This is a genomic window from Nocardia sp. NPDC051832 (genome assembly GCF_040681285.1).
In the GTDB taxonomy this organism is placed as follows: domain Bacteria; phylum Actinomycetota; class Actinomycetes; order Mycobacteriales; family Mycobacteriaceae; genus Nocardia.
Genome location: NZ_JBFAYL010000002.1, coordinates 1,701,567 through 1,744,541 on the forward strand (window position 1 = coordinate 1,701,567; position 42,975 = coordinate 1,744,541).

At 68.8% G+C, this 42,975-nt stretch carries 34 protein-coding genes (1 of these 34 cut by a window edge); 21 read left to right on the plus strand and 13 right to left on the minus strand.

The annotated features are described in order from the left end of the window. The 3 genes from AB0M14_RS17535 to AB0M14_RS17545 all read left to right on the plus strand — a co-directional run. Nucleotides 1-685 carry the 3' portion of an ATP-binding cassette domain-containing protein gene (locus AB0M14_RS17535; protein WP_364995525.1) on the plus strand. Its footprint begins 311 nt before the window's first position, so only the last 685 of its 996 coding nucleotides appear in the window; its start codon lies beyond the left edge, outside the window; its stop codon occupies nt 683-685. 71 nt (nt 686-756) lie between these two features. Beyond that, nucleotides 757-1,572, plus strand: a complete 816-nt coding sequence (locus AB0M14_RS17540) for an ABC transporter permease (RefSeq protein ID WP_364995870.1) — start codon at nt 757-759, stop codon at nt 1,570-1,572. Beyond that, nucleotides 1,569-1,727, plus strand: a complete 159-nt coding sequence (locus AB0M14_RS17545; RefSeq protein WP_364995528.1) for a hypothetical protein — start codon at nt 1,569-1,571, stop codon at nt 1,725-1,727. Before AB0M14_RS17540 ends, AB0M14_RS17545 begins: the two co-directional genes overlap by 4 nt. A gap of 172 nt (nt 1,728-1,899) precedes the next feature. On the opposite strand, the gene AB0M14_RS17550 is transcribed toward AB0M14_RS17545, so the two are convergent. After that, entirely contained in the window at nt 1,900-2,235 is a 336-nt protein-coding gene (locus AB0M14_RS17550; RefSeq protein ID WP_209892151.1) for an RNA polymerase-binding protein RbpA, read from the minus strand. Nucleotides 2,236-2,403: 168 nt separating this feature from the next. Between AB0M14_RS17550 and AB0M14_RS17555 the strand changes: the two genes are divergently transcribed. After that, entirely contained in the window at nt 2,404-2,730 is a 327-nt protein-coding gene (locus AB0M14_RS17555) for a hypothetical protein (protein WP_364995530.1), read from the plus strand. Here AB0M14_RS17555 and AB0M14_RS17560 read toward each other — a convergent pair. Further along, nucleotides 2,702-3,769 (minus strand): hypothetical protein, encoded by a 1,068-nt coding sequence (locus AB0M14_RS17560; RefSeq protein ID WP_364995532.1) that lies wholly within the window; start codon nt 3,767-3,769, stop codon nt 2,702-2,704. The genes AB0M14_RS17555 and AB0M14_RS17560 overlap by 29 nt on opposite strands. Nucleotides 3,770-4,333: 564 nt before the next feature. Here AB0M14_RS17560 and AB0M14_RS17565 point away from each other — a divergent pair. Genes AB0M14_RS17565 through AB0M14_RS17575 form a run of 3 tightly spaced genes read left to right on the plus strand, consistent with a single transcriptional unit; the run spans nt 4,334 to nt 20,637 of the window. Next, nucleotides 4,334-18,295 carry an amino acid adenylation domain-containing protein gene (locus tag AB0M14_RS17565; RefSeq protein ID WP_364995535.1) on the plus strand — a complete coding sequence of 4,654 codons (13,962 nt, stop codon included), beginning with the start codon at nt 4,334-4,336 and terminating at the stop codon, nt 18,293-18,295. 58 nt (nt 18,296-18,353) lie between these two features. Then, nucleotides 18,354-19,286, plus strand: a complete 933-nt coding sequence (locus AB0M14_RS17570) for an aldo/keto reductase (protein WP_364995538.1) — start codon at nt 18,354-18,356, stop codon at nt 19,284-19,286. Continuing rightward, complete coding sequence (locus tag AB0M14_RS17575; RefSeq protein WP_364995541.1) at nt 19,279-20,637, plus strand: wax ester/triacylglycerol synthase domain-containing protein; 1,359 nt, start codon at nt 19,279-19,281, stop codon at nt 20,635-20,637. Before AB0M14_RS17570 ends, AB0M14_RS17575 begins: the two co-directional genes overlap by 8 nt. Before the next feature lie 92 nt (nt 20,638-20,729). Here the strand turns inward: AB0M14_RS17575 and AB0M14_RS17580 are convergent, their stop codons facing one another. Then, nucleotides 20,730-21,356 (minus strand): M23 family metallopeptidase, encoded by a 627-nt coding sequence (locus AB0M14_RS17580; RefSeq protein WP_364995542.1) that lies wholly within the window; start codon nt 21,354-21,356, stop codon nt 20,730-20,732. 267 nt (nt 21,357-21,623) lie between these two features. Here AB0M14_RS17580 and AB0M14_RS17585 point away from each other — a divergent pair, with 267 nt between their 5' ends. Continuing rightward, a complete protein-coding gene (locus AB0M14_RS17585) occupies nt 21,624-21,941 on the plus strand; it encodes a metalloregulator ArsR/SmtB family transcription factor (protein WP_364995545.1) in 318 nt (105 codons plus the stop codon). Here AB0M14_RS17585 and AB0M14_RS17590 read toward each other — a convergent pair. Then, nucleotides 21,938-22,918, minus strand: coding sequence for a glycosyltransferase family 9 protein (locus tag AB0M14_RS17590; RefSeq protein ID WP_364995547.1), 981 nt, complete (start codon nt 22,916-22,918; stop codon nt 21,938-21,940). The genes AB0M14_RS17585 and AB0M14_RS17590 overlap by 4 nt on opposite strands. A 175-nt stretch (nt 22,919-23,093) precedes the next feature. Here AB0M14_RS17590 and AB0M14_RS17595 point away from each other — a divergent pair, with 175 nt between their 5' ends. Continuing rightward, on the plus strand, nt 23,094-23,507 hold the full coding sequence (locus AB0M14_RS17595; RefSeq protein ID WP_364995550.1) for a VOC family protein: 414 nt from the start codon (nt 23,094-23,096) through the stop codon (nt 23,505-23,507). A 74-nt stretch (nt 23,508-23,581) separates the two neighbouring features. Beyond that, complete coding sequence (locus AB0M14_RS17600) at nt 23,582-24,289, plus strand: HdeD family acid-resistance protein (protein WP_364995553.1); 708 nt, start codon at nt 23,582-23,584, stop codon at nt 24,287-24,289. A 64-nt stretch (nt 24,290-24,353) separates the two neighbouring features. On the opposite strand, the gene AB0M14_RS17605 is transcribed toward AB0M14_RS17600, so the two are convergent. Together AB0M14_RS17605 and AB0M14_RS17610 are read right to left on the minus strand one after the other, a co-directional pair. Beyond that, complete coding sequence (locus AB0M14_RS17605; protein ID WP_364995556.1) at nt 24,354-25,907, minus strand: MFS transporter; 1,554 nt, start codon at nt 25,905-25,907, stop codon at nt 24,354-24,356. Between the two features lie 281 nt (nt 25,908-26,188). Next, nucleotides 26,189-27,190, minus strand: a complete 1,002-nt coding sequence (locus AB0M14_RS17610; protein ID WP_364995558.1) for an NAD(P)/FAD-dependent oxidoreductase — start codon at nt 27,188-27,190, stop codon at nt 26,189-26,191. 88 nt (nt 27,191-27,278) lie between these two features. Here AB0M14_RS17610 and AB0M14_RS17615 point away from each other — a divergent pair, with 88 nt between their 5' ends. From AB0M14_RS17615 to AB0M14_RS17625, 3 genes are all read left to right on the plus strand, one after another. Next, a complete protein-coding gene (locus AB0M14_RS17615) occupies nt 27,279-27,857 on the plus strand; it encodes an XRE family transcriptional regulator (protein ID WP_364995561.1) in 579 nt (192 codons plus the stop codon). Nucleotides 27,858-28,058: 201 nt separating this feature from the next. Further along, a complete protein-coding gene (locus AB0M14_RS17620) occupies nt 28,059-28,577 on the plus strand; it encodes a GNAT family N-acetyltransferase (RefSeq protein WP_364995564.1) in 519 nt (172 codons plus the stop codon). A gap of 97 nt (nt 28,578-28,674) precedes the next feature. Next, nucleotides 28,675-29,229: an RDD family protein gene (locus AB0M14_RS17625; RefSeq protein ID WP_364995567.1), complete on the plus strand. Its 555-nt coding sequence runs from the start codon at nt 28,675-28,677 to the stop codon at nt 29,227-29,229. 33 nt (nt 29,230-29,262) lie between these two features. Here the strand turns inward: AB0M14_RS17625 and AB0M14_RS17630 are convergent, their stop codons facing one another. Beyond that, nucleotides 29,263-29,892: a TetR/AcrR family transcriptional regulator gene (locus tag AB0M14_RS17630; RefSeq protein ID WP_364995570.1), complete on the minus strand. Its 630-nt coding sequence runs from the start codon at nt 29,890-29,892 to the stop codon at nt 29,263-29,265. A gap of 96 nt (nt 29,893-29,988) precedes the next feature. On the opposite strand from AB0M14_RS17630, the gene AB0M14_RS17635 reads away from it, so the two are divergent. After that, complete coding sequence (locus AB0M14_RS17635) at nt 29,989-30,831, plus strand: alpha/beta fold hydrolase (RefSeq protein ID WP_364995573.1); 843 nt, start codon at nt 29,989-29,991, stop codon at nt 30,829-30,831. Between the two features lie 22 nt (nt 30,832-30,853). On the opposite strand, the gene AB0M14_RS17640 is transcribed toward AB0M14_RS17635, so the two are convergent. Together AB0M14_RS17640 and AB0M14_RS17645 are read right to left on the minus strand one after the other, a co-directional pair. Continuing rightward, nucleotides 30,854-31,291, minus strand: a complete 438-nt coding sequence (locus AB0M14_RS17640) for a DUF6640 family protein (protein ID WP_364995576.1) — start codon at nt 31,289-31,291, stop codon at nt 30,854-30,856. 22 nt (nt 31,292-31,313) lie between these two features. Beyond that, entirely contained in the window at nt 31,314-32,417 is a 1,104-nt protein-coding gene (locus tag AB0M14_RS17645) for an FAD-dependent monooxygenase (protein ID WP_364995579.1), read from the minus strand. 167 nt (nt 32,418-32,584) lie between these two features. On the opposite strand from AB0M14_RS17645, the gene AB0M14_RS17650 reads away from it, so the two are divergent. The 3 genes from AB0M14_RS17650 to AB0M14_RS17660 are packed head-to-tail and all read left to right on the plus strand — an operon-like array spanning nt 32,585 to nt 35,241. After that, nucleotides 32,585-33,340 (plus strand): TetR/AcrR family transcriptional regulator, encoded by a 756-nt coding sequence (locus AB0M14_RS17650; protein ID WP_364995582.1) that lies wholly within the window; start codon nt 32,585-32,587, stop codon nt 33,338-33,340. A gap of 60 nt (nt 33,341-33,400) precedes the next feature. Then, nucleotides 33,401-34,615 (plus strand): FAD-dependent monooxygenase, encoded by a 1,215-nt coding sequence (locus AB0M14_RS17655; protein ID WP_364995585.1) that lies wholly within the window; start codon nt 33,401-33,403, stop codon nt 34,613-34,615. Between the two features lie 17 nt (nt 34,616-34,632). After that, the gene (locus AB0M14_RS17660; protein WP_364995588.1) at nt 34,633-35,241 is read left to right on the plus strand and encodes a helix-turn-helix domain-containing protein; all 609 of its coding nucleotides are present in this window, start codon (nt 34,633-34,635) and stop codon (nt 35,239-35,241) included. Nucleotides 35,242-35,302: 61 nt separating this feature from the next. Here AB0M14_RS17660 and AB0M14_RS17665 read toward each other — a convergent pair whose 3' ends face one another. Next, on the minus strand, nt 35,303-35,980 hold the full coding sequence (locus tag AB0M14_RS17665; protein ID WP_364995591.1) for a GntR family transcriptional regulator: 678 nt from the start codon (nt 35,978-35,980) through the stop codon (nt 35,303-35,305). Between the two features lie 89 nt (nt 35,981-36,069). Between AB0M14_RS17665 and AB0M14_RS17670 the strand changes: the two genes are divergently transcribed. Both AB0M14_RS17670 and AB0M14_RS17675 read left to right on the plus strand, forming a co-directional pair. Continuing rightward, the gene (locus AB0M14_RS17670) at nt 36,070-36,603 is read left to right on the plus strand and encodes a YbhB/YbcL family Raf kinase inhibitor-like protein (protein ID WP_364995593.1); all 534 of its coding nucleotides are present in this window, start codon (nt 36,070-36,072) and stop codon (nt 36,601-36,603) included. Further along, nucleotides 36,600-37,463, plus strand: a complete 864-nt coding sequence (locus AB0M14_RS17675) for an SDR family NAD(P)-dependent oxidoreductase (protein ID WP_364995596.1) — start codon at nt 36,600-36,602, stop codon at nt 37,461-37,463. Before AB0M14_RS17670 ends, AB0M14_RS17675 begins: the two co-directional genes overlap by 4 nt. Before the next feature lie 166 nt (nt 37,464-37,629). Here AB0M14_RS17675 and AB0M14_RS17680 read toward each other — a convergent pair whose 3' ends face one another. Beyond that, a complete protein-coding gene (locus tag AB0M14_RS17680; RefSeq protein WP_364995599.1) occupies nt 37,630-38,514 on the minus strand; it encodes a GNAT family N-acetyltransferase in 885 nt (294 codons plus the stop codon). 278 nt (nt 38,515-38,792) lie between these two features. On the opposite strand from AB0M14_RS17680, the gene AB0M14_RS17685 reads away from it, so the two are divergent. Both AB0M14_RS17685 and AB0M14_RS17690 read left to right on the plus strand, forming a co-directional pair. Beyond that, a complete protein-coding gene (locus AB0M14_RS17685) occupies nt 38,793-39,638 on the plus strand; it encodes a class I SAM-dependent methyltransferase (protein ID WP_364995601.1) in 846 nt (281 codons plus the stop codon). 142 nt (nt 39,639-39,780) lie between these two features. Further along, the gene (locus AB0M14_RS17690; RefSeq protein ID WP_364995603.1) at nt 39,781-40,293 is read left to right on the plus strand and encodes a hypothetical protein; all 513 of its coding nucleotides are present in this window, start codon (nt 39,781-39,783) and stop codon (nt 40,291-40,293) included. Between the two features lie 88 nt (nt 40,294-40,381). Here the strand turns inward: AB0M14_RS17690 and AB0M14_RS17695 are convergent, their stop codons facing one another. Together AB0M14_RS17695 and AB0M14_RS17700 are read right to left on the minus strand one after the other, a co-directional pair. Continuing rightward, nucleotides 40,382-40,585 (minus strand): hypothetical protein, encoded by a 204-nt coding sequence (locus AB0M14_RS17695; protein WP_364995606.1) that lies wholly within the window; start codon nt 40,583-40,585, stop codon nt 40,382-40,384. 670 nt (nt 40,586-41,255) lie between these two features. Beyond that, entirely contained in the window at nt 41,256-42,701 is a 1,446-nt protein-coding gene (locus AB0M14_RS17700; protein WP_364995609.1) for a hypothetical protein, read from the minus strand. Nucleotides 42,702-42,975: the final 274 nt, after the last annotated feature.

The following is a 42,975-nucleotide window of genomic DNA, read 5'->3' on the forward strand; positions in this document are numbered from 1 at the left end:
CTACGGCATGTCACCGCGTCAGGCCACCGCCAGGGCGGCGGAACTGCTGGACGCGCTGGGCCTGGACCACGCCGCGCACCGGCGCGCGGGCACTTACTCCGGCGGCATGGCCCGCCGGCTCGACCTGGCCGGCGCGCTGGTGGCCCGGCCCGCGGTGGTGGTGCTCGACGAACCGACCACCGGTCTGGATCCCCGTGGCCGCCTGGACATGTGGCGCGTGATCGGCGATCTCGTCGACGACGGCACCACCGTGCTGCTCACCACCCAGTACCTGGAGGAAGCCGATCTGCTCGCCGATCGCATCACCGTCATCGACCGCGGGCGGGTCATCGCCCGCGGCTCGGCCGACGAGCTGAAGACCTCCATCGGCGGCGACCGGCTCACCGTCACCCTGGCCGCGGGCCAGGAGAGCAAGCCCGCCCTGACGGTGCTGGCCCAGGTCGGCATCGGCGAACCCCTGCACGAGCCGGGCACCGACGAAGTATCCGTGGTGGTCGGCGACGGCACCCGGACCATGGTCGAGGCGCTGCGCCGGCTGGACGACGCCGGCGTGTGCGTCCTCGACGCGAGCGTGCACCGGCCCAGCCTGGACGACGTGTTCCTGTCCCTGACCGGCACGGTCGCCCAGTCCGCGACCGACTCGGAGAACGAAACCGACGAGGTAGAAGAGGAGATCATGTCGTGACCGCTGCCGATACCGTTCTCGGGAGTGCGGAAGCGGGCCCGGAGACCGCGCCCAAGCCGCCGAAATCGGCGATGACGCCCGAGGTCGCCGACCCGCCCCTGCGGGTCTTCCGGGACAGCGCGATCGTCGCCTACCGGAACCTGCTGACGATCCTGCGGGTGCCCACCCTGCTGGTGACCGCGACCATTCAGCCGCTGATGTTCGTGTTCCTGTTCGCCTACATCTTCGGCGCCTCGCTGGGCGGCAGCCAGTACCGGGAGTTCCTGCTCGCCGGAATCTTCACCCAGACAGTCGCTTTCAACGCGGCGTTCACCACGGTGGGGCTGGCGGGTGACCTGCACAAGGGCATCATCGACCGGATGCGCACGCTGCCGATGTCCCGGATGGCGGTGCTGATGGGCCGCACCCTGTCGGATCTGGTGGTCAACATCCTGAGCCTGGTCGTCATGGTGGGCTGCGGTTACGTGGTCGGCTGGCGGATCAACGGCGGCATCGCCGACGCGGCGCTGGCCTTCGCCATCATCCTGCTGTTCGCCTTCGCCATGTCCTGGGTAGGCGCGCTGACCGGCCTGCTGTCGCCGACGGTGGAGGTGGCCCAGAGCGCCGGGCTGATCTGGTTGTTCCCGCTCAGCTTCATCTCCTCGGCGTTCATCTCCGCCGAGACGCTGCCCGGCCCGCTGCGCACCGTGGCCGAGTGGAACCCGATCACAGCGGTGTCCGCCGCCGGGCGCAAGCTCTTCGACAACGGCGCACCGCCCAGCTTCGCCCCGCCCACCGGCTGGGCCGCCGAGCACTGCGTCGAGTACGCGATCGGCTGTTCGGTGGCCATCCTGCTGGTCGCCGCGCCGCTCGCCCTGCTGCGCTACCGCAAGGTGGCCAGTCGGTGACCAACGAAGGACCGAACGAGCTGAGCTCGCAGGACATCAACGATATGATCCTGAGCCTCGCCGAGTTCGAGACCGGCATCCGCGTCATCCTGGATCGGCTGGGAATCGAGTGGCCCACAGAGGATGAAATCGCTGACTGGATGGAAGGGCACTAAGGTAGGCGCTATGACGCTGAGGGAGAAGCTCGAGAGTATGTCCACTCGTGAACTGCGCGCGTATCTGCGGAAGCTCGCAGAGCCCGCGCCAGCGAAGTCAAAGAACTAGAGCATTGTCTCGAACGAAAGGCCGCTTCCCCGAAGGGAAGCGGCCTTTTCGTTTTACTTGCTTCTACGCCCGGCGGCGGGTCTTGAGCAGTTCGAGGCGCTCCTTGAGCAGCTCCTCGAGCTCTTCCTTGCTGCGGCGTTCCAGCAGCATGTCCCAGTGTGTGCGCGGCGGCTTGACCTTCTTGGTCTCCTGGGTGGTGCCCTCCATGAGGGTGCCCTCCTGGCCGTTACGGCACAACCAGGTCGGCGGGATCTCGGCATCGTCGGCGAACGGCACGTCGAACTCTTCACCGTTGTCGGTGCGATACCGGGCGATCCGACGCGGAGCCAGGTCGTGGTCGCGATCGGTCTCGTAGCTCACCGCTCCGAGCCGACTGCCCCGGAGTACGCGATCTGCCATGGTGTGCCTCTCCCTGTGTGCTCGGGTCTTCGCTGGACCATCAGTACAACGGCCAGCCGGTGACTATTAGTTCCCGGCACCGCTGGCAGCGACGTGAACCTAAGCATTGTAGTTGTTGGCGTGTCGTGGTTTTCCCACGCCTCACCCGAGGCGTTACTGTTCTGCCTCATGTCGCGCCGCTTGCTGTCGTCCTGCCTGTGGTGTGGGCGGGAGATCGTGGATTCGGAGGCCGGGCGCCGTCGCCGGTACTGCCGTCAATCTTGTCGTCAACGCGCCTACGAACACCGCAACAGCCTGAAGGGCACGGGGATTCCGGGGGACTCGGTGGTGCTCAGCGCGCAGGAGGCCGCGGACCTCGCCGACCGCTGGTTCGCCGCCCGCTGCGCCGCCGAGGACGTGGCGACCGCGATCGGGGAGGGCGCCGACGCCGAGGAACTGGCGATGCTGAGCAAAACCCTGGTGGATCTCACGCGAGACGCCGAGCGCCTGCGTTAGGCCCGCCCACCGCGCGGCTGCCGACGGCCGCGCGCCGGTACACCGCGTAACCCAGCAGGCCGGTGCCCGCCACGATGGCGCCGAAGCAGGCCAGGGTGATGACATCCGGACGCACCAGCGATTGCGCCCGCATCGCCTGGAAGAAGGTCAGCGCGAACAGGCCGGTGTAACCGAGGGCGAGAATGCCGATCAGGGCGGCACGGGTGCGTTCGGCCCGCAGCCAGGGGTAGCGCGGCGCCAGCCGGGCCAGCACCACGACCGCGAGCAACAGCACCTGGATGCCGTGCAGCCCGAGGAAATGCGGGATCCGGAGGTCGCCGCCGAGGGTGCTCCAGCCGATGACCGGCAGGCCCGCGCTGTCCCGGGCGGCCTCGGCGGACGTGGCGTCGTCGAGCACGGTGTGCCCGGCGATGAGCTCCACCGAGTTGCCCTGGGCGTCCAGCACCCGCTGGGTGCCGGTGAAGCCCATGAGATAGGCCTGCGCCATCCCGAGCACCGCCAGCGCGAGCCCGGCCTGGATGGCGCGGGTGGTGGGCCGGTCCGCCACCCGCTGCCAGGCGATGATCAGCACTATGGCCAGGTTCGCGAGGAACAGGCCGGGTACGCCGGACATGAAGATCTTCTGGCCGATCACGTTGACGGCGTCGGTGTCGTAGTTGTTGAAGTGGCTGTAGGTGCCGCGCGCGGCCTGCACCGCGATGAAACCGACGTCGGCGAATCCGGTGACCGCGAAGACCGTGCCCAGCCACCAGGTGACCCGGGAGCCCCGGTGCGGCAGCGACAGCAACCACGCCAGCGTGAGCCCGTAGAGCGCGAACGCGAACCCGAACTTCAGCGGCTTGACCCACACCGATTCGCCGAGCAGCACCCGGTCGTCGAAGAGCACGCCGCCGATCGAGCACACCACCAGCGCACTCATCGCGACCACCATGTACAGCAGCGGGCGATGCAGCGGTCCGCGGCCGCGCGGCGGGTTCGGAGCGCGGTGCCGGGGGAGCGGGGAATCCGGTGCTGCGGAAGAGATCTCGATCGTGGACATGCACCGACGGTAGGAATTCGGCACCGGCCCGGGCGTCCCGCTGGAGCGCCATTCGCCCGTCATACCGGGGTGCTAGCGCCCCCGCACGCTGTCACCCGGGTATCGCGCCACGTGGCATAGTGGACAATCGAATTACGTAACTGTCGGTGAGCTGGTTCTGAGGTGGTAGTGGTGGTTGTGGAGTCGTCGTCGCGAATGGCGCGGTTCGCGAAGATGCTTCCGAACGGGAGGGGCGGCATCTCGGCGATGCGATAGCCGTTGTCTATCGAAGCAGGCTTGCGTCGCGGTGCCCCGGGTTGTGGTGATCATCAACCTTGCCGGAGTGTAAAACTCTGTGCCGCAACGAGAAATTGCGACCCGTGATCCGTATGATCCGCGCATGATGCCCGCGAGTTATTTGCGGTATTGAATTTCGATGGGGACGATATTCAATTTTTGTAGATATAAATAATATTCCGCGACTGTGTTCCACACCGCCGCGGAATTTGGTGAGAGGGTGTTTTCCGGAAGATGGCCAGGAATCGTCGGTCCGCAAGCGGTAGTCGTCGCAGAGTCGGTCAGCTCATGGGAACCCTGCTCACCGCCGCCGTGGAAACCGCGGCCGACGCGGCGGCGATCCGGTTCAACCCCACCGGTGTTCCCGCAGACGATCGCGAATTGACCTACCGCGAGCTCGACGAGCTGTCCTCGCGCTGGGCACGGGTCCTCATCGCCCGTGGGATCGGCGCCGGCGACGTGGTAGCGATCGGCATCACCCGCAGTCTCGAATCGGTTCTGGCCGTCTGGTCGATCGCGAAAACCGGCGCCGCGTATGTGCCGGTGGACCCCGACTATCCGGACGAGCGCATCGCGCACATTCTCGCCGATTCGGGTGCGGTCCTCGGCATGACCACAACGGCGCACCGGCCGATCTTCGGCACGGAATTGCCGTGGCTCGAATTCGACGACCCGGCGCACGCCGCGCAGGCCGCCGCGCAGCCCGCGCACCCGATTTCCTATACCGATCGGGTGCGCCGGATCGACGAGCGGCACGCCGCCTATGTGATCTACACCTCGGGCTCCACCGGCAAGCCCAAGGGCGTCGTGGTCACCCATGCCGGTCTGGCCGGATTGGTCGCCATCGCCCGCGAGGTGACCGGCGTGCGCGAAGGTTCGCGGCTGCTGCACGTGTGCTCGCCGAACTTCGACCCGTCGGTGCTGGAGTTGCTGCTGGCGTTCTCCTCCGGGGCGACGCTGGTGGTGGCGCCGCCGCACGCCTCCGGCGGACCCGACCTGACCGAGTTGTTGCGGCGCGAGCGGGTCACGCACGCGATCATCACGCCGGGCGCGCTGGAATCGGTGGATCCGGCCGGGCTCACCGACCTCGAGACGGTGGCGGTCGGCGGCGAGGCCTGCGGCGCCGAGCTGGTCGGCCGCTGGGCGCGGCCGGACCGGCGCTTCCTCAATGTCTACGGCCCCACCGAGGTGACGATCTGGGCGACGCTGGGCGAGTTGCGCCCGGACCTGCCGATCACGATCGGCGCGGCGCTCACCGGTGTGGGCGCGTACGTGCTGGACGCGCGGCTGCGGCCGGTTCCGGCCGGGGTCACCGGTGAGCTGTATCTGTCGGGACCTGCGCTGGCCCAGGGGTATTCGGGTCGTCCGGACCTGACCGCGGAGCGCTTCGTCGCGAACCCGTTCGACACCGAGACCGCCGGCCGGCTCTATCGCACCGGTGACCTGGTGCGCCGCAACGAAACCGACGGCGCGCTGGAATACCTGGGCCGCACCGACTTCCAGGTCAAGATTCGCGGTTTCCGGATCGAACTCGGCGAGATCGACAACGCGCTCGGCGCCCATCCCGCCATCGATTACGCGGCGACACTGGGCAAGACGCTGCCCTCGGGCGCCAAAGCTCTCGTCGCCTATGTGCTGCCGCGCGCCGGGACGGCGGTGGACATCGCGGAGCTGACCGGCTTCCTGGCCGAGCGCCTGCCGGAGTACATGGTCCCGGCGGCGATCGTGGTCCTCGACAAGATTCCGCTGACCCCGGTCGGCAAGCTGGACCGGGCCGCGCTGCCGGAACCGGTGCTGGCCACGGCCGAATTCCGGGCGCCGGTCGGCGAGGTCGAATCGATCATCGCGGAGGTGTTCGCCGCCGTGCTCGGTGTCGAGCGGGTCGGCTCGGACGACTCCTTCTTCGCGCTCGGCGGCGACTCGATCCTGTCGATCCAGGTGGTCGCGCGCGCCAAGGCGCGCGGCGTGGTGTTCAGCGCGCGCGACGTGTTCGACCGGCGCACCGTCGCGGGGCTGGCCGAGTGCGCGACCCGGGCCGCGGCGGTCGAGCAGCCCCGGCTGGCCGAACTGCCCGGCGGCGGGGTGGGCGAGATCGGCGCGACGCCGCTGCTGGCCGCGACGCTCGCCAGTGCCGGTTCCTACCAGCGCTTTTCGCAGTCGATGGCGCTGGCGCTGCCCACCGGCATCGACCAGCAGACCCTGGTCGCGACCCTCGACGCGGTCATCGACCATCATGACGTCCTGCGGGCCACGGTGCGGGATTCCGGGGTGTTCGAGGCGCTGCCGCCCGGCGCGGTGCCCGCCGGGCAACTGTTGCACCGGGTCGAGTTACCCGGCGATATCGACGAGGCGGAGCTGTCGCGGCGGGCGAACACCGCCTACGCCGCGGCGCTGGACCGGCTCGATCCCGCGAACGCGGCGATGCTGCAGTTCGTGTGGTTCGCGTTTCCGGCGGACGCCGCGCGCAGCGACGTTCTGCTGGTCATCGCGCACCACTTCGTGGTCGACGGCGTGTCGTGGCGGATCGTCATTCCCGACCTCGCCATCGCCTGGTCCCAGCTGGCCGCCGGGCAGCCGGTGACGCTGCCCGCCAACGGCACCTCGATGCGGCGCTGGGCGCACGCGCTGCGCGACGCGGCGCGGGAACCGGCCCGGCTCGACCAGCTGCCGTTCTGGCGGCAGGTGTGCGCGACCCCCGACCCGGTGCTGGGCGCGCGCGCCTTCGATCCCGCCGTGGACACCTTCGCCACGGTGGATCGCCTCGAGGTGACGCTGCCGCCGGCGGTGACCGAGGCGGTGCTGACCGCGATCCCGGACCGGTATCGCGGCGGCGTCAACGACGGACTGCTCGCCGCGCTGGCGCTGGCGGTGCGGGCCTGGCGCGGCGGCGAGGACGCCGTGCTGATCAAGCTGGAAGGCCACGGCCGCGAAGCGGACCTGGTGCCGGGCGCGGATCTCGCGCGCACCGTCGGCTGGTTCACCAGCGCCTACCCGATCCGGCTCGACCTCGCGGGCATCGACGTCGACGGGGCGTTCGGGGCCGGAAAAGCCATGGGCGACACCGTCAAAGCGGTGAAGGAACAGCTGCTGGCCATCCCCGACAAGGGGCTCGGCTACGGCCTGCTGCGCTATCTGAACCCGGAAACCGCCGATACCCTCGGCGCGGCCGGCCAGATCGGCTTCAACTACCTGGGTCGCATGTCGACCGGCGATATCCCGGCCGAACTCAGCGCGGTGGGCTGGACGCCGGTCGCGGATCTGGGCCGGCTGGACGCCGCGCTGGATCCGGACATGCCGGCCAACGGGGTGCTCGACATCAACGCCATCGTCACCGACGGCCCGGACGGGCCGGAGCTGGGCGCGTCCTTCGCCTTCCCGGCCGGGCTGCTGTCGCGGGAGCAGGTGCAGCGGTTCGCGGACCTGTGGGTGGCCGCGCTGCACGCGCTCGCCGAGCATGCCGGCCGACCGGAATCTGGCGGCCTGACTCCCTCGGATCTGCCGCTGGTGCCAGCCGGCCAGGCCGATATCGAACAGTGGGAACGGGACTACCCGGGGCTTTCGGACGTGTGGCCGCTCTCGCCGTTGCAGTCCGGTCTGCTGTTCCACACCCAGCTCACCGAGTCCGAGGTCGACGTCTACACCACCCAGGCCACGGTGGACCTGGGCGGTGCGGTGGACGTCGAGCGGCTCCGGATCGCCGCGCAGGCGCTGCTGGACCGCTACCCGAACCTGCGCGCCGCCTTCGGCGCCGATGCCGGCGGCCGCGCCGTGCAGCTGGTGCTGGACCGGGTCGAGGCGCCCTGGCGCGAGGTCGACCTGCGGCACCTGCCCGAATCCGACCGGCTCGCGGAACTCCGGCGGGCGGTCGAGGCCGAACGCGAGACGCGCTTCGACATGTCGGCCGCGCCGCTGCTGCGGTTCACGCTGTACCGGACCGAGCAGTGGCATCTGGTGATCACCACCCATCACATCCTGCTGGACGGCTGGTCGATGCCGTTGCTGATGCGAGATGTGCTGGTGCTGTACGCGACCCGGGGCGACCAGGCCGCGCTGGGGCGGGTCCCGTCCTACCGCACCTTCCTGAGCTGGCTGGCCGATCGCGACCAGGACGAGTCGCGGCGCGCCTGGGAGCGGGCGCTGGCGGGCGTGCGGGAGCCGACGGTGCTTGCGCCGCGGGGGCGGACCGGTCTGCCCGGCAGCTTCGTCACCGAGATCGATGCCGAGGCGACCCAGCGGATCGCCCAGCGCGCCGCCGGGCTCGGCGTCACCGTGAACACGGTGCTGCAAGCCGCGCTCGGCCTCCTGCTCGGGCGGCTCACCGGCCGGGAGGACGTGGTGTTCGGCACCACCGTCTCCGGCCGGCCGGCCGAGCTGCCCGGCGTGGAATCGATGGTCGGGTTGTTCGTCAACACGCTCCCGGTGCGGGTGCGTGTTGACGCCGGGCTGACCGGCGAGCAGCTGCTGCGTACGTTGCAGGCCGAGCAGGCCGAGCTGCTGGACCACCATCATCTCGGTCTGCCCGATATCGCCCGGATCGCCGGGGCCGCGGCACAATTCGACACGCTGCTGGTCTTCGAGTCCTACCCGATCGATCGGGAGGCGATCGCCGCCGCCGACACGGTGGACGGCATGTCGGTGACCGGCGTCGGTCTGCGCGACGAGACGCACTACCCGCTGACCCTGCTGGTGACGGCGGCCGAGACGATCGAGCTGACCTGGAAGTACCGCGCCGGTTTCGTCGCCGGTGAAGTGGAAGTCCTTGCCGCGCGGATGATCCAGGTGATCGAGGCGCTGCTCGGCGATCCGGGTACGCGGGTCGGCGAGATCGACATCCTGCTCGGCGCCGCCGAGCAGGACCGAATCCTGCTGGAGTGGAACGACACCCGGCATCCGGTCGAGCCGGAGCTGCTGCTGTCGGCCTACCGGCGGGCGGCGCAGGCGTATCCGGATCGGGTCGCGGTGGTCCAGGAGGGTGCCGAGCTGACCTATCGGGAGTTCGACGAGCGCGTCAATCAGCTTGCGCGACTGTTGATCTCGCGCGGCATCGGCGCGGAATCGCGGGTCGGCCTGGCGCTGCGGCGGTCGCTGGACCTGGTCGTGGCGATGTACGCGGTCGGTACCACCGGCGCGGCCTATGTCCCGCTGGACCCGGACCATCCGGCCGAGCGCATCGGGCACGTCCTGGATGCCGCCGGGCTGGCCTGCGTGCTCACCCGGGCCGCCGACACGGTCCCGGTCCCGGACGGTCTCCCCGTCCTGGATCTCGACGCCGGGGACGCGGCGCATTTCGACGGCGCGCCGGTCCGGCCGGGCGAGCTGGTGGCGCCGGTGCGCCCCGACAACCTGGCCTACGTCCTGTTCACCTCGGGCTCCACCGGCCGCCCCAAGGGCGTCGCGGTGTCGCACCGCGCCATCGGCAATCATCTCGCCTGGATCCTCGACGAATACGGCTTCGGCCCCGACGAGGTGTATCTACAGCGCACGCCCGCCACCTTCGACATGTCGCTCTACGGCTACTACCTGCCGCTGCGGCTGGGCGCGAAGCTCGTGCTGGCCACCCACGACGGTCACCGCGACGCGGAGTACCTCGCCGAAACCATTGCCGCGCAACGGGTGACCGCCACCGACATCGTCCCGTCCATGCTGGCGGTGCTGGCCGCGCACACCGCGCCGGGCGCGCTGCCCACGCTGCGGACGGTGCTCGCCGGAGGCGAGGCGCTGCCGCCGCAGACCGTGCGCGCGCTGCGCGCGATCTCCGAGGCCGCCGTGCACAACGTCTACGGCCCGACCGAGGCCGCGATCGTGGTCACCCGGTGGCCGGCCGACGGCAGCGAGCCCGACACCGTGCCGATCGGCCGTCCGGTCTGGAATACCCGTGTCTACGTGCTGGATTCGCGGCTGCGCCCGGTGCCCGCCGGGGTCGCCGGCGAACTCTATCTGGCCGGCGACCAGCTGGCCCGCGGCTATCTGGCCCGGCCGGACCTGAGCGCGGAGCGCTTCGTGGCCGCGCCGTTCGGCAGCGGCGAGCGGATGTACCGGACCGGCGACCTGGTGGTCTGGCGGGATTCGGGCGCGCTGGAATACCTGGGCCGCACCGACTTCCAGGTGAAGCTGCGCGGTCAGCGCATCGAGCTCGGCGAGATCGAGACCGCGCTGCTGGACCAGCCGTCGATCGGCCAGGCCGTGGCGCTGGTGCTCGACGACAATCTGGTCGGCTACGCGGTGCCCGCCCCGGGCCAGGCCATCGAAACGCCGGCCGTGCTGGCGGCGCTGGCCCGGACCCTGCCCGCCTACATGGTGCCGGCCGCGCTCGTCGTGCTGGCCGAGCTGCCGCTGAACAGCGCGGGCAAGCTGGACCGGCGCGCGCTGCCGCGACCGGCCTTCGCCGGCACCGAGTTCCGGGCGCCGAGCACGGCGACCGAACGGGTCGTGGCCGCGGTGTTCGCCGAGGTGCTCGGCCAGGAGCGGGTCGGGGCCGACGACGACTTCTTCGCCCTCGGCGGCAACTCGCTGGTCGCCACCCAGGTGGTGGCCCGGCTGAGTGCGGCGCTGGCGGCGCGCGTGCCGGTTCGCCTGCTGTTCGACGCACCCGTGGTGGCCGAGCTGGCGGCCCGGATCGAACCGAATTCGACTGCCGGAGTGGACCGTCCGGCGCTGGTCCCGGTCACCCGCCCGGACGTGGTTCCGCTGTCGCTGGCCCAGCACCGGATGTGGGTGCTCAACCAGGTCGACATCGAATCGGCCGCCTACAACCTGCCGTTCGCGCTCCGGCTGACCGGCGCGCTGGACGTGCCCGCCCTCGGCCAGGCCGTCGCCGATGTGCTGGAACGGCACGAGGCGCTGCGCACCAGGTTCCCGGCGCACGGCGGCGACGGCGCAGCCCGGCAGGAGATCCTGCCGGTGCGGCAGGCGCTGCCCGCCGGTCTGGATGTCGAGACCGGACCGGTCGACGACCACGATCGCATCGCTGCGCTGGTGACGGCCGGGTTCGACGTCACCGCGCACCCGCCGGTGCGGATCCGGCTGTTCACCGACCCGGCCGCCGGCGAACACCTGCTCGTGCTCGTCGCGCACCACATCTCCGCGGACGGCGTCTCCCTCGCGCCACTGGCCCGGGATCTGGCGACCGCCTATCTCGCGCGGACCGCGGGGGCCGCGCCGGGCTGGGCTCCGCTCCCGGTGCAGTACGCCGACTTCGCGATCTGGCAGCGCGCCGTGCTCGGCGCGGAGGACGACGAAAGTTCCCCGGCCGCACAGCAAGCCGCGTACTGGCGGGACCAGCTGGCCGGTGTGTGGGACGCGGCGCAACTGCCGCTGGACCGGCCGCGCTCGGCCCGTGCCTCGCTGCGGGGCGCGACGGTCGGTGCGATCGTGCCCGCACCGGTGCACGCGGGACTCGCCGGTCTCGCGCGCGAGCGCAACGCGACCTTGTTCATGGTCGTGCACGCGGCGGTCGCTACGTTGCTGGCCCGGCTGTCCGGCGGCTCGGACATCGCCGTGGGCACCCCGATCGCCGGGCGCGGCGCGGCCGACCTGGACGATCTGGTCGGCATGTTCGTGAACACGTTGACGCTGCGCGTCGGCGTCGACCGGGGTGCGGCGTTCACCGCGTTGCTGGACCAGGTACGCGATACCGATCTTGCCGCGTTCGCCAACGCCGATCTGCCGTTCGAGCGGGTCGTCGAGCTGATTCCGTCCGCCCGCGAACACGCGGGCGTCCCGCCGTTCCAGGTGATGCTGTCGTTCCAGAACACCGAACAGCCCACGCTGGAGCTGTCCGGACTGACCGTTTCCGCGGTGGACACCGGCGCGGCGGCGGCGAAGTTCGATCTCCAGGTGATCATCGACCCGCGCCAGGACGCGGACGGCTCGCCCGGCGAGCTGGGCCTGGCCGTCACGTATGCGACCGAGCTCTTCGATCCGGTCACCGTCGAGAGCCTGCTCGCGCGGCTGGTCCGCGTCCTGACCGCGGTCGCGGCCGACCCGCACGCCGTCGTCGGCGGCATCGACATCCTCGGCGCGGCCGAACGGGAGCGCGCGCTGAGCAGCGCGCCCGCCGCCCGGACCACGGCGGCGGAGGCGCTGTTGCTGCCGGACCTGCTGGCCCGGGCCGTGCACGACAACCCCGATGGCCGCGCGGTGAGCTACGCCGACGCCGTCGAACAGCTCGCCGAGGTGTCCTATCCCGACCTCGACGAGCGCTCCACCCGCCTGGCCCGGCTGCTGATCGCGCAGGGCGTCGGCCCGGAGGACCTGGTCGCGATCGGCGTTCCGCGCTCGGTCGAATCGGTGCTCGCGGTGTGGGCGGTCGCCAAGACCGGCGCCGGATTCGTGCCGGTGGATCCGAACTATCCCGCCGAGCGGGTGCGTCATCTGGTCACCGATTCCCGTGCGGTACTGGGACTTACGGTGGCCGAGGTGCGCGACGACCTGCCCGATGCGGTGTCGTGGCTGACCATGGACGCGCCCGGCCTGCTCGACGACTACTCCGCCGCGCCGGTGACCGACGCGGATCGGGTCCGGCCGCTGCGCGCCGAGCACCCGGCCTACGTCATCTACACCTCCGGGTCGACCGGCACGCCCAAGGGCGTCGTCGTCACCCAGGCGGGCCTGGCGAGTTTCTGCGCCGAGCAGCGGGAGCGCTATCGGGTGGCGGGCGGGGCTCGCACCCTGCATTTCGCCTCGCCCTCGTTCGACGCGTCTGTGCTGGAGTTGCTGCTGGCGATCGGCGGCGGGGCGACCATGGTGGTGGCCGCGCCGTCGGTGTACGGCGGCGAGGACCTGGCGGCGCTGCTGCGCCGGGAACGGGTCACCCATGCGTTCATCACGCCCGCGGCGCTGGCTTCGGTCGATCCCGCCGGTCTGGACCAGCTGCGGGTCGTGGTCGCCGGTGGCGAAGCCTGTCCGCCGGAGTTGGTGCGGCGCTGGGTGATTCCGATCGCCGGTCACCGCACCCGGGAGTTCTACAACGGGTACGGCCCGACCGAGACCACCATCATGACCAACATCAGCGCACCGATGACGCCGGGGGAGACCGTCACCATCGGCGGCCCGATCCGCGCCATCACGGAATACGTGCTGGACGAGTGGCTCGCGCCGGTTCCCGGCCACGCGGTCGGCGAGCTCTATATCGCCGGTGCGCAAGTGGCGCGCGGCTATCACGAGCGGCCTGCGTTGACCGCCGCCCGGTTCGTGCCGAACCCGTTCGACCACAGTGGATCTCGGCTCTACCGCACCGGTGACCTGGTCCGGCGCACCGCCGCGGGGGAACTGGAATATCTGGGCCGCAACGATTTCCAGGTCAAGATTCGCGGTTTCCGGATCGAGCTCGGCGAGATCGACGCGGTGCTGACCGCGCACGACACCGTCGACTTCGCGGTCACCACCGGTTACGAAACCGCCGGGGACGCCACGATTCTGGTCTCCTATGTGCGCGCCGCACCTGGCGCCACGGCCGACCCGGACGACCTGATCGCGCACGCCGCGCGCAGCCTGCCCGCGCACATGGTGCCGGCCACCGTCATGGTGCTCGAGTCGATCCCGCTGACCCCGGTCGGCAAGCTCGACCGGGCGGCGCTGCCCGCACCGGTCCTGCGCACCAAGGCTTTCCGTGCGCCGGCCGGGCACTGGGAAGAGCTGGTCGCGACGGTGTTCACCGATCTGCTCGCGCCCGCGGCGCCGGTCGGGGCCGACGACGACTTCTTCGAACTGGGCGGCAATTCGCTGATCGCCACCCGGCTGGTCGCCCGGCTGGGCAGCGCGGCCGACGCCCGGATTCCGGTGCGCCTGCTGTTCGAGGCGTCGACGGTGACCGCGCTCGCGGCCCGGCTCGCCGCGCAGACCGCCGGCAGCGGCCGCCCCGCGATCACCGCCGGCCCGCGCCCGGAGCACATTCCGCTGTCGCTGGGACAGCAGGGCATGTGGCTGCTCAACCAGCTGGACACCGGCTCGGTGACCTACAACGTGCCGATGGCGGTGCGGTTGAGCGGCGCCGTGGACGTGGCCGCGCTGCGCGCCGCGATCGCCGACCTGGTCGCCCGGCACGAGATCCTGCGCACCGTCTACCCCTACGTCGACGGCGGCGCGGAAACGGCCACCCAGGTGATCCTGTCGCCGGAGCAGGCCGATGTGCGGGTGCGCGTCGAGCGGGTCGATCCGGCCGGGGCGGCCGAGGCCGTGCTGGCGCTGGCCCGGACGCAGTTCGACCTGACCAGCCGGGTGCCGATCGAGGTCGCCGTGTTCGAGCTCGGCGGCGACGAGTTCGTGCTGGCCCTGGTGGTGCACCACATCGCCGCCGACGGCTCCTCGCTGGCGCCGCTCACCCGCGACCTGATGACCGCCTACGCGGCCCGCAGTGCCGGGACCGCCCCCGGCTGGCCGCCGCTGCCGGTGCAGTACGCCGACTACAGCCTCTGGCAGCGGGCCGTGCTCGGCACCGAGGACGATCCGGAATCGGTTGCGGCACAGCAGATCGCCTACTGGCGCACCGCGCTCGCGGGGCTCGCCGACCAGCTCGACCTGCCCGCCGACCGCCCGCGCCCGCTGCTGCGGGACAACCTCGGCGGCCAGGTGGACGTGCGCGTCGACGCCGAAACCCACCGGGCGCTGGCCGAACTCGCCCGCGCCCAGGGCGCGACGCTGTTCATGGTCGTGCACACCGCGCTGGCGGTGCTGCTGGCCCGGGTGACCGGCACCGACGATATCGCCGTCGGCGCGCCGGTGGCCGGTCGCGGGGACGCCGCGCTCGACGATCTGATCGGCAAGTTCATCAATACGCTGGTCTTCCGCACCCGCTACGACGCGAGCGTCAGTTTCACCGAACTGCTTGCCCGCCAACGCGATTACGATATCCAGGCCTTCGCGCACGCGGACGTGCCGTTCGAGCGGATCGTGGACGCGCTCAACCCCGTGCGGTCCAGCAGCCGGCACCCGCTGTTCCAGGTGTCGCTGTCGTTCCAGAACCTGGAGCGGTCCGACCTGCGGCTGCCCGGCCTGGCCGTGTCCGGCCTGGACTTCGGCCTCGAGGTCTCGCAATTCGACCTGCACTGGATGATCGGCGACACCTACGACGAGTCCGGCGCGCCCGCGGGGATCGGCGGCCTGCTCACCTACGCCTCCGATATCTTCGACCGCGGCACCGTGCAGGTGCTCGTCGACCGTTTCGTGCGGCTGCTCGGCATCCTCGCCGCCGACCCCGCCGCGGTGCTCGGCGACATCGACCTGCTCGATCCCGCCGAACGCGGGGGACTGCTGGCCGAGGCCCGCGACACCGCGTACGCCGTGCCGGAACGCCTGCTGCTGGACGGCTACCGCCGCGCCGCGGCCGCCACCCCGGACGCGGTGGCGCTGGTGCACGAGCAGACCAGCTGGACCTACCGCGAGTTCGACGCGCGGGTCAACCGGCTGGCGCGCTACCTGATCGCGCAGGGGATCGGCCCGGAATCGGTGGTGGCGCTGTGGATTCCGCGCTCGCCGGAGCTCGTGGTCGCGATGTACGCGGTGCTCGCCGCGGGCGGCGCGTACCTGCCGCTGGACCGCAGTCATCCGGCCGGCCGGATCGGTTATGTGCTGGAGACGGCACGACCGGTCGTGGTGCTGTCCACCGGCGGCAGCACCGTTCCGGTCGAGGACGTGCGGGTCGTCGATCTCGACGAGCTGGATCTGTCGCAGTTCCCCGGCGCGCCGGTGGCGTCCGCCGAACTGCGGGCTCCGCTGCACCCCGAGCACCCGGCCTATGTGCTGTTCACCTCGGGTTCGACCGGACGGCCCAAGGGCGTGCTGGTCTCGCACGGCGCGATCGTCAATCAGGTCGCCTGGATGGCCGACCAGTACGAGATCGGGCCCGCCGACATCTACCTGCAGAAGACGGCGACCACCTTCGACGTCTCGCTGTGGGGCTTCTTCGTGCCGCTGGCGGTGGGCGCGCGCCTGGTACTGGCCGCGCCGGGCGGGCAACGCGATCCGGCCTATATCGCCGACCTGATCGCCACCCACCGGGTGACGCTCACCGACTTCGTGCCGTCGGTGCTCCAGGTCTTCGTCGCCGCCGCGCTGCCGGCCCAATTGGCTTCGCTGCGTGCGGTATTCGCCATCGGTGAGGCGCTGCCGCCCAGCACCGTCGCCGACTTCGCCGTGCTGTGCGACGCCACCGTGCACAACCTCTACGGGCCGACCGAGGCCGCGGTGTCGGTGACCTACCAGCCCGCCTCCGTCGAGGACCGGGCGACCGTGCCGATCGGTGTGGCGCAGTGGAACACCCGCACCTATGTGCTGGACTCCCGGCTGCACCTGACCGCGCCCGGCGTGGTCGGCGAGTTGTACCTGGCGGGAACGCAATTGGCGCGCGGCTACCTGGCGCGCACCGACCTGACCTCGGATCGGTTCGTCGCCGACCCGTACGGCCCGCCCGGCGCGCGGATGTACCGCACCGGCGACCTGGTGCGCCGCCGCCCCGACGGCGTCCTGGAGTACCTCGGCCGGATCGACTTCCAGGCCAAGATCCGCGGCCACCGGATCGAACTCGGCGAAATCGAAACCGCGCTGCTGGCACAGCCTTCGGTGACGCAGGCGGTCGTCGTGGTGGCGGCCACCGAGACCGGTGACCAATTGGTCGCCTACGTGGTCGGCGGCGCCGACGCCGACACGCTGCGCGAAGCGCTGGCCGGGCTGCTGCCCGGATACATGGTGCCCGCGGCCTTCATGGTGCTGGACGCCTTCCCGGTGAACAGCAGCGGCAAACTCGATCGCGGCGCGTTGCCGCGGCCGGTGCTGCGCGGTCGCGACTTCGTCGCACCGGCCACCCCGGCCGAACAGGCGGTCGCGGCCGCCTTCGCCGAGGTGCTCGGCCTGGATCGGGTCGGCGCGGAGGACGATTTCTTCGAACTCGGCGGCACCTCGTTGCTGGCGTTCACCCTGCAGCGGGCCCTGTCCGCGCACCTCGGCGCGGATGTCCCGATGGCGGCGCTGTTCACCGCGCCCACCGTGCGCGGCCTGGCCGCCCGCCTGACCGATCCGGAGCAGGCGGCCGCGACGCCGCTGGACGACGACGCCGTGCTGATCGCCGCCGACGCGGTGCTCGACGCGGACATCGACGTGGCCGGTCGCGCGCCCGCGAACCGGGGGCCCGCCCGCCAGATCCTGCTCACCGGCGCGACCGGATTCCTGGGGGCGCACCTGCTCGCGGAACTCCTGTCGACCACCGCGGCCACGGTCTGGTGCCTGGTGCGCGCCGACGGAAACGAGCAGGCGCAGCAGCGGATTCGCGCCGCGCTGGAGAAGTACGGCATCTGGCATCCGCACCACGAAGGCCGGATCGTCGCCGTCACCGGTGATCTGGCCGCGCCGGAGCTCGGACTCGACCCGGCCGACTACGCTCGGCTGGCCGACCGGATCGACGCGATCTACCACAACGGCGCGCGCGTCAACCACATCGAGCCGTACGGGCGACTACGGGCGGCCAATGTGGAGGGCACCCGCGCGGTGCTGCGGCTGGCCACCACCGGCCGGGTCAAGCCGGTGCACTTCGTGTCCACGGTGAACACGGTCGTGCCGGTCGCTCCCGGACCGGATTTCCACGCCGGCGAAGACACCGTGCTGGACGCGAGCGAGGTCTCCCCGAACGGGTACGTGGCCAGCAAATGGGTGGCCGAGCAACTCGTGCGCCGCGCGGGTCAGCGGGGCGTGCCGGTCAGCATCTACCGGCCCGGCATCATCTCCGGCGATCCCGAGATCGGCGTGAACAGCGCCGACGACTCGTTCTGGAACATGATCCGGGCGGCCGCCATTCTCGGGCTCGCACCCGAGACCGGCGACTTCGCCCAGCAGCTGGCGCCGGTGAACTATGTGGTCGCCGCGATCGTGGCGCTGGCCGCCAAGCCGGCCGTCGGGGCCGCCTATCACCTGCTGAACGCCGAACCGGTGCCGGTGGGCGAAGTGTTCGAAGCCTTGCGCCGCAACGGCATTCCGGTGCGGATCGCCCCGATCGAGCAGATCGCGGCCCGGCTCGCCGAGGAAGCCGCCGCGCGCGACGCCGACGGCGACGACTCGCTGGTGCGCGCGGCGCTGGTCAGCGGCAATTACGGCGGCACCGCCTACCAGGTGTCCGACGCCGGGACTCGAGCCCAGCTGGCCTGGCACGGGCTGGACTGTCCGAGGGTCGACGCCGCGGCCCTGGACGCCTACGTGCGGGCGTTCATCGAATCCGGCTTCTTCCCCGATCCGGAGGCCGCGCCGCTGCCGTCCACCCCGTGAGTAACCGACAAACCATTGGGCCGCTTAGGCTTTCCGCAAAGAGGTTCGAAAGGAAAACATGACCACCGAAACCGCCGCCACACCCGCCGCCGCCTCGGGAACCTTCCGCCTCGGCGGTGACCTGCCGGTCAATCGGCTCGGCTACGGCGCCATGCAGATCACCGGCCCCGGCGTCTGGGGCGACCCCGCCGACCCGGACGAGGCGGTGCGGGTGCTGCGCCGGGCCGTGGAACTGGGCGTCACTTTCATCGATACCGCGGATTCCTACGGCCCCTTCGTCAGCGAGAACCTCATCCGCAAGGCGCTGCATCCCTACGCCGAGAACGTCGTGATCGCGACCAAGGGCGGACTGACCCGGCCCGGCCCGGACGCCTGGCTGACCGTCGGGCGGCCCGAATACCTGCGCCAGCAGGTCGAATTGAGCCTGCGCCACCTCGGACTCGAGCGCATCGACCTGTACCAGCTGCACCGGATCGACCCGAAGGTCCCGCTCGCCGACCAGCTCGGCGAGCTGGTGCTGCTGCAGAAGGAAGGCAAGATCCGGCACATCGGCTTGTCGGAGGTCTCGGTCGCCGGAATCAAGCAGGCGAGCAAGATCGCCGACATCGTCTCGGTGCAGAACCAGTACAACCTGGCCAACCGCGGCGCGGAGGACGTGCTGGACTACTGCGCGGCCAACAACATCGCCTTCATCCCGTGGTTCCCGATGGCCACCGGTGAACTGGCTCGCCCGGGCGGCCCGCTGGACAGCCTGACCCGCGAGGGCGCCACCGCCTCGCAGCTCGCGCTGGCCTGGTTGCTGCGCCGCTCGCCGGTGCTGCTGCCGATTCCGGGCACCTCCAAGGTCGCGCACCTGGAGGAGAACGCCGCGGCTGCCACCATCGAGCTCACCGACGACGAGTACGCGGCGCTGTCCGCGCTGAGCGCGCCCGGCCCGGCCGCGCGCGGCGGCGGCCTGCTGTCCCGGCTGGGAATCGGGCGCAATGGCTGACACCCAGCTGGCGGCCAACGACGCCTCCTACTACTACCTGGCGCGCTCGGGCCGCAACACCGACTGGCCGATGTGGTGGGTGTTCGAGCACGGCGGCACGCCGCCGACCGCGGCCGAACTCACCCGGCACTTCGCCGACCGGGCCGAGTCGCTCGAACCGCTGCGCCGGCGGATCCACGAGGTGCCCGGCGGGCTCGGGCATCCGTACTGGGCGGCCGACGACAGCCCGATCGAGAGTCACCTCACCATCGAAGCGGCCGAGCTGGACTGGGCAGGCTGCCTGGCGCGCCTCGGCGAGGTCCTGTCCCAGCCGCTGGACGCGCGGGTGAGCGCCTGGCAGCTGCACGTGTTCCCCGCGGTCACCGGCATCGACACCGTCACGGGCACCGGAACCGTAGTGGTGCTGCACGTCAGCCACGCGCTGCTGGCCGGTCCGGCGATGACCGCGGTGGGCGACACGTTGTTCGCCACGGAATCGCGGGCGCTGCGGATCGCGGGGCAGGGTCCGGCCGCGCGCCGCCCGAGTGCCGGGGTCACCGCGCTGGCCGGCGCGTTGAGCTGGCCGGCGCGGATGCTGCGCTTCACCTTGGGCGTGCGGGCGGAAACGCGGCGGCTCGCCGCCGACGGTGACGCGGACGCCTCGAACATCACCCCGCGCACCGCGACCGCGCTCAACCGGCGCATCGGTTCCGGGCGGAGCGTGCGGACGATTCCGTTGCCGCTGGCCCAGGTTCGGACGCCGGGGAGCACGGTGACGGCGGTCGGCCTGACCGCGATCTCCCGGGCCCTGGAGCGCTATCTCGACAAGCGCTCCGGTTCCTGTCCCGACGATCTGGCGGCACTGGTCACCGTCGCGCTGCCCGAGCACCCGGTGCTCGGCGTCAATCACATCGGGGCCGCCGGGGTCGATCTGTGCCCCGCCGAAACCGATCTCGCCGCGCGGGCCCGGGCGGTCGAGGCCTCGCTGCGGGCGCATCGCGACGCGCCGTCGAGCCGCCGGGAACTGAATCGGCTGGCGCTGATCGAAGGTTTGCCGAGCCGGGTGTTCCGGGCCCGGTTCGGCACTTTGCCGCCGGCCGATCCGGCCGGACCCGCCTTCGGTCACACCATTCTGACGAGCATCCGGTGCACTCCGGACGGCGCATGGTCGTTGCTGGGCAACACTTTCCGGTTCGCGGGGATGCTGCCGCCGGTGTTCCCGGACATCGGGCTCGCGCATTCGTTCGTGGGGGCGGGCGAGAGTTTCGCCGTGTCGGTGGTGGGCGATCCCGCGATCATCGACGACCTCGACGAGTACGCCGACCTGCTGCGCGCGGCAGTGGCCGAGGTGACCGACGCGCTCACCGCGTAGCACCGACGCCGAATGCCCCGCGAACGACAGTGTTCGCGGGGCATTCGTGGCATTCGCCGGTCCCTCATCGACCGGCGCGCACAGGGTGGCGCTTATCCGCCGCCGAGGCTCTCGATGGCGACGCCGCGCCCGCCGAGCCACGGCGCGGGGTCGATCGGGCCGAACTCGGGGTGGTGCACTTCGTAATGCAGGTGCGGTCCGGTGGACTGGCCGCGGTTGCCGACGGTGGCGATGACATCGCCCGCGCGGACCTGCTGGCCGACCTGCGCCAGGATCTCGTTGACGTGCCCGTAGACGCCGACGGTGCCGTCGTCCTGCTGCACGCGGACCCACAGGCCGAAGCCGGAGGCGGGGCCTGCCTCGATGATGACGCCGTCGGTGACCGCGGCGATCGGAGCGCCGATGGCGTCACCGAAGTCGAGGCCGTTGTGCATCGCGCCCCAGCGGCTGCCGTAGTTGGAGGTCAGCGCACCCGCGACCGGGCGGACGGTGTGCGGCCGGGTCTCGGTGGCCGGCTTGTGCGGCTCCCAGGGCAGTGTGCCGGGCGTGAGGCCGGGGATCTGCGGGAGCTGCGGGATCTCGAACGCGACGGCCTGCGCGGCCGGCCGGGCCTCGGCGCCGAGGTCGACGGTCTTGGCCGCGTTCAGCCGGCCGGTGTCGGCCATGTGCTGATCGGCGCCGGCCAGAACGGCGAGCGAGGCAGTGACTACCGCTGACACGGTGGCCACTTTGGTGGCGGTGCGGCGGCGGGTAGACGATGTACCGCCGGTCCGCCGCGAAGATAACGGATCGGTTACGGGCATGATTTGAACGTACGGGAGGGTTCTCAGGCTCCCGTAATCATGTGGCAACCGTCACAGACGGCTAAAAGCCCTGTTCGAAGATCACGAAGGGGTAACGATCAATCCACTATCCGAAAACGACCTGGGAAAACATACCCTTTCCCCGAATTCGCCAAAAGTATGCCAAACGATCACACTATTTAAGTGCCGACTAAAGGAGTGCGAGCGCTGGTGGCGCTCGCCGACCCCACCAGGCGGGCCGTCTTCGAGGCCCTGCCCCAGGCCCCGCGTGCGGTCGGCGACCTGGCGGCGACTCTGGGAATCAGCAGCTCAGCGGTGTCGCAGCACCTGAAAGTGCTGCGCGAGGCCCGGCTGGTGATGATGCGCCCGGACGGAAACCGCAGGCTCTACTCCCTGGACCCGCGCGGTCTCGCCGACGCGCGTGACTACTTGGAACAGTTCTGGCCCAGCGCCCTCGCCGCCTACTCCGCGGCGTTGAGCGAGGCCGAGGGCCAGACCTAACCCACTCGGCGATACGGCGCGCGCCGGCGCTCGGTGCCCGGCCAGTGCCGCTGGCTGAGCTGTTTGTCGACGGCGGCCACCACCTCGGTGACGCCGATCCGGAGCAGTCCGGCATCGGGGGTGTCGGCATCCGGGTCGCCGATCTGCCCGGCCCACAGCACCACGTGCCGGCCGAGTAGATGCGGCGGCGGCCCGCCCCAGCGCGGCGGCGTCGGTCCGAACAACTGCACCGTGCGGGTGCCGAAGGCGGTCGCCAGATGCGCGGCGCCGGTGTCACCGCACACCACCAGCGCGGCCTCGGCGACGGTGGCGGCGAACTCCAGCAGGCTCTGGTCGCCCGCCAGCACCCGGCTGCTGGGCAGCCCGGCCCGGGCGGCGACGCTCAGGGCGATGTCGCGCTCGGACTCGTCGCCGGTGAGCACGACTTCCCTGCCCAGCACCAGCAGATGCCGGACCACGGCGGCGAATCTGTCGGCGGGCCAGCGGCGCGCCTTCTTACCCGCCCCGACATGCACGACGACGCTGTCCCGATGGCTGGTCGTGGAGACCGGCGGCACCAGTCCGAGATTGCGCCGGTCCGCGGTGATCCCGTCCGATTCCAGCAACCGGCACCAGCGTTCCACCGGATGCATATCGGTCTGCCACACCGGGCCTTCCAGATCGGGGAAGGCGGGATTGCGGTAGCTCAGAATCCGATCCGCATCGGTCTTGGTCAGCTCCACAATGCTCTCGGTGCTCGGCCAGTGCAGATTGACCGCGAGCTGCGGCGGCGGCTCGTCCCAGCGCAGCGCGCCCAGCTCGGGCGTCGGCGCGATCGCGTCCACCGCGGCGGTGAGGTCGATGATTGGTTTGAGACGGTGCGGAGCGGCTAAGACGATATGGTCGCGCGGCTTGGCCCGGCGCAGCGCACGAAGCGCCGGGACCGTGGTGAGCAGATCACCCAGTCCGCGTGCCTGCAGCACGAGTACTACCGCCACCCTCTTCTCCTAGCCACCCGATAGACGCACCGAAACCGACCCCTCACAGAGCCACTCTGAGATGACTTCCCCAGGGGCTCAGGCGATAAACCCCGGGGTAGGTATGCGTTATCCATCGCACACCTGGGCCCGGCGCAGTAACCTGCACATGGCACCTACGGCAAGGAGTTTCCCCATGGTCTCCAAGCTCAACCCCTACCTCGGATTCGGCGATACCGCCCGCGCCGCCCTCGAGTTCTATCGCGAGGTCTTCGGCGGCGAGCTCGTCGTCAATACCTTCGGCGAATTCGGCGACCCGGCCGGCGAGGGCGCGGATCTGGTCATGCACGGCCGGCTGGAGACGCCCAGCGGCTTCACGCTGATGGCCGCCGACACCCCGCCCGGCATGGATTACAAACCGGGCAGCAGCATCTCGGTCAGCCTCAGTGGCGACGACGCGGAGGAACTGCGCGGCTACTGGGCGAAGCTGATCGCGGGCGGCACCGTCACCGTGCCGCTGGAGAAGCAGATGTGGGGCGACGAGTTCGGCATGTGCCAGGACAAGTTCGGCGTCGACTGGATGGTCAATATCGGGGCGTCGGCACCGTAGCGGGTTGGTCTCACCTCGGCGCGTTGTCTGGCAAATATCCAGCGAACGCTATTTATGCGGCCTAACATCGGCCCATGACGACGACAAACAATGGGATCGAGGGGCCTCTTCAGGCGCTTGCTAAAGGGGCTTGGCAAACCATTCTGCTGATGGGCGTCCTGTCGGTGGCGCTCGGCGTGCTGATGCTGGCCTGGCCTGGCCAGACCGCCCTGGTCGCCGGCGTGATCTTCGGCGTCTATCTCTTGATCAGTGGTGTGCTGCAGCTGATCGCGGCCTTCGGCGCACCGGCCAGCGCCGGAATGCGAGTGCTCGCGTTCGTCAGCGGCGTGCTGTCGATCATCATCGGCCTGTTCTGCTTCCGCGACGAGCTCACCGCCGTGTGGCTGCTCGGCCTGTGGATCGGTATCGGCTGGCTGTTCCGCGGCATCAGCTCGCTGATGACGGCGGTCGCCGAACCCCGGCTACCCGGCCGGGGCTGGATGGGCTTCTTCGGCGTGCTCACCGCCATCGCCGGCGTCGTGCTGATCGTCTGGCCGTTCGCATCGGCGGTCACCCTGGCCTGGGTCGCGGGTATCTGGCTGGTGGTCCTGGGCATCATGGAGATCATCACCGCGTTCCGGGTCCGCTCCGACGCCCGGCGCCTGGAGGTCAGCACCGAGTACCGGCCCGCCCAGCATCGGACCAGCGATTACCAGTCCTCCTCGTACGACGCCACGATCTATCGTTCCGGTGACAACGAGCCCGCGGCGCATCGCAAGCCTGAATCTCACGACAGCATGTAGACGTTCAACGCGCGCCGAAGGCTCCGCACCTCGTGCGGAGCCTTCGGCGCGCGAGAGGCGTTCCTCATCGCGAGGCGACTACTTCCGGACTGTCCGCCTCCTCGGCCGGGGATACCACGGGGTCCTTCGGGCCGCGGGCGACGATATAGAGGAACAGCGCTCCCATCACGGCCGCGCCGACCCACAGGGCTTGCTGCCAGCCGTCGACGAAGGATTGCTGGGCCGCCCGCACCAGATCTCGCGCATCACCGGCGGCCGCCACCGCGTTGGCGATTCCTTCGCGTGCGGTGTCCGCGGTGTCCTGGGGGACGCCGTCGAGCGCACCGTCGATCGAGTTGCGATAGCCGGTGGCGACCAGCGCGCCCAGCAGCGCGACGCCGAGTGCGGTGCCGAACTCGCGGGTGACGTCGTTGAGCGCGGAGGCGACGCCCTGCTCGGCCCGCGGCAGTGAGCTGGTGATGACCTCGGTCGCCGGTGTCATCGACAGGCCCATCCCGATCCCCATCGCGAGCAGTCCGGGCAGGATCGACAGGAAGCCGCCCTCGACCGACGCGAACAGCGCCATCAGTACCAGCCCGGCAGTGGTGAGCGCGATCCCCGTCGCCATGGTCGAGCGGAAACCGAAGCGCGCGGTCGCCTTCGGGGCCAGCGTGGAGGCGAGCATCATCGCGCCGGCCATCGGCAGCATCGCCACCGTGGCCAGCAGACCCGACCAGCCGAGCACCGCCTGGAAGAACGGGAACAGCACGACGGCGATACCCGCCTGCACACCGAAGACCACCAGCAGCGTGAGGGAGCCGCTGGCCAGATCGCGCTCGGTGAAAAGCCGGACATCCAGGAGCGCGGCCGCGGCGCGACGACGTTCCCAGATCACGAATCCGAGGGTGGCGAGCAGGCCGATGGCCAGGCTGAGCAGGGTGGCGGGGGCGGTCCAGCCGCGCTCGGGTCCTTCTTGCAGCACGAAGATCAGTCCGGCCACGGCGAGGAGGGACATCGCCGCGCCGACGGTGTCGAAGGCGTGCGGGGAGCGCTCGCGCGAGTTGGGAACCGACGTGAGCGTCATGGCGGCGGCGATCAGGACCAGGACGACCGGCAGCGCGAACAGCCAGCGCCAGTCCGCGACGTCGACCAGCAGCGCGGACAGGAACATGCCCAGCAGGCCGCCCGCGCCGGCGACACCGGTCCACACGCCGATTGCCTTGCCGCGCTGGTCATCCGGGAAGGTCGCGGTGATCACGGCGAGCGTGATGGGCATGATCATGGCCGCGCCGAGACCGCCGGCCACACGCGTGGCCAGCATGACCTCGGCGTTCGGAGCGAAGCCCGCCACCAGATTGGCCAGGCCGAACACCGCGAGACCGGCGAGAAGCATCGGCTTGCGGCCCAGCCGGTCGCCGATCGCGCCCAGCGGGAGCAGGAGCGCGGCCAGGGTCAAGGTGTAGACATTGATGATCCACAGGATCGTGTTCTGCGACGCGCCGAACTCGACCGCCAGCTGAGTTTGCGCGACATTGAGCCCCGACACCGACGCGATGACCGCCATCAGCGCCACCGAGACCGCGATCAAGATGGTGCGTAGCCGCCGCGCGTCCAGGACGGCAGGTGGGTGCGTAGTCATGAGTTCCTCTCGAAGGCATGCGGGAGCACAGCGCCGCCCGGGGCGGTCGCTGGGGGCCGAAAGTGGTTGGGGGCGCTGGGGGCCGAAAGTGGTTGGGGGCGCTGGGGGCCGAAAGTGGTTGGGGGCGCTGGGGGCCGAAAGTCATTGGGGGGCTGCTGGGGCGAAAGTCATTGGGGGCCGCTGGCGGGGAAGTCGTTGGGGCGCTGGTGGGGAGATCGTTAGGGCGCTGGTGGTGAAATCGCGCTGGGTGGCTCAGGCGCGGCGCGCGAAGAAACGCGCGTTCAGGGCTTGGCGTCGGCCTGCGCCGCGGCGAGCGCGGCGTCTGTGTCCGCGGAAACCAGCAGCGCGTTGATGTGCGCGCCCGCCAGCGCCCCGGCCGCGGCCGCGGCACCGACCTGTGCGGCGAGATCGGTGGCGTTGCCGGCCACCCACACCCCGGGCACCTCGGTGGCGCCGGCGAGACCGGAGGCGAAGCGCCGGCCCATGTCGCCGGGCAGCTCCTCCATCGGCAGCTGCAGCCCATCCAACCCGTCGGTGCGGGCTTCCATCCGGGTCGCGACCGCCAGCACCCGGCGCGCCACGAAGCTGCCGTCGGCCAGGCGTACCCCGGTGAGGCCGGTGTCGTCGCTGAGCACTTCGACCACGGGGGAATCTTCGACGCGGATACCGCGCGCGGCGAAACGGGCGCGCGTGCCGGCGTCCAGTTCGGTGTCGCCGGTGAAGTAGATCAGGTCGTCGCTGAGCTGGCGGAACAGCAACGCCTGATGCGCGGAGTTGGCGCCGGTGGCGAGGACTCCGATCGGCTCGTCGCGTACTTCCCATCCGTGGCAGTAGGGACAGTGCACGACACTGTGACCCCAGTGCTCGCGGAGCCCCGGCACCTCGGGCAGCACGTCCTGCAGGCCGGTCGCCACCAGCACTCGCCGCGCCGTCACCACACGGCCATCGGACAGGGTGACGGCGAACCGCAGGTCGCCGTCGTCGGCGGGAGCGGCGGGCTCGGCGGCGGCGACCGCGCCGAATACCACCCGTCCACCGTATTGGCGGACTTGCTCCCGGCCGCGCGCCAGCAGCTCACCGGGAGCGGTGCCGTCGAGGACGAAGAAACCGTGCATGGCCGCGGCGGGCGCGTTGCGCGGGTCGCCGCTGTCGATCACTACGACCGAGCGACGCGAGCGCGCCAACATCAGCGCACCGTTCAACCCCGCCGCACCGCCGCCGATCACCAGGACGTCGACGGTCCCCTCGGGCAGTGCGTCGGAGACAGGAGCATTCGCTGTCATCGGTACCCCTTCGAAATCGGTCCAGCCGTTCCGGACCTCGGTAGCCGACCATAGCCACACTTTGCATGAGAGGCATACGCTCTTGCCTATGACGCAAGAACAAGGCGATTTGGACGGCCTCGTGCGCAAACGCATCCGCGCGCTACGCGTAGCGCAGGGCTGGTCCCTGCGCGATCTCAGCCTGCGCGCCCACCTGAGCGAGTCCAGCCTCTCGCGTATCGAGAACGGTCAGCGCCGGCTCGCGCTGGACCAGCTCGTCGCATTGGCGCGCGCCCTGGACACCACGCTGGACCAGCTGGTGGAAACCGCCGCCGACGACGTCGTCAGCAACCCCACGATCCACGCCGCCCACGGATCGATGCGCTGGACGATGAAAGGCGAACCCGCCATGAGTGTCGTCCGCCGCCGGATCACCGACCCGCCCCCGGACAACCCGGCCCGCATGCGCGCCCACCCCGGCCGCGAATGGCTCGTCGTCCTGTCCGGCACCGCCATCCTCATGCTCGGCGACCGCCGCTTCCGCCTCGAAGCCAACCAGGCCGCCGAATTCCCCACCATGCTCCCGCACGCCATCGGCGCCGAAACCGGCCCCTGCGAAATCCTCGGCATCTTCGACCGCGACGCCAGCCGCGGACATCAACGCGACATCGACGGCGACTCCGAATGACGCAGCCCCGCTTCGATGTCCAGGACCGGCCGGGATGTCTGGACATCTGGTAGTCGAAGGATCGGCTGAGGTAGCGGGACGCGCACGGAGACAGCGGATTTGGGTTGTCGTGCGGGGGAGTGGACTGTCAGTATCGCTGGTATGGATGTCGAGTCGCGGCCGGCTCTGGCGGCGGGTGTTGTTCTCCCGCAACGAGTCGCGGTGGATGAGCTGCTGCTTCGTCGCTGGCAGCCGGAGGATGCGATGGCCCGATATCAGGCGATCACCGCATCCTACGAGCACATTCATCCCTGGGTGGAGTGGCTGGCCGAGCCGACCACTCTGGAGAAGCAACGCGCGAGCCTCGGGAAGTGCGCCGAGAGTTGGCCCTCTGCCGAGCGCAGCTTCGACTACGGCATCTTCGACGATGACGGCACAGTGCTCGGCGCGATCAGCGTGAACGACTGCCTCGGACCCGCAGGGTTGGAAATCGGGTACTGGGGCAATGTCACACACGCCGGTCGAGGCGTCGTGACTCGCAGCGCGGCTGTGTTGACTCGAATTGCCTTGGCACTGCCAGGCATCGACAGGGTCGAGATCCGCTGCGATGAAGCCAATCTCCGCAGCGCGGCCGTCGCCCGCCGGCTCGGCTATCGCCTCGATCGGATCGAGCCCCGGAAGAAGCGCGCCCCCGCCGAATCCGGTCGCGGGATGTACTGGGTCAAGCACCGACAGTCCTAGTGACGCGCCGACCGGTAGGGTTGCGCCGGTGAACTACCCCGGGGGAAGCCCGCACTATCCGAATCCATCGCAACAGCCTGGACCCTTCTATGGCGGTGTGCCGCAACAGTTCCCGTCGGGGTACCCCGACCACGGTGCTTACGGTCCGCCGCAGTACCCCACCGGAGGGGTTGGCGCCGCTTATGCCGGGTGGGCTGCTCGGGTGGGGGCCGCACTTCTCGACGGCCTGATCGTCGGAATTCCCGTCGGGATACTGTTCGCCCTCGCTTTCACGATGGGGATCGATCCTGGAGACAGCCGACTCGTCCTGAAGAACGACGGCACCTTCGAGCCCACGACCGTCGGCGGTGGCATCGACGAGGTCGGCATCGCGCTGATCGCGAGCGCGGTTCTGGTCTCTTTCGCCGGGTCTGTGTTCTTGATCTACCGGGAGGGCGCCGTCGGCCAGACCCCGGGCAAGGCGCTGCTCGGCATTCGCTTGATCAGCGAATCCACCGGTCGCCCTATGGGATTCTGGGCGGCCCTCGGTCGAAAGTTCTGCCATATCGTCGACGCATTGCCCTGCTACGTCGGATACCTGTTTCCGCTGTGGGACGCCAAACGGCAAACCCTGGCCGACAAGATCACCAGCAGCGTCGTCGTCCGCGCCTGACCTCGCTGGCGTCTCCGCGCGCGACTGCCGCTCCTACGTGCTCTCGCCGCCCGTGACCAGCGGCACCGGGCCGTCGAAGAGCCGGTCGAGGTAGTAGTCGATAGCGGCCGACGCGGCGTCGGGATCGATGACGTCGAGATCGAGAAGTGGGGTGAAACCGGTCAGCGCGAGCAGGAGGTTCGTCTCGATGACCGGATCGCGATCCGGCGGGATGTGGCCTTCGGTGATTGCTTGCCTGATCAGGCGTTCGGTCAGCGCTCGGCCGTTCTGGAGTCCGAGGCGGGCCCGTTCGTGCAGCTCCGGATCGTGCAGGGCTTCGAGGGTGTAGGCGGCGCTCATCCGGCTGGTGGCGCGCGCGTCCGCGTGCAGGGGGAGCATCTCCATGAGGGTCACGCGCAGGGCGTCTCGGGGATGCGGAGGCGAACCGAGTCGGTCGAGGCTTCGGATGATGCGCTGCGCGGTCTGTTCGGAAGCGAACTCCATCGCGAATTCGAGCATCGCTGTCCGAGAAGCGAAATAGTGCTGGACCTGGCCGAGGGAGACGTCCGCCTCGGCCGCGACCTCGCGCATCGTCGCCCGGGCCCAGCCTTGGTGTTCCACCACTCGCCACAGTGCGCGCGCGATGGTCTCGCGGCGCTCGCGGTGATCGACCTGTTTCGGCACGCGAATCCCTTTCCTCTGTTCCAATACATCTGACATAATACAGGTGACTTGGAAAGGAGTGGTGCAGATGACCAGTCGGACGAGGGGGAGTGCGCGATGACCGCATTCGACACCCCTGAACTGGAGAAAGCCTATTTCGCGGCCTACGACGCGGTGCTGTCGAATTGGCCGGTACCGGCCGAGACGGTAGATCTTCCGGGTAGATACGGAACGACGCGAGTCACCTCCGCGGGCCCGGCCGCGGCGCGGTCGCTGGTCCTGCTGCACGGATACGGCGGGACGGCCGGACTGTGGTACCCGGTAGTCGGTTCGCTGGCCGAGGAGCATCATGTGCGGGCCGTGGACACGATCGGCGAGCCGGGCCGCAGTCGGCACACCGGCGCCGCCCTGACCAGCATGGACGATCTCGTCGACTGGCTGGCGGAAACGTTCGATCTGCTCGGGCTACCCGCCGCCGACCTGTGTGGCCAGTCGCTGGGCGGGCACCTCGCGTTCCGGTTCGCGCTCGCCCACCCGGAGCGGGTGCGACGGCTGGTCCTGCTCGATCCGCCGCTGGTCTTCGCCGGGCTCAGCCCCGAGTTCGAGGAGCTGGGCCGCAACCGCGACCCGCACCCGACTTTCGAGGATGCTCGCGCGATGCTGGGCGTCCCCGGCAGCGCGCCCGCGCCTGTGGAGGCCTACCTCGACCTGCTCGCTTACGGAGCCGCGTACTTCCCGGCCTCGCCGATCGTTTATCCCCACCTGCCGGACGGGCTGACGCAGCTGCCGGTCCCCACCCTGGTCGCCTTGGCGGGAGCGAGCCAGGTGCACGATTCGGCGGCGGCCGCGGAGGTCGCGCGGCGTGCCGGGGCGCACACGGTGGTTCTTCCCGGTGCGGGGCACGGCCTCCTGGCCGACGTCGAACCGGTCCGCAGCCTTGTCCTCGAACACCTCCGGTGAACAGACTCGCCGACCTCGGCGGCTAGTCGGTATCAAGGGCACGCCGCCGGGACAGCACGAGCGCGCCCACCAGGGCGGTGAGCAGGACCAGCGCCAGGAACAATTGTCCGTGCAGCCCGAGAATGAAGACGGTCTGAGCGGCGAACTCCGGGTCGTGGGTGGCGGTCTCGGGGAACAGCAGCGCGCCGGCCATGCCGAGCCATGGGGTGGCCACGACGGCTGCCGCGCACAGTGTCGAGCGGAGTGCGTCCCGGCCTGGCCGCAGGATGAGCGCCAGGCCGATGAGGCCGAGCAGCACCGTCATCACCATGTACTGCGCGTCGTGAAACTTCGCGTGCGGCGGCCAGTTCGGGTTGAAGGCGTGCTGTGCGGCCAGGTCGGGGATGACCAGGTCGGCGAGGACAGGGCTGACCATCGTGATCACCGCGACGACGGCGATCACGATTCGAGGCAAAGGCATCGTTTCGTCTTTCGGGTGGGTGTCAGAGTGCCCAGGAGTAGGCGGGTGTGATCGAACGACCGAGCAGTGCGCTGGGCAGTCGGGGGAGTGCGGTGTCCCGCAGGGCGGTGGCAAGTGCCGAATCCCAGTGCGCGGGTGCGCCGACGCGGCGCGAGAGCTGGGCGATCTTCTGCGTGCGCGGTCTGCGCAGGTGGTCGTACTGCGCCAGCCCCGCCTCGATGCCGCGCGCGTCCACCTCCGCCGCGAGGGTGACGGCGTCCTCGAGTGCCTGGCAGGCGCCCTGCCCGAGGTTCGGGGCCATGGCGTGGGCGGCGTCCCCGAGCACCGCGACGTTCCCGCGGACGTAGGCGTCCATGTTCGGTAGCTCGTAAGTATCGTGCTGGAGGACCTCGTCCGGGCGAGCGATCCCGAGCAGTGCCGGGACCGGGTCGTGCCAGCTCGCGAAACGGTCACGCAGCTGTTCCAGTCCTGTCCGGGATCCGGCCGGAGCATTGGCCATCAGATAGCAGTAGACACGGCCGTCCGGCATCGGAACGTAGCCGAATCGTTCACCCTTGCCCCACATTTCGACGCTGCCGCGCACCGCGTAGGCCCCGGTGAGTAGACGCCAGGTGGTGTAGCCCAGGTAGCGCGGACCGGCGGCGTGTGGCCAGATCGAGCGCCGGGTCACACTGTGCACGCCGTCGGCGCCGATCACCAGGTCCGCGGTGGCGGTGCCGCCGTCGTAATGGACTGTGCCGTCGACCGACACCGCTCGCACCGTGGTCCCCGGACGCAGCGCGGACGCGGGCAGCTCCGCGCGCAGATATTCGACCAGCGTGGCGCGGTGAACGATCGCCCACGGGCCGAAACGTCGTTCCAGTTCGACGATATCGTTGCGGATCAGCCAGGTGCCGTCGGTGCTTCTGATGCCTCGCGGCGGTCCGGCCGATCCGCCGGCGCGGAGTAGGTCGCCGAGACCGAGCGCGTCCAGGGCGCGCAGCCCGTTGGGCTGAATCGACAGCCCCGCGCCGATTTCGGTGACTTCCGGTGCGCGTTCGAGCACCTCCACCGTCCAGCCCCGCTGGTGGAACGCCAACGCGGCGGCCAGCCCACCGATACCGCCGCCCACGACGAGCGCCTTCATCTCTGGCCCTCGCGATCGGCGCGCAGCCCAGCGGCTCGGGACTGCCGCCACCACTCCGCTGTCAGGACCAGCGCCGCCATCAGAACCAGCCACCACCAACGTCTCATGCCAACTCCCTAGAGTCTCTAGATAATTTAGAGATATTAAGACACCATAGATGCTCTAGGATGTCAACGACGGGCGGCGGAAAGGCGACGATGGCGACGAATACCGGTGGGCGACGGGAGCGGCTGCGCAAGGCGACCTTGCGGGAAATCCACGAAGCGGTACGCACGCTGCTCGTAGAGCAGGGGGCTGCCGCGGTGACGATCAACGCGGTAGCCCGGGAAGTCGGGATGAGCGGTCCGTCGCTGTATCACTACTACGCGGGCCACGAGGCGCTGGTCGGCGCGGTAACCGCGGATTTCTTCGACGAACTGGCCACCTCGATGGAACAGGCCCGCGACGCTGACACCAAAGCTGCTGTCGGCGAACGCATCCTGACGGTGTGCCGTGCCATGCGCACCTGGGCCATCGCCCACCCGGCCGAGTTCGGCTGGATCTTCGCCGCCCCCATTGCCCCGCTGAACCGGCAACCCGATTCCGAACGCCATCGGGCCGGCCTGCGATTCGAACGAATCCTCCTGGACCTGACGGTCGAGCTCTGGCGGACGCGCCCGTTCCCGGTCCCCGACCTGACGGAGCTGGCCCCGTCTTTACGCGAGCAGCTGACCACTTACTCGGCGAGTATCGGCAACCAGCTGCCGCCCGCCGCCGCGCATGTCTTCCTGTCCTGCTGGATCCGGCTCTACGGCCTGCTGTGCATGGAAGTCCTGCACCAGCTCGACTTCGCCTACACCGACCTCGAACCGGTCTTCGAAGAATGCCTGCGCGATCTCACCGACACCCTCGGCCTGAACTTATCCGGTAAGCTTACTGAGTAACCTTGACCAGGCCGAAGCGAGGGAATCGAGATCGTGACATCCGCATCCGGAACTCGCTGCTTGACAATCCTTGTGTGCTGCGGTGGCATCGCAGGGCAGGCGACGGCCTACTGGCTCGCACGCGGCGGCCATCGAGTAGTCGTGGTCGAGCGTTTCCCGTCCTTGCGGGCCACCGGTGCCCAGGTTGATCTCCGCGGTCAAGGCATCGAGGCGGTCAAGGCCATGGGGCTGCTCGATGTCGTGCGGAGCAAGCTCGTGGACGAGCCCGGCGTCGCCTTTGTGGACGCCCAGGGCAAGGCGAGAGCGACGATCATGGCCAACACGTCCGGGCGAGGCCGCCAGACGCTGACGTCCGAGTACGAGATCATGCGCGGCGACCTCGTGCGCATCCTGCACGAGGCGACGAAAAACGACGTCGACTACGTCTTCGGGACCGGCGTCGACCGCTTCGAACAGGATGAGAACAAGGTCATCGCCTACTTCTCCGACGGCTCGTCCGACGAGTTCGACCTGCTCATCGGTGCCGATGGGCAAGGGTCGCGCATCCGGCGAGCGATCTTGCCCACCGGGGTGCCGGAACCGTACTGGCGGGTGGGTATCCACATGGCGTATTGGTTCGTTCCACGCATCGCGCCGGACAGCAACATCCGCGACACCTATATCGCGCCCGGCGGCCGAATGATCATGCGCAGAAGCCACAACCCGGACGAGACCCAGGTGTACTTCGTGCTGCGGGAGACGTCGGAGGAGGCCTCGGCAATCCATCGCCAACCCGTCGAACGCCAGAAAGAGTTCTGGGCCGAGCGTTTTCGTGGCGCGGGATGGCAGACCGACCGGTTCCTCGAGGGCATGCGGACGACCGCGAGCTTCTACTCCCAGGAGGTCGTACAGGTCCGAACGGATACCTGGTCCGACGGACGCGTGGTCCTGGCCGGAGATGCCGCGCATTGCGCCTCGCCGTACAGCGGCATGGGGGTTTCCGGCGCTCTGGTCGGCGCCTACGTCCTGGCCGGCGAGATCAACCGGCGCCCCACCGACCTGTCTCGGGCGCTGGCGAACTACGACGCCGTACTCCGGCCGTTCGTCGACGAGATTCAGGCTGCGGTCAAACCGCGCCTGCTGCGCCTCGGCCTGCCCAGGAGCCGGTTCGGGATCAACGCTTTTCTCACCACCACGGGACTGGCTACCTTCCTGCACATCCCCGATCTCGCGGCGCGGTTCGCCAAGGCGGACCGGGGCGGCGACTGGCAGCTCCCAGAAAGCCCGGAACTATAGCGAGGGAGTCCTTTCACATGCCGAATCGAGGAGATCGCGGCGGGTCGAAGACGCGAGCGCGCATCGCTGAGGTCGCGACCGAACTGTTCCTGGAGCGCGGTTTCGACGCCGTCACGATCGCCGAGGTCGCAGCGGCCGCCGGCGTGTCCAAGGTGACGGTGTTCTCGCACTTCGAGCGGAAGGAAGACCTGCTGCTCGACCGTCTTCCGGACGTCGTCGACCTCGTACGATCCGCCCTCCGCGAGCGGGCCGGGGATATCAGCGCCGTCGAGACGCTTCGTCGGACCGCTCTCGCGCTCGCGGGGGAGCGGCACGTGCTTTCGGGCCTGGACGGGGATATCGAACCGATGATGCGGACCGTCACGGCTTCACCCGCCTTGATCGCGCGGCTCCGCGCATTCGCGTACGAGGTCGAGACGGAGCTGTCCGCCGAGCTGGGCACAGACGCCACGTTCTCCGGCGACAGCGCCTTGGCGGCGGCCCTGCTCGTGGCCGCTTACCGGACAGTCGCCGTCGAGACGGTACGACGTCGACTCGCCGGAGATGATCACACCGATATCGCCACGTCGCACCGTCAGCGCCTGAACCAGGCTTTCGACGCCGTCGAACACGGCATCCGCGGCTGACCCGACCGCAGCACAGTGAGGACGCACCGAACGGCCGGATCGAGCCTGTTCATCGGACGGGTCAGCTGTCGCGCTCTGTCAGTGCGGCCGTCGTCAGGGTGAGGTGCCGAGTCAAGAGGTCGGCGGCGGCGTCGGAATCACGGGCCAGCGCCGCCTCCTCCAATCGGCGATGCTCGTCCACGCCATCCCGCTCCGGATTACGGTGTGCCGACCAGCGACGAGCCAGCTCGCTCGCCACCCACAGCCGGTCGAAGGTTTCCAGCAAGACCGGGTTGCCGCACCCCTCCACGAGGGTGCGATGGAACACCCGATGGGCCTCGGCCCATTCTTCGCTGTAGTACACGTCGTCCGGCGGGGTGAACGGCGGTGTTCGTGCCAAGCGGTGGTGCGCAGCGCGTACGTCGGCTTCCCATTGCACGTCACCCTGGTCGATCGACATACGTAGAAGGACCGGCTCGATGGTCCGGCGGGCCTCCCCGATCTGTTGCCAGCGGCGAGCGGAGAAGCTTGGGACCGCGAAGCCGCGATTGGTCAGCCGTTCGGCCAGGCCCTCGCCGACCAACCGCACCAGCGCCTCGCGCACCACCGCCAGGCTCACACCGTGTTGCCCGGCTAGGTCCTGCGGCTTGAGCGCGGCACCGGGCGCGTACTCGCCGCGCATGATCGCGCTCCGCAGTTGTGCGTACACCTGCTCGGAAAGCATCTGCTTCGGCGGCTGGGCTGGGATGGTCCGGGTCATCTCTCGATCATAGACGATTTGACAAATAATCGATTATTTCTGTTATCGTCGATCTTGCACATCCGGTACGACTCGAAAGGCGCGACACGATGAGCGCAAACAATCCCTTCGCCCGCCTCCCCGAGGCCGCCACATTCACGGTCACCAGCGCCACGGTCGGCGACGGCGCCGCCTGGCGTCCCGCGCAGTGGTCCTCCGCCACCCCTGGCGGCAAAGACGTTTCCCCGCAGTTGAATTGGAGCGGCGCCCCAGCGGGCACCCGGAGCTACGCGGTCACTGTGTACGACCCCGACGCTCCCACCGGTTCCGGTTTCTGGCACTGGGCCGTCGCCAACATCCCGGCCACGACCACCGCTCTCGCCGAGGGCGCCGGAGACGACACGGGCAGCGGCTTGCCGGTCGGCTCCTTCCAACTGCCGAATGACGCGCGCCTACCTCGATACATCGGCGCGGCACCGCCTGCCGGGCACGGTGAGCACCGCTATTTCGTCACCGTGCACGCGCTGGATGTGGATGACATCGGCATCGCCGCCGACTCGACCCCCGCTCTGCTCGGATTCACGATGGCCGGCCACATCCTGGGCCGGGCCACGCTCGTCGCCACGGCTGAGGCAATGCAGTGAGCGACATCCGTATGGACAACAAGACCGTGCTGATCACAGGCGCGACGGACGGACTCGGCCGTGCGCTGGCGGTGCGGCTCGGCGCGGCCGGCGCCCGGCTGATCCTGCACGGCCGCAACCCCGATCGGGCCACGGCGGTCGCCGACGAGGTCGCAGCCGCGGGCGGACACGCTCCGCTGATCATCCTGGCCGACCTGTCGCGATTGGTGGAGGTCGACCGGCTGGCCGACGAGATCATCGCCCGCACCCCGCGATTGGATGTGCTCGTGAACAACGCCGGCACCGGCGGCCGACCGGACGGAAGACGCGAACTCAGCGCCGACGGGAACGAATTACTGTGGGCGGTCAACCATCTGGCCCCCTATCGGCTGACCCGCCGACTGCTTCCGCTACTCCAGGCATCGGCTCCCTCGCGAGTGGTGAACATAGCCTCCGCCGGACAGTTGGAGATCGACCTCGACGATCCCACCCCCGAGCACGACTACAACCCGTATGCCGCCTACTGCCGAGCCAAGCTGGCGATGATCATGGCGACCATCGAGTACGCCGGGGAACTCGACGGCACCGGTGTCACCGTGAACGCCCTGCACCCGGCAACTCTCATGGCGACGACCATGGTCCTGGAATCCGGCGTGACGCCGATCAGCACCGTCGCCGAAGGCGCCGACGCGACCCTCCGGCTGATCTGCGATCCTGGCCTTTCTCAGACCACAGGCCGGTACTTCAACGGCGCCAGGCCGGGCCGTCCGCACCCGCAGGCCGATGATCCGCACGCGCGCCGTCGCCTGCTCGAAATCAGTGACACCGCAATCATTTCAGCCGTGATCAGGATCGATCCGACGCCCGCGGACCGTCCATGACTGCCCGAATGCCGGGCGAAGTCGCACTACTACGTCGGCTGCTCGGCGAGGGCTGCGCGGACCAACGCGCGGGCTGCCCAGCTCATGACCTCGATCGCAGCGTCGGGATTCCGGCCTTTGAGTAAGACTGGGTTGTTTGGTCGGCCCTCCCGCGGCGCAGGTCGCGTCATGGGAGGGCGGCGACCGAGCTATCCAGGCACCGGTCCCGGATCTCAGGGAGTTGCCGGAAGCCTGCCGACTTGTACGTCGCGACGGCACCGACATTGGAGCTCGGAGTGCACACGATTGCGCTCGATGAGCCCAGATCCCGAAGCGCAGCCGCCGCGGCGCGGGTGATCGCTGTGCCGTAGCCGTATCCGCGATGTTCTCGATGCACGCCCATCGGCTCGAGTAATCCCGGTTTGCCCGGACCTGCCGACCACACCGTCACCGCCGCCACCGGATTCCCCTCGACGTCGTAGGCGACCAGACACCGAGCGTCGACATATGGCAATCCTGCGGCCATCGCGTGCCAGCGCTCCGCGGTGAACGTGGACCCGCTGAACGACGCCCGATGGACCGCGGCCCGCGCCTCGGCCTGCTGCGGCCCGATCACCTCGATCCGCATGTCAGGGCCGGGCAGCGACTCCATGAGATCGCACCGCAACGGTGTCCACGGCTCGCCTTGGCGCCAGCCGGCATCGGACAGCAGATCGTTGACCAGTGCCCCCGCCGGAGCCTCGACAGACACTTTCCCGGCTGCGAACATCTCGCGCTTCGGGTCGGACACATCCGCAACCACTGCCCGCGCCAGCTCCTCGTCGTGCAGTGCGTCCGGCGCGGCCGTCATCCGCAACAGGGTGGGCCCGTCCAGCAGCCCGATGGCGAGGATCTGTCCCTTCCGGAGCCAGGTCCGAACCGCTGCTGCTGCTGTCGCCTCGGCGCCCCAGCGCGAGAACCAACCGACATCCCCCGGGTGCAGTTGCATCGGCGCCCCCTCGTGCTGCCACTCGCGCAGCACTTCCACAATCCTGCTCCGACTGCCGGCGTCCGGCCCCGACACGATCGTCATGCCCCGATCACACACCACCACCCCGCACGTCCGCATCCGGATTTCGGGCCGATTCTCGTGGTGCGAAGGAGTCCTGTAGTGCCGCTTGCGGCCGGGTTTCGAACGGCTGGGCGGTACTAATCCATTGCCGCACTGTGGCATACGTCGGTCGGCTGCGTTGGCGGCATGGGGGGCGAGCCGGCTATGGCCGTCAGGGCGTTTCAGGCGCATCCTGTGAAGTGTGCGGAATGGGCGAGCACGGTCGGCATGCTCGTGTGCCGGTCTGTGAGGAGGGATGCATGGAAAGCGCGCCGAGCAGGACGGCGATGTTTGCGGCCGTGTCGCGTGGGTTGTTTCGCCTGGAGACGGCGTCGCCGTGGGTACTGGACGATGCGCTGGCCCTGGTGCTTGTCGGCCCGGTATGGCAGCAGCTGCGAGACCGGTTCGATCCACTGTTTCCCGGCCCGGTGCGTCGCGAATCCCGCGCGGCTGTCTGCACCCGCAGCCGGTACGCCGAGGACCGGCTCGCCGCGGGCGCCTTCACGCAGTACGTGATTCTCGGCGCCGGGCTCGACTCGTTCGCCTGGCGGCGGCCGGATCTGCTCAGCTCGCTGACCGTGTTCGAGGTCGATCACCCGGCCTCCCAGGCCTGGAAGCTCGAGCGGGTCAAGGAGCTCGGCCTGCCGCGCAACGACTCTCAGGTCTTCGTGCCGGCTGATTTCGAGGCCGGACAAGTTCGGGACGCGCTGGGCCCGGCCGGGTTCGACTGGGCGCGGCCGGCGATGTTCTGCTGGACGGGCGTCGCTCCCTATCTGACGGCACCGGCGATCGAGTCGGGGTTGCGCACGATCGCGGCGGCCGCCCCCGGGTCTGAGGTGGTGTTCTCCTACCGGGCCGAGGACGCCGCGCTCGACGAGGTGGGAACGGAATTCGCCCGCATCTACACGCCGATCGCGGCTGCTGTCGGCGAGCCCCTGCAGCCTGGCTGGCCGGTCTCCGAGATCGAGAAGCTGATCAGCCGGTGCGGGCTGAAGGTCGTAGACCATCCCACCCGTGCAGACCTCCAGCAACGGTATTTCGCCGGCCGTACCGATGGCCTGCGGCCCTACACCTTCGAAACGCTGGTGGCTGCACAGGTCACCTGAGCGAGCAGTTCGGGTCAACTAACGCCCGTTGCGACGCCAACCGTCGCAGAGCCGGCGAAGCCTGACGCGTTCGTAGCGAATGTGCTCCAGGGCAACGAGTTTCGTCTGGCCTGGCCGGAGGAGGTTGTGCCATTCTGACGGAGTGATCGCGAAGGTGGGGACTGATATCCAAGGCGGGGCCGGCACGGTCGGCTCGCCGGCAACCGAGGGTCGACCGGGAGACTCGATCTGGGTCGCGGTGGTAGCGCTGCTCCCGCTGTTGTTTCTTACGGCATCGGTCATCGCCGAACGCGTCGTTGCCGGACCCTACACGCGGGTGGGCAAAGTTCTGGCCCTGTCCAACTTCGTCGGCGTGACTTCGCAGCTGGCGCTCGCGATGTTCACCGTGGCGTCGTTGATCGGCGCGGTTGCTTTGTGGCGGAGAAACGTTCGCACCGGACGCTGGTTCGCGAAGGTCGGCAGTACGGCGGCCGTGCTCGCTTACTTTCTCGCCGTCGTGGGCGTTCTCAGCACAGCCGCCGGTCCCGATCCCGCTCAGTACGAGTGGAAACCGCTCTACTCGATGCCTGCGGCGCTGCTCGCGGTCGCCCCGCAGCTCCTGACCGGCATCGCCAATGTGTATATCCTCGTCCGGCTTTCGCGGCGCAGCACATGACGGCAGCGACGGACCGGAAAATCAACTGGCCGTTCGCGGATCGGCGTCATAGGCCCGCCGCGATGGCGGGTGCTGTTCGCGATTGGTGCTAAGTTCGACACCCGTCGAGCAGTAGCCGAATGGTGAGGCGCGGGTCGTAGTTCGGGTCGGTCATCTCGGCGCCCGCGCAGATGTCGCCGATGGCGCGCATCAGTTGGTACGCGGTGAAATCCGCAGTGACCTCACCCGCGCCGCGGGCCGCGGCGGCGAGGAGTCGGCCGGACCCGCCGCAGCGTTTGAGTAAGTCACGCACCGTGGAGGATGCCGGCGCATCTCCCGAGCGAGGACCCTGATCGCTTGCCCGGACCGCCACCGCCGCCACACCTGCTCGACCTGAGCCTCGGTCAACGGGGTTCTTCTCTCCGACAGTGGTCTGCTTGAGGCCATTGCGCATCACATCCGTTCCTCACCAGGAGATTCCAGTGTGTTGCGCTGACCTATTGAGACCAAGCCGCGGAGTGCGCGGTCGGTGAACGCCCGCAATTGGCTCTGAGCGGGCCGAGCGAAGCGGACGTACCGCGGTGGCGGATGGCCACGACGGAAGGTTGAGAACGCTGGGTGTGACCGCAACAGTCTGTCCGTCGGTGACGAGAATTGCGGTTAGTTCAACGGGGGCTACCAGGTACCAAGGCTTTTCACGTCCCACGACAGCCGGATCTGAGGTTTGGTTTGCAGTGTCACGGGCTCGTTGGTGACATCCCGAATCCAGAGCCGTAGGCCTTCGCAGGCATGAACACCGCGCCGAGACTCAACCAACCCCGCACCACGATGTCGTGGGTTTCATTGATGCGCGTCCACAAAAGCGATGCCGCACTTGAGAAAGACGTCCGCAACTGGATCGCTGACTGGAACCAGCACCCGAAACCATTCACCTGACGGAGAGCCGCAGAGCCGAATATGGCGAAGATATCAGGACCAGGACACTAGAGCGTTCGCGGATTTCGCACAACATGAGTGAATGAGAGAAGAGCCAATGCCGCGAAGGCCCATGCAAGTAGGCGTAGGCTCAAAAATGCTGACATGGTCATCCATTGAATGCCGTTTGTAGGCGCTGCAACCCACGTATCTTTCATGCCTAAAGAGGCGAATGGAAGAAAATTGTCAATCACTATCCTGAGTGAGTTCGACCAACCTAAATCTTGCCCTGCGCCCGGCAGAGAGCCAGCAGGTGGCTTAAGTGAGAAAATTGGTGTTCCAAATTTGACGACCACGGTTGCAAGTGCTGTGACTATGAGTAACCAAACTAGGGCAAGCCACGCTGAATATCCATAGCCGACCAGGGATCCGTATATCCGCCGCGCTAAACCGCTCCTAGAGAAGAATGCTTGCTCCTTGGTGATCCGTCTTTCCATCGCTAGTAATGTGCGCCTCCGGGTTGTCAAGTCGCCTATTGTCGAGCAGTACGACGCCAACTGAACATACGGCTGGGAGTAGAATTCTTTTGCTAATTCTAGAACATGCAGCATTTCTGTGGCTGATATATTCTGTAAGCGATCGTATGTCAACCCTTCCAGATTCGCATCACAGGAAGCAAGTTTCTCTTCGGTAGCGTAAATCGTCCCGCATGAAGTGCCGCGCAGGTCGAGACCATCTGCTTTGAAATAGTCTAGAGTCTTGGTGCAGACGTAGAGGCTGCCAGAAATGTTGCAATTTCCAAGCCCTATCGCGCCGCGATAGTCGGGTCCGGTCTGCTCCCATCCCATGGCTATGCGAGAATGAAAATCACCCCCTTGGAGGCGAACATGGCGATCGACTGTCATCGCGTTGGCGAATATTCCTCCTTTGACAGTTGCCGAATATAGATACAGATCACCCACCTTGGCACGGTAGAGTCGCACAGCGTAGGAACTCTTTTCCTCCGGCAATGCCGTGAATACGGAGTGATGCATATTCAGTCCACCAGTTACGACCATGCCGGCCCCACCGAATCCCCCCTCGAATAGTTCGGCGCGGCGAATGTTGAAAGTTCCTTCAATTCTTGCATAGCGTGCCGAAACATATCCGATTGAACTTCGATCGAAGGTCACCTCGCCAGTCACATGGGCATAGTTCATGTTGATATCGCCTTGAATGTAGCAGTCTTTTAGATGGAGTGCACCCTTCCATGTTAGATTACTGAGATCTATGTCTCCGCGGATGCAGAGACCTTGCAGGCGCAGCCCGTAGCGATGTAGCTGGCCGAATCTTCCCGCTAAGATTTCTGATATTAACTGGCCGTCGATCGAATTGTCGCTGTTGGCCATTTGTGGGCGGGTACCCGCTATCTTAAAGACCAGACCGGTCGTGCCTGCTTCGATCACTCGCCGCCTAAGCTGCGATGTGCGCTTCACCCTGGCCGCTTCACGCAAGACTCCTAGAATCGAACTCATCGCACCCCTCTCGTAGGGTATCGGGCGACATGCTTGGTACGACACCACACCCCCCGCGCTCAACGGCCAAGCCTCCGCAGACTAGCGGACCAATCGGAGGCAGAACCTAGTGTGTTGCGCCTAGGTTGTGTCTCGAAGTGAGTGTTGGGGGGGGGGGGGCGGGGGGGGGCCCCCCCCCCCCCCGCCGGGGGGGGGAGTTTTTTAGGCGGGTGGTATTTGTTTTTTGTGAGGGGTTTAGGTTTTGTTGATAGTGATAAAAATTAAAAAACAAACA

Bases quoted from the DNA above. Each gene is read 5' to 3' on its own strand.
- AB0M14_RS17560 (WP_364995532.1), bottom strand. From the start codon at position 3,769: ATGTCCACGATCGAGATCTCTTCCGCAGCACCGGATTCCCCGCTCCCC.
- AB0M14_RS17685 (WP_364995601.1), top strand. From the start codon at position 38,793: ATGGAAAGCGCGCCGAGCAGGACGGCGATGTTTGCGGCCGTGTCGCGT.
- AB0M14_RS17610 (WP_364995558.1), bottom strand. From the start codon at position 27,190: ATGACAGCGAATGCTCCTGTCTCCGACGCACTGCCCGAGGGGACCGTC.
- AB0M14_RS17555 (WP_364995530.1), top strand. From the start codon at position 2,404: ATGTCGCGCCGCTTGCTGTCGTCCTGCCTGTGGTGTGGGCGGGAGATC.
- AB0M14_RS17565 (WP_364995535.1), top strand. From the start codon at position 4,334: ATGGGAACCCTGCTCACCGCCGCCGTGGAAACCGCGGCCGACGCGGCG.
- AB0M14_RS17670 (WP_364995593.1), top strand. From the start codon at position 36,070: ATGAGCGCAAACAATCCCTTCGCCCGCCTCCCCGAGGCCGCCACATTC.
- AB0M14_RS17600 (WP_364995553.1), top strand. From the start codon at position 23,582: ATGACGACGACAAACAATGGGATCGAGGGGCCTCTTCAGGCGCTTGCT.
- AB0M14_RS17605 (WP_364995556.1), bottom strand. From the start codon at position 25,907: ATGACTACGCACCCACCTGCCGTCCTGGACGCGCGGCGGCTACGCACC.
- AB0M14_RS17540 (WP_364995870.1), top strand. From the start codon at position 757: ATGACGCCCGAGGTCGCCGACCCGCCCCTGCGGGTCTTCCGGGACAGC.
- AB0M14_RS17640 (WP_364995576.1), bottom strand. From the start codon at position 31,291: ATGCCTTTGCCTCGAATCGTGATCGCCGTCGTCGCGGTGATCACGATG.
- AB0M14_RS17570 (WP_364995538.1), top strand. From the start codon at position 18,354: ATGACCACCGAAACCGCCGCCACACCCGCCGCCGCCTCGGGAACCTTC.
- AB0M14_RS17680 (WP_364995599.1), bottom strand. From the start codon at position 38,514: ATGACGATCGTGTCGGGGCCGGACGCCGGCAGTCGGAGCAGGATTGTG.
- AB0M14_RS17650 (WP_364995582.1), top strand. From the start codon at position 32,585: ATGTCAACGACGGGCGGCGGAAAGGCGACGATGGCGACGAATACCGGT.
- AB0M14_RS17700 (WP_364995609.1), bottom strand. From the start codon at position 42,701: ATGAGTTCGATTCTAGGAGTCTTGCGTGAAGCGGCCAGGGTGAAGCGC.
- AB0M14_RS17575 (WP_364995541.1), top strand. From the start codon at position 19,279: ATGGCTGACACCCAGCTGGCGGCCAACGACGCCTCCTACTACTACCTG.
- AB0M14_RS17645 (WP_364995579.1), bottom strand. From the start codon at position 32,417: ATGAAGGCGCTCGTCGTGGGCGGCGGTATCGGTGGGCTGGCCGCCGCG.
- AB0M14_RS17615 (WP_364995561.1), top strand. From the start codon at position 27,279: ATGACGCAAGAACAAGGCGATTTGGACGGCCTCGTGCGCAAACGCATC.
- AB0M14_RS17550 (WP_209892151.1), bottom strand. From the start codon at position 2,235: ATGGCAGATCGCGTACTCCGGGGCAGTCGGCTCGGAGCGGTGAGCTAC.
- AB0M14_RS17665 (WP_364995591.1), bottom strand. From the start codon at position 35,980: ATGACCCGGACCATCCCAGCCCAGCCGCCGAAGCAGATGCTTTCCGAG.
- AB0M14_RS17595 (WP_364995550.1), top strand. From the start codon at position 23,094: ATGGTCTCCAAGCTCAACCCCTACCTCGGATTCGGCGATACCGCCCGC.
- AB0M14_RS17660 (WP_364995588.1), top strand. From the start codon at position 34,633: ATGCCGAATCGAGGAGATCGCGGCGGGTCGAAGACGCGAGCGCGCATC.
- AB0M14_RS17635 (WP_364995573.1), top strand. From the start codon at position 29,989: ATGACCGCATTCGACACCCCTGAACTGGAGAAAGCCTATTTCGCGGCC.